We start from the raw sequence: 56,709 nt of genomic DNA, 5'->3' as shown, positions 1-56,709 counted from the left end.
TTGCGCAGGCGCATGAGCTCGGCCAGCATCACGGCGCGCGGCACGACTGGGATCTTCCTCTCGCGCGCGGCCAGCACCTCGGGGTTGTCCTGCTGCACGGCCGTGGAGGTGACCACGGCATCGGCCCCGGCGATATGCGCGGCCGCATGGCCCACATGGGTGGCCACGCCGAGCGAGCGCAGCCGGCGCAGCGTGGCGCTGTCGGCCAGGTCCGAGCCCGAGATGACATAGCCCAGGTTGTGCAGCACCTCGGCGATGCCGCACATGCCCGAGCCGCCGATGCCGACGAAGTGAATGTGGCGGATGGCCTGTTTCATGATGCCAGCTCCTCGCAGGCGGATACCACCTCGCGGGTGGCCTGTGTCTTTTGCATGGTTTTAGCCTTCAGCGCCCGCTCCAACAGCGCGGGTCGCTTCATATTCAATAGCATATCGGCCAGGCCGCGTGCCGTGAGATCGGCCTGCGGCACGAGCCAGCCGCCGCCCGCATCGACAAGGAAGCGGGCGTTGGTCGTCTGGTGGTCGTCCACCGCATGCGGGAAGGGCACGAACACCGCGGCCGCGCCCACGGCGGCGATTTCGGTGACGGTGCTCGCGCCCGCGCGGCAGACGATGAGGTCGGCCTCGGCGAACGCCGTGGCCGTGTCCTCGATGAAGGGGGTGAGCTCGGCCTGCACGCCCGCGGCCTGGTAGTTGGCGCGCAGCTGCTCGATCTGCACCGCGCCGCTCTGGTGCGTGACGCGCGGGCGCTCGTCCTCGGGCAGCAGCGCCAGCGCCTGCGGCACGATGTCGTTGAGCGCGCGCGCGCCCAGGCTGCCGCCCACGACCAGCAACCTGAGCGGCCCGCCGCGGCCCGCAAAACGCGCGGCCGGTTCGGCCTGCTGCGTGAACGCCACACGCAGCGGGTTGCCCACCCAGGCGCCCTTCTTGAACACGCCGGGGAAGGCCGTGAAGATGCGGTCTGCCATGCCCGCGAGCACGCGGTTGGCCATGCCGGCGACCGAGTTCTGCTCGTGCAGCACCAGGGGCTTGCCGGCTGCCACGGCCATCACGCCGCCGGGGAAGGTGACATAGCCACCCATGCCCAGCACCACGTCGGGCTTGACGCGCCGCACCACGGCCAGCGCCTGCCAGAAGGCGCGCAGCAGGCGCAGCGGCAGCAGCGCCAGCGTGAGCACGCCCTTGCCGCGCACGCCGGAGAAATCGATGGTCTCCAGGGGGATGCCCTGCGCGGGCACGATGCGCGACTCCATGCTGCCGGGCGTGCCCAGCCAGTGCACGCGCCAGCCGCGCGCGGCGAGCTCCTGGGCCACGGCCAGGCCCGGGAAGATATGGCCGCCCGTGCCGCCGGCCATGATGAGGGCAGTACGCACTTTCGCCCCCACGCTCGGCACTGGCGTGTCCTCGCTGCCCCCCAAGGGGGCCTTCGCGCCTTCGGGCGGCCGTGCGGCGCTCATGTGCGTCATACGCGGCCCCCTCTCATCAACAACTTATTCTCATAGTCCACGCGCAGCACCACCGCGATGGCCACCAGGTTCATCAGAATGGCCGAACCGCCAAAGCTCATGAACGGCAGCGTCAGCCCCTTGGTGGGCAGTGCGCCGAGGTTTACGCCCATGTTGATGAAGGCCTGAAAGCCCACCCACACGCCCACGCCCTGGGCCACGAGACCCGAGAACACGCGGTCGAGCGCAATGGCCTGGCGGCCGATCTGCATGATGCGGCGCGTGAGCCAGAGGAACATCACGATGAGCACGAGCACGCCGACCAGGCCGAACTCCTCGCCGATCACGGCCAGCAGGAAGTCGGTATGTGCCTCGGGCAGCCAGTGCAGCTTCTCCACGCTGCCGCCCAGACCCACGCCGAAGATCTCGCCGCGGCCGATGGCGATGAGCGCGTGCGAGAGCTGGTAGCCCTTGCCCAGCGCATGGGCCTCGCTGAACGGGTCAAGGTAGGCAAAGATGCGCTCGCGCCGCCAGGGCGAGAGCCAGACCATGGCGGCAAAGGCCAGCACCAGAATGGCCGCGATCAGGAAGAACATGCGCGCGTTCACGCCGCCCAGGAACAGAATGCCCATGGCGATCACGGCGATCACCATGAAGGCGCCCATGTCGGGCTCGGCCAGCAGCAGCGCGCCGACCACGGCCACGGCCACGGCCATGGGGATGACGGCGCGGAAGAACCGCTCCTTCACGTCCATCTTGCGCACCATGTAGTCGGACGCGTAGATGAGCACGGCGAACTTGGCCAGCTCCGAGGGCTGGAAGTTCATGAGCCCCAGGCTGAGCCAGCGGCGCGCGCCGTTGACCACCGTGCCCACATGCGGGATCAGCACCGCGAAGAGCAGCACGATGGACACGAGGAACAGGGTGCGCGCGTTGCGCTCCCAGGTCTGCATGGGCACCTGAAACGCCAGCAGCGCGCCGACGAAGCCCACGCCGATGGCAATCGCGTGGCGCAGCACGAAATGCGTGGGCGCGATGTTGCCAAAGCGCGGGTTGTCCGGCATGGCGATGGAGGCCGAATACACCATGACCACGCTGAAGGACAGCAGCAGCACCACCACCCACAGCAACGACTGATCGAAGCCCACGACATGGGCCGGCGTGGCGGCCGTGCGGCGGTACTCGGTACCGCCCACGCGCACGGGCAGCTGGTCGGCGCCCTCGGCGGCTTGCGCGCCGACGAGCGCGCGCAGGCGCTGCCACAGGCCGGGGCGGGCGGTGGTGGCGCTCATGCCTGACCTCCCTCCAGCGTCTGGCCCGCATCCTCGGCCAGGGCCTGCACGGCCTCGCAGAACACGCGCGCGCGGTGGGCGTAGTTGTCGAACATGTCCAGACTCGCGCAGGCCGGCGAGAGCAGCACGGCGTCGCCCTCTTGGGCCTGGCCGCTTGCGAGCCGCACGGCCTGCTCCATGGTCTCGGCGTCGATCAGCGGCACGCCGCAGTCCGCGAGCGCCGCGCGGATCTGGGACGCGTCGCGGCCTATGAGCACGGCCGCGCGCACATGGCGCGCCACGGGCGCGGCCAGCGGTGCAAAGTCCTGGCCCTTGCCATCGCCACCCAGGATGACCACGAGGCGCCGGTCCGCGCCCAGGCCCGCGAGCGCGGCCACGGTGGCGCCCACGTTCGTGCCCTTGCTGTCGTCGAAATACTCCACGCCCTGCACCATGCCTATGGACTCGACGCGGTGCGGCTCGCCGCGGTATTCGCGCAGGCCGTAGAGCATGGGCGCCAGGGCGCAACCCGCGGCCTGGGCCAGGGCCAGCGCGGCCAGCGCGTTGCAGGCGTTGTGCCGGCCGCGGATGCGCAGCGCGTCGGCGGGCATGAGGCGCTGGATGTGCAGCTCGGCCTGCTGGGCGCTCCTGCCGCGTTTGGCGGTCTCGTCGGCCTCGTGGGCGCGCACCAGCCAGGCCATGCCGTTGACCACCTCCATGCCGAAGTCGCCGGGGCGCTGCGGCATGTCGGCGCCAAAGGTGACATGGGCGCGCAGCTGGGGCTTTTGCAGCTTCACGCGCACCGGTGCCGGCAGCATGTCCATGACGGCCGGGTCCTCGCGGTTGAGCACCATCAGGCCGCCCTGCCCGAAGATGCGCGCCTTGGCCTGGGCGTAGGCCTGCAGGCTGCCATGCCAGTCCAGGTGGTCCTGCGTGATGTTGAGCACGGCCGCGGCCGTGGGTTCGAAGCCGGTCACGCCGTCGAGCTGGAAGCTCGAGAGCTCGAGCACCCAGACCTCGGGCAGGTCGTTCGCGTCGAGGCGCTCGGCCAGCGTATCGAGCAGCGTGGGGCCGATGTTGCCGGCCACGGCCACGCTCTTGTCCGCAGATTCGACGAGCCGCGCCGTGAGCGAGGTCACCGTGGTCTTGCCATTGGTGCCCGTGACGGCCAGCACCGCGGGCGCATAGCCATGGCTGGCGCGCAGCGCGCGCAGGGCCATGGAATACAGGTCCAATTCGCCTCCAACGCTTATCTGGCAAGCACTGGCCGCTATTGTTACAGGAGCAATCGTGGCCGGACTCAGCCCCGGCGAGCGGTACACGGCGTGCAGGCCGCGGCCCTCGACCAGGCTGGCGTCGAAGGGCCCGGCGATGAATTGCACCGCGGGCAGCTCGGCGCGCAGCGCGGCGAGCTGCGGCGGGTTGTCGCGCGTGTCGGCCACCAGCACCTCGGCGCCCGAGCGCGCACACCAGCGCGCCATGGCCAGGCCCGAGGCACCCAGGCCGAGGATGAGCACGCGCCGGCCGGCGAGCGGCGCCAGGGCCTCGTCGGGGCCGGTGGCGGCGATGGCGACCTCGCCCTCCGCGCCCTCGTCCCGTGCGGCGTCCTGCGGCGCAGCCTCGGCCTGCGCGGCCGGTTCGGCCACAGGCGCCACTGGCGCAGCGGGCTCGACCACGTCGGCAAAGATGCGCGCGACGAATTCCCGCGCCTCGGCGGCGGCCGTCAGCACCGGGGCTGCGGCAGCGGGCGCGGGCTGCGGCGCGGGTTGATCCATGGCGCCGGACTGGAGGGGGTCGTGGTGCTCGTGGTTCATCGCAGTTTCAGGGTGGACAGGCCCACGAGGCACAGCAGCATGGTGATGATCCAGAAACGCACGACGACCTGCGTCTCCTTCCAGCCGCTCTTTTCAAAGTGATGGTGCAGCGGCGCCATCTTCAGCAGGCGCCGGCCCTCGCCATAGCGGCGCTTGGTGTACTTGAACCAGCTCACCTGCAGCATCACCGACAGCGCCTCGACCACGAAGATGCCGCCCATGATGGCCAGCACGATCTCCTGGCGCACGATGACGGCGATGGTGCCCAGGGCGCCGCCCAGCGCCAGCGCGCCCACGTCGCCCATGAAGACCTGGGCCGGGTGGGCATTGAACCAGAGGAAGGCCAGGCCCGCGCCCGCCATGGCGGCGCAGAAGATCATGAGTTCGCCCGAGCCCGCGATGTAGGGGAACAGCAGGTACTTGGCAAAGCTGGCGTTGCCCGTGACATAGGCAAAGATGCCCAGCGCCGCACCGACCATGATCACCGGCATGATGGCCAGGCCGTCGAGCCCGTCGGTGAGGTTGACCGCGTTGCTCGCGCCCACGATCACCAGATAGGTCAGGATCACGAAGCCGAGCACGCCCAGCGGGTAGCTGACCTCCTTGAAGAAGGGCACGAGCAGCCCGGCCTTCGGCGGCAGGTCGAGCGCAAAGCCCGACTTGACCCAGGCGACGAAGAGCTCGAACACGCGCGCGTTGGAGTTCTCGGAGATGCAGAACACCAGGTACAGCGCCGCGGCCAGGCCGATGAGCGACTGCCAGAAATACTTCTCGCGCGAGCGCATGCCTTCAGGGTCCTTGTTGACCACCTTGCGCCAGTCGTCCACCCAGCCGATCGCGCCAAAGCCGAGCGTGACGATGAGCACGATCCACACGAAGCGGTTGGACAGGTCGAACCACAGCAGCGTGGAGATGGCGATGCACAGCAGGATGAGCACGCCGCCCATGGTCGGCGTGCCACTCTTGGACAGGTGCGACTGCATGGCGTAGCCGCGTATCGGCTGGCCGATCTTGAGCGCCGTCAGCATGCGGATGACGCGCGGGCCCGCGGCCAGGCCGATGAGCAGCGCCGTGAGCGCGGCCATCACGGCGCGGAACGTGATGTACTGGAACACGCGCAGAAAGCCGAACTCGGGCGACAGGCCCTGCAGCCATTGCGACAGCATCAGGAGCATGCGCCCTCCTCTTGAATGGCCTGCACCACCTGCTCCATCCTCATGAATCGTGATCCCTTCACCAACACGCTGCCCACCGTGGGCAGCTCTGCGCGCACGGCTGCGATCAGCGCCGCCATGTCCGCAAAATGCCGCGCGCCCGCCACATGGGCGCTCAGACTGCCCAGCGCAAACACCTGCTCTATGCCGCGGGAGCGCGCGTGCGCCCCGGCCTCGGCGTGAAACTGCGGGCCCTGGTCACCCACCTCGCCCATGTCGCCCAGCACCAGCAGGCGCGGGCCCGGCAGCTCGGCCAGCACGTCAATGGCGGCACGCACCGAGTCGGGGTTGGCGTTGTAGCTGTCGTCCACCAGCGTGAGCGTGCGACCTGCCAGCCGCACGGCCAGCGCGCGCGAGCGGCCCTTGACGGGCTCGAACGCCGACAGCCCCTGCGCGATGGCCGCCAGCGGCACGCCCGCGGCGAGCGCGCAGGCCGTGGCGGCCAGGGCGTTGGTCACGTTGTGCCTGCCGGCAACGGCCAGGCGCGTATCGAATGCGCCGGCCGGCGTGTGCACGCACAGCTGCCAGGCGCCATCCATCCATTGCGCGTTGGCGCAATACACATCTGCGCCCCCGGGTTGCCAGCCCTCACCCCCACCCTCTCCCAGAGGGAGAGGGGGCAAGTCCGGGCGCACGTGGGCTCCCTCGCCCCTCTGGGGAGAGGGCTGGGGTGAGGGGCCGGCAGCACCACCAAACGTCATGCAGCGGCGCGCGCCCGCAAGCTGGCGCCACAGCGGCGTGAATTCGTCGGCCGCGGGGAACACGGCCACGCCCGACTGCGCCAGCGCGGCCAGCACGCTGCCGTTCTCGCGCGCCACGGCCTCGACGGTGTGCATGAACTCGAGGTGTTCGCGCTGGGCGTTGTTCACCAGGGCCACGGTGGGGCGGGCAATGTCGGCCAGGCAGGCGATCTCGCCCGGGTGGTTCATGCCCAGCTCGACCACCGCCGCCTCATGGCCGGGCCGCAGGCGCAGCAGCGTGAGCGGCAGGCCCACGTCGTTGTTGAAGTTGCCCTGCGTGGCCAGCGCCGCGTCGCCCTTCCAGGCGCGCAGCACGGCGGCAATCATCTGCGTGACCGTGGTCTTGCCGTTGCTGCCCGTGACCGCGACGAGCGGCAGGTCGAACCGCCCGCGCCAGCCGGCCGCCAATGCGCCCAGCGCGGCCAGCGTGTCGGGCACCTCTATGCCCGGCAGGCCCGCGGCCTCGAGGCCCCCATGGGCAATGGCCGCGGCGGCGCCGGCGGCACGCGCCTGGGGCAGAAAGCCGTTGGCGTCAAAGCGCTCGCCCTTGAGGGCCAGGAACAGGTCGCCCGCGGCCAGCGTGCGCGTGTCGGTGTGCACGCGCGTGAGCGGCGTGGCGCCGTCGCCCACGAGGCGCGCGGCGGGAATGCGCGCGCGCAGCAGCTCGAAGGCCTGCTGCAGGCTCAGCATGGGTGTGGTCTGGGTGTGGCTCATGCCACGGCTCCTCGGCGCCTGAGCGCATCGAGCGCCTGCGCCATGTCGGAGAACGGCAGGCGCCGGCCCGCCGTCTCCTGGTAGTCCTCGTGGCCCTTGCCGGCGATCAGCACCACGTCGGCGGGATCGGCATCGGCCACGGCCTGGGCAATGGCCGCCGCGCGGTCCTCCTCGGCGCTGACGCTGAGGCCGGCGATCATGCCCTGCAGGATTTGGTGAATGATGGCGCGCGGCTCCTCGCCGCGCGGGTTGTCGCTGGTGACGATGACGCGGTCGGCCTCGCGCTGGGCCACTGCGCCCATGAGCGGGCGCTTGCCCGCGTCGCGGTTGCCGCCACAGCCGAACACGCACCACAACCGGCCGCCGCGCTGGGCTGCCATGGGCCGCAGGGCCGCAAGCGCCTGGTGCAGCGCGTCGGGCGTGTGGGCATAGTCCACGGCCACGAGGGGCTGGCCGGCAAACGCCAGCTGCTGCATGCGGCCGGGCACGGGCGCCAGGCGCGCGCACACGGTGAGCGCCTGCGCCAGCGGCACGCCAAGCGCGCGCATCGCGGCGATCACGCCGAGCAGGTTGGAGACGTTGTACTGGCCTATGAGCCGGGTCTGCAACGGCAGGGCATGCTCGCCCTCGACCACGGTGAAGGCCAGGCCCGGGCCGCGGTGCTCGATGTCCTTGGCCATCAGGCGCGCCGGACCCTGGATGGAGACGCTCCACAGGTCGAGGCTACCGCCCTGCAGCTCGGCGTGCAGCCTCGCGCCCTGGGCATCGTCGATGTTGACCACGGCCGCGCGCAGGCCCGGCCAGTCGAACAGCACGCGCTTGGCCTGCCAGTAGCTGGCCATGTCGCGGTGGTAGTCCAGATGGTCCTGGGTGAAGTTGGTGAACAGGGCCACGCGGATCTGCGTGCCCGCCAGGCGCTGCTCCTCGAGGCCGATGGACGAGGCCTCGATGGCGCAGGCGCCCAGGCCTGCTTCGGCGAACTGCGCAAACGCGCGCTGCAGGCGCACGGGGTCGGGCGTGGTCATGCCGGTGCTCGCAAGCTCGGGCGGCACACCAATGCCCAGAGTACCCACCAAGGCGCACCCAGCAACCGCGGGCAGCTCTTGTTTTGATAGTTGATTGAGGGCATCGGCCAGCCACCATGCGGTGCTGGTCTTGCCGTTGGTGCCGGTCACGGCCAGCACCTTCAGGCGCTCGCTGGGCTGGCCGAACCAGGCCGCGGCGATCAGGCCCGTGGCGGCCTTGAGGCCGCAGAAGGCCGCGATATGGTGACCCATAGGGTCGCCCGCGAGGCCAAAGGCCTCCACGCCGTCCTGCTCCACGAGGCAGGCGACGGCGCCGCGCGCCATGGCGTCGGCCACATGGGCTCGCCCGTCGGTGGCGGCGCCGGGCCAGGCGATGAAGGCGTCGCCGGGTGCGACCTGCCGGCTGTCGGTCTGCAGCGTGCCCGTGACGCGTGCGCGCAGCCAGGCCACGGCGGCGGCCACTGTGGTGAGTTGCTGCAGCGCGCTCACAGCGACTCCTCCACGGCGTTGGTGACGATCAGGGGCTTGACGGCCATATCGGGCGCCACGCCCATCATGCGCAGCGTCTGCTGCACCACCTCGCTGAACACGGGCGCGGCCACGGCGCCGCCGTAGATCACGCCGTTGCTCGGCTCGTCGATCATCACGGCGACGATGATGCGGGGCTTGTCCACGGGCGCCAGGCCCGTGAACCAGGCGCGGTACTTGCCCGCGGCATAGCTCTTGCCCACCTGCTTGCGCGCAGTGCCCGACTTGCCGCCCACCGAGTAGCCCACGGTCTGCGCACGCTGGCCCGTGCCACCGGGGCCGGCGGCCATCTGCAGCATCTTGCGCACCTGGTTGGCGGTGCGCTCGGAGAACACCGGCACGCCCACGGCGTTCTGGTCGGTCTTGAGCATGGTGGCCGGTATCACCTTGCCGCCGTTGGCGAACACGGTGTAGGAGCGCGCCATCTGGAACAGGCTGGCCGACAGGCCGTAGCCGTAGGACATGGTGGCCTGCTCGATGGGGCGCCAGCTCTTGTAGGGGCGCAGGCGGCCCATGGCCGCGCCCGGGAAGGCGATCTGGGGTTTCTGCCCGAAGCCCACGGCGGAGAAGGTTTCCCACATCTCGGCCGCCGGGATCTGCATGGCGATCTTTGTCGTGCCCACGTTGCTCGACTTCTGCACCACGCCCTCCACGGTCAGCGCGCCGTAGTTGTGCGTGTCGCTGATGGTCGAGCCGGTGATGGTCAGGCGTCCGGGGCTGGTGTCGATGACGGTCTCGGGCCTCACGCGCCCGCTCTCGAGCGCCAGGCCTATGGTGATGGGCTTCATGGTCGAGCCGGGCTCGAACATGTCGGTGAGCGCGCGGTTGCGCAGCTGCTCGCCCGTGAGCCTGCCGCGGTTGCCGGGGTCGTAGCTCGGGTAGTTGGCCAGCGCCAGCACCTCGCCCGTGTGGGCGTCGAGCACGACCACGCTGCCGGCCTTGGCCTTGTGCTCGGCCACGGTGTCGCGCAGCTTCTGGTAGGCGAAGAACTGCACCTTGCTGTCGATGGACAGCTGCATGTCCCGCCCGTCGATGGGCGGAATATCCTCGCCCACGCCCTCGACCACGCGGCCCAGGCGGTCCTTGATGACGCGACGCGAGCCGGGCTTGCCCGCGAGCTCCTTGTCGAACGCCAGCTCCATGCCCTCCTGGCCATGGTCCTCCACGTTGGTGAAGCCCACGACATGCGCGGCGGCCTCGCCCTCGGGGTACTGGCGCTTGTATTCCTTGCGCTGGTAGATGCCCTTGATCCCCAGGGCCAGGATCTGCTGGCCCACGTCCCAGTCGAGCTGGCGCTTGATCCAGACAAAGGTCTTGTCCTCGTCGGCCAGCTTGGCCATGAGCGTGGGCAGGGGCATGCCCATGAGGCGCGCGAGCTCCCTGAGCTTGGGCTTGACCTCGGGGTTGTCGGCATCCACGTCCTCGGGAATGGCCCAGATGCTGGCCGCGGGCACGCTGGAGGCGAGGATCAGGCCGTTGCGGTCCAGGATGCGGCCGCGGTTGGCCGGCAGCTCCAGCGTGCGTGCAAAGCGCACCTCGCCCTGGCGCTGGAAGAAGGCGTTGCCGAACACCTGCACATAGGCGGCACGCCCGGCCAGTGCGAAAAAGCCCAGGGCCACCAATGCCACGATGAACTGGCTGCGCCACAGCGGCGTGGGGCTGGCCAGCAGCGGGCTGGAGGTGTAGTTGACGCTGCGGCTCTTCATCGCCGGCCCTTCACGGGTTCGGGCGCCGGCTGCGGCGCGGCGACGGGCCGGCCGTCGGCAGTCACATAGTGCGTGATGGCCGGCGTGGCGGTGTGCATGTGCAGCTTGTCGCGCGCCATGCGCTCCACGCGCAGCGGCGTGGCCTGGGCGCGACGCTCGACCTGCAGGCGCTGGTGCTCGGTCTCGAGCTGACGCGCGAGCGCCAGCGCGCGGTCGAGCTCGGTGTACAGCCGGCGCGACTGGTACTGGGTATGGACCAGATAGAGCGCGCTGGCCATCACGGCCAGCAGCAGCACGGCGCTGATCCTGGTCATGCAGCGACCTCCGTGCGCTCGGCCACGCGCATCACGGCGCTGCGCGCGCGCGGGTTGTCCGCCACCTCGGCGCTGCCGGGCTTGATGCGGCCCAGGGCCTTGAGCAGCATGGGCTTGGGCGCGGCAAACGGCGCGCGGCGGTCAAACACCTCCTTGGAATGCCGGGCGATGAACTGCTTGACGATGCGGTCCTCGAGCGAATGAAAGCTGATCACGACCAGCCGGCCGCCCGGGGCCAGCACATGCAGGCTGGCCTCTAGCGCGCGCTGCAGCTCCTCAAGCTCGGCGTTGATGAAAATCCGGAGCGCCTGAAATGTGCGCGTTGCAGGGTTCTGGCCCGGCTCGCGGGTCTTGACTGCGCCAGCCACGATGTCGGCCAGCTCGGCAGTGCTGCCAATGGGGCCGAACTGCGTGCGCCTAGCAACAATCGCCTTTGCAATGGGGCCAGCAAACCGTTCTTCGCCGTAGTCACGTATCACCTCCGCAATCTGCGCCACATCGGCATCTGCCAGCCACTCGGCCACGCTCTGGCCGCGCGTGGTGTCCATGCGCATGTCCAGCGGGCCGTCGAAACGAAAACTGAAACCCCGGGTCGGGTCGTCGATCTGCGGCGAGCTCACGCCCAGATCCAGCAGCACCCCCGCGGCGCTGGCCGCGGGCAGCTCTGCGAGGTGCGAGAAGCCCTGGTGCCGAATGGAAAAGCGCGCATCCTCGATGCGCGCCGCCTCCTCAATGGCTGCCGGGTCCTTGTCGAAGGCCAGCAACCGCCCCGCGCCCCCCAGGCGCTGCAGGATGAGCCGCGAATGCCCTCCGCGTCCGAAGGTGCCGTCGACATAGGTGCCGGCGGGCGCGGCCGCATCGCCAGGATGGCCGAGCAGTGCGTCGACCGCCTCGTCGAGCAAGACCGTGGTGTGTTGCAGGGGCTGGTTCATGCGCAGCCCCTAGAAGGAGAAGTCCTTGAGGACGTCGGGCATCTCGGCCGCCATGGCAGCGGCCTCCTTGGCCTCGTAGGTGGCCTTGTCCCAGAGCTCGAAATGGCTGCCCATGCCGAGCAGGATGGCCTCCTTGGTCAGGCCCGCCGCCTCGCGCAGCTCGGGTGAGACCAGCACGCGGCCCGTACCGTCCATCTCCACGTCCATGGCATTGCCAAGAAAGATGCGCTTGGTCCATTGCGCCGACATGGGCAGCTTGGCGATGCGCTCGCGCACCTGCTCCCACTCGGGACGGGGGAACACCAGCAGGCAGCCGTCGGGGTGCTTGGTGATGGTCAGCTGACCACTGGCCTGCTGCATCAGGGCGTCACGATGCCGGGTCGGCACCGACAGCCGCCCCTTGGCATCCAGACTCAGCGATGACGCCCCTTGAAACACGAATCGAGACCTCTGTTTGGACCTCTGGCCATTTGCCACCCGATTCTGGGCCGCAAAGGCACTTTTCACCACTTAATTGCACTTTTTTGCACTGTAGCAGGAAAAGCACGCCAGCGGGCAGGGGAATCGACAAATTTTTGTAATGAAATCAAGGACTTAGAACCCGAATGCAAGGCAGATTCAGGCAAAAGTCCTTATTGATTAAGCACTTACAGGCGGGTATGCAAGTGGTTTGTAAAGCTCGGGCTCACAGAATGAAGCGCGAGAGGTCCTCGTCCTGGCTCAGGGACTGCAGGCGGGTATTCACGTAGTCGGCATCGATGCGCACCGTCTGGCCGGACAGGCGCGTGGCGTCGAAGCTGACCTCGTCGAGCAGGCGCTCCATGACCGTGGACAGGCGGCGCGCGCCGATGTTCTCGGTGCGCTCGTTCACGTCGTGGGCGATGTGCGCGAGGCGCGTGATGCCCTCGGGCGTGAACTCGAGCGTCACGCCCTCGGTGGCCAGCAGCGCCTGGTACTGCTTGACCAGCGAGGCATGGGTCTGCGTGAGGATGGCCTCGAAATCCTGCACCGAGAGCGAGCCGAGCTCGACGCGGATCGGAAAGCGCCCCTGCAGCTCGGGGATCAGGTCGCTGGGCTTGGAGAGGTGAAACGCGCCCGAGGCGATGAACAGGATATGGTCGGTCTTGACCATGCCGTACTTGGTGGACACGGTCGTGCCCTCCACGAGCGGCAGCAGGTCGCGCTGCACGCCCTGGCGCGAGACGTCGGCGCCGCTGGCCTCCTGGCGTGCGGCCACCTTGTCGATCTCGTCGATGAAGACAATGCCGTTCTGCTCGGCGTTGGCCAGGGCCCGGGTCTTGACCTCTTCCTCGTTGACCAGCTTGGCCGCCTCCTCGTCGGTCAGCAGCCTCAGGGCCTCGGCGATTTTGAGCTTGCGCGTCTTGCGCCGCTCCTGGCCGAGCTGGCTGAACATGCCGCGCAGCTGCTCGGCCATTTCCTCCATGCCCTGCGGACCCATGATCTCGAGCTGGGGGCGCGCATCGGCCAGGTCCACCTCGATCTCCTTGTCGTCGAGCTGGCCCTCGCGCAGCTTCTTGCGAAACACCTGGCGCGCCGTGCTGTCACCGGCGTCGCCGCGCGAGGCCTCGAAGCCGGTGCTGCGCGCCGGGGGGATCAGCACGTCCAGGATGCGCTCCTCGGCCGCGTCCTCGGCGCGTGCGCGCACCTTCTTCATGTCCTGCTCGCGCGTCTGCTTGACGGCCACCTCGACCAGATCGCGCACGATGGAGTCCACGTCCTTGCCCACGTAGCCGACCTCGGTGAACTTGGTCGCCTCGACCTTGATGAAGGGCGCATCGGCCAGGCGCGCCAGGCGCCGCGCGATCTCGGTCTTGCCCACGCCCGTGGGGCCGATCATGAGGATGTTCTTGGGCGTGATCTCCTGGCGCAGGCCGGCGTCGACCTGCTGACGGCGCCAGCGGTTGCGCAGCGCAATCGCCACGGCGCGCTTGGCGGCCTGCTGGCCGACGATGTGGTTGTCGAGTTCGGAGACGATTTCCTGGGGAGTCATGGAGGACATTATTGGTCCAATTCTGGCCCTGACACTTGTCCATCAAGCGTCAGCAGCTATGAATACGATAGTCAGACGCTCACAGCGTCTCGATGGTGTGGTGCATGTTGGTGTAGATGCACAGCTCCCCGGCGATGGCGAGCGACTTCTTCACGATCTCGGCCGCCGGCAGGTCGGTGTTGTGCAGCAGGGCCTTGGCGGCCGAATGCGCGTAGGCACCGCCCGAGCCGATGGCGACGATGCCCTCCTCGGGCTCGAGCACGTCGCCGTTGCCGGTGATGATGAGCGAGGCCGTCTGGTCGGCCACGGCCAGCATGGCCTCGAGGCGACGCAGCACGCGGTCGGTGCGCCAGTCCTTGGTGAGCTCGATGGCGGCGCGCGTCAGGTGGCCCTGGTGCTTCTCCAGCTTGGCCTCGAAGCGCTCGAACAAGGTGAAGGCATCGGCCGTGGCGCCCGCAAAGCCCGCGAGCACCCTGCCGTGATGGAGCTTGCGCACCTTGCGCGCCGTGCCCTTGACGACGATGTTGCCCAGGGTGACCTGGCCGTCGCCGCCGAGGGCAACCTGTATGCCGTCCGCCGTCTGGCGGCGCACGCTGAGGATGGTGGTGCCGTGGTACTGTTCCATGGGCATGTCATGTGGGGGCGCGGCCCGCGATTTGCAAGCCACCCGCGCGCGGCTGCACGCGCGGGCAACGGTAACAATCAGTTCCTGCGCGGCACGACCCGGGCATGCTCGTTGATGCCGATCACGTTGAACAGCACCGCCACCAGCCGGTGCAGCTGCGTGAACTGCACGAGCCGTCCCTGTGCCTGCTGCGCGGCCACCCAGTTGAGCGCCGAGCCCACGGCCGCGAAGTCCATGCGGATGAGCCGCTCGCAGGACACGACGAGCGGCGCGTCACCCTGCGGCGCGAGCGCCTCCAGGGGTTCGAGCGCCGGCAGTGCATCGCCGTCGATGCAGCCCTGCAGGGCCGCCATCGGCCTGTCGTCGGCACCCGCCGCGGGCTGTGTCAGCACAAACCCCGACATGAACAAATCGCTGTCCGGCCCCTCGGGCGCCGGTGGCTGCATGGCGCCGTCGCCGCTGTAGCCGCAGCGGGGCGCGACCCAGGATGGCGGCGAGACCTCGTAGGTCACGCAATAGTCCAGCGCGACGAGCTCGTACTCGTCGTTCAGGCCCATGAGGCGCAGGGCCGCCAGGCGCAGGCGCCACCACTGGGGGTCAGCCGAGCGATCGCCCGTCGGGGTGTGGGACTGGAGCAGATCGAGCAACACCGGCGCACCCGTGAAGCGAATCTGCACGTCGCGATCGGCCCATTCCTCGAACTGCTGGGCCAGGGCCGCGACGGCGGCAGGCTCGAGGCCATTGAGCCGCGACCAGTCGAGCATCCAGGGCGGCACGCCACGCGCCACGCCCGCCTGGAGCGCGGCCACCGACTGCTGCGTCAATGTGGGGGGCGCAGTCCAGCCGAACTCGCGCTGCGCGGCCATGGGCCTGCCGGCACCGGACGGCGCATCGACGCCGAGCAGATCGGGCATCGAGAACCACAGCGGTGCCGAGCGCCCGAAGCGGGCCGCATAGTCGATCGCGAGGATGTCGAACGGCTCCTGCCGGCCGATCGCACGGTACAGGTCGAACAGCGTCAGCCAGACCTCGAACTGCCTGGGATCGTCGGACGGGTATTGCGCCAGGACCTCGCGCAGGCCGGCCTCGGCCCCCGCGTAGTCGCCGCTGGCAAAGCGGATCGCCGCCTCCTCCAGATCGGGGTCGTGCACGAATGGCTTGTCCTCGGCCATGGGCTGCGGCGCGGCATCGGGTGGTGCCACCAGCAGATCCGCCATCAGCGGCTCCGAAGGCTCAAGCGGGACATCCAGCGTGCTGTCCGGCGGCGGGCGCAGGGTCAGGGGCGCCGTGGGTGCGTACGCACGCACCTGGTCGGCATGGGGCCATTGCACCGCCGCAGTCCTGCCGGCCTGCGCCGGCATGGGCGCGGGTGCGGACACCACGGGCGGAGCCACCGCGGGACGCTGCGGCGCATCCAGCGTGGGCGCCTGCGTGGACACCAGGCCCTGATCCCTGCCCTTCCACCATTGCTGGGACATCTGGGCCTCGATCTCGTCGATCTTCTTGAGCGTGTCCTCCCGGCCCTCGACCGGACTCATGCTGGAGGAAAACAGCGTGGCGCGCGCCTGCGTGGTCTCGGCGCGCCGGCCCTGCTGGGCCTCGCGCTGGCGCAGCTTGCGCAGCTGATCGAACTCGCGGCGACGCACGAAGTCGTTGCGCCGCTTGCGCTCAATCATCTCCTTGAGCACCTGCTTGCTGTACTGGCTGTCGCGGTCGGTATCGAGCGCATCCAGGTCCGACCAGTTGACGGTCGGGTTGCGCACGAACTTCACGACCTTGGACAGCAATCCGCCGGGTGGAGTGTCTTCCTTGCTCATGCAATGCTGGGGTTAGCGGGCAGGCCTTGCGACCGATGGTCAGTCGCCGAACATCTTCTGCTTGAGCTCGCGGCGCTGCTGCGCCTCCAGCGACAGCGTGGCCGTGGGCCGGGCGAGCAGACGGCCCACGCCGATGGGCTCGCCGGTCTCGTCGCAGTAGCCGTAGTCACCGGCGTCTATGCGTGCGATCGACTGCTCGATCTTCTTGAGCAGCTTGCGTTCGCGGTCGCGCGTGCGCAGCTCCAGGGCATGTTCTTCCTCGATGGTCGCGCGGTCGGCAGGATCGGGCACGACGACGGTGTCCTCGCGCAGGTGCTCGGTGGTCTCGCCGGCGTTGGCGTGCATGTCCTGCTTGAGCTGCACCAGCTTGTGGCGGAAGAACGCCAGCTGCTTGTCGTTCATGTATTCGCTGTCGGGCATGGACAGCACTTCGGTGTCCGTCAGCTCCTCGGCGGGCTTGGTTTTCCAGTTGTTGGCCAGCTTGGGGTCTTTCTTGGCGGCCGCCACAGGGTTTTGCAGGGTCGTGGTCATGGTCTTACAGGAAGCTGGCTGCGAGGGCGCACTGCGCATGCGAGCGCCAGTCATCGGCGGTGCACAGGGCCACCGCGCGTGATGCGCGGGCCATGCGTCGCTCTGGGCTGGACTCGGTGGTCATCTCCTGACTCCTCGCGATTCGAACAATGGCATCCGCCCATGCACAAGGTGTCATGGACGGCTCGGCGTGGCTGGCATGCCCCCTGGGGGGCCTTTCAGCCGGGGCGCGATTGTATAGAGCTATGCCGGCTGTTACCAAAGCGTTGGGTATACCACACAGATGCCTTGTGCTCCAGCCATCTGCGCAGGGGTGCGGCTCACGCCACCAGGCATTGATCCAGCCCCTGGCGCAGGATGTCCTGGGGCAGGTCTATGCCGATGAACACCATCTTGCTCTGGCGCGGCTCGCCCTCGGCCCACTGCGGCCCCAGGTCGCTGCCCATGAGCTGGTGCACACCCTGGAAGATCACCTTGCGCTCCGTGCCCTTCATGCGGAGCACGCCCTTGTAGCGCAACATGCGCGGACCGTAGATGTTGACGATGGCACCCAGGAAATCCTCGAGCTTGGCCGGGTCGAACGCGCGGTCGGCGCGGTAGACGAAGCTCTTCACATCGTCGTCATGGTGATGGTGGTGCGGGTGATGGCAATGCTCGCCGTGCTCATGGTCATGATCATGGTGATCGTGGTCGCAATGCTCGTCGTGCACATGCGCGTGATCATGGTCCTCGTCGGCCTTAAGGAAGTCGGGGTCGATGTCGAGCTTGGCGTTGAGGTTGAAGCCGCGCAGGTCCAGCACCTCGGCAATCGGCACCTCGCCGAAATGCACGGCGCGAATCGGCGCGCGCGGGTTCATGTGCTTCAGGCGATGGATCAGGTCGTTCGTCTCGTCCTCGCTCACCAGGTCGGTCTTGGACAAGAAGATCTGGTCGGCAAAACCCACCTGGCGGCGCGCCTCCTGGCGGTCGTCGAGCTGCTTGTGCGCATGCTTGGCATCCACCAGCGTGATGATGGAGTCGACCAGATAGGTCTCTGCGATCTCGTCGTCCATGAAGAAGGTCTGCACCACGGGGCCGGGGTCGGCCAGGCCCGTGGTCTCGATCACCACGCGGTCGAACTGCACCATTCCCTTGCGGCGCTTGGCGGCCAGCAGTTGCAGGGTCTCGCGCAGGTCCTCACGGATGGTGCAGCAGATGCAGCCGTTGCTCATCTGCACGATCTGCTCCTTGGACTCGGTGCGCAGGATGTCGGTGTCGATGTTCTCCTCGCCGAACTCGTTTTCGATCACGGCGATCTTCTGGCCATGCATCTCGGAGAGCACGCGCTTGAGCAGCGTGGTCTTGCCCGAGCCAAGGAAGCCGGTGAGTATGGTGGCGGGAATCAGGGACATGGGTGGCCTTCTCAATGCAAAACGGCGGCCGGATGGCCGCCGCACAACGGGCTTTAGTTTAGCGAGAGCGTCAATCCACTACTTGCGCCAGTAGTTGTTGGCTGCGGCCACGGTCTGGAAGTTGAGCGCAATCACCTGAGACGCCGCCGTCAGCGCCTCATGGTCGTTGGCATATTCGGGACGCAGCTTGTGCAGCACCTCGGAGTCGGGCTGGGTGTACTTGACGCCGCGGCGGCTCAGCGTGATGGCCAGCTCGAAGCCTTGCTGCGGGGTGTCGGTGATCAAAGTGGTGAGCCAAGTGTCTGCCATGGTGGGGTTCTCCTTGTTGAAAGAAGCCCACTATCGCACCGCCACGCCCGCAGGGCAAAGCAAGAGCGCATTCAGGGTGCGGGTTTCTTGCGCGCGCGCGGATGGGCCTGGTCGTAGACCCGAGCCAGGTGCTGGAAATCGAGCCGCGTATAGACCTGGGTCGTCGTGATGCTGGCGTGGCCCAGCAGCTCCTGCACGGCACGCAGATCGCCGCTCGACTGCAGCAGATGGCTTGCGAACGAGTGGCGCAGCATGTGCGGGTGCACGGGCGTGGACAGGCCCGCGAGCTGGCTGCGCTGGCGCAGGCGCTGCCAGACCGACTGCGCCGACAGGCGCGCGCCGCGCCGGCTCAGAAACAGCGCGCCGTCGGCCGCGGGCCCGCGCACGGCCAGCCAGGCGCGCAGCGCATCGGCCGCGGCGCGACCCACGGGCACGCTGCGGCGTTTGCTGCCCTTGCCGAAGACATGGGCCTCGCCCGCCTCGAGGTCCACCCAGCCGCGGCCCTGCCGGTGCGCCGCGGGGCTGGCCGCGAGGTCCAGGCCCACGAGCTCGCCCACGCGCAGGCCGCAGCCGTAGAGCAGCTCCACCATGGCCGCGTCGCGCGCCTCCAGCCAGGGGTCGGCGCCGGCCTGCTCGTGCTCGGCCAGACGCACGGCGTCGTCCACGCCCAGGGCCTTGGGCAAGGGCTTGGGCGCCTTGGGCGCGCGCACGTCCTGCACCGGGTTGTGCGGCACCAGGCCCTGGCGCGCGGCCCAGGCGTAGAAGCCGCGCCAGCCCGAGAGGATGAGCGCAATGCCGCGCCCGCTGCGCCCGCCCGCGTGCATCTGCGCGACGAAGCGGCGGATGTGGGCGCTGGTCAGGCGCTCAAGCGGCAGCCCGACGCCCGCGGCCATGGCCGCCAGGCGCTCAAGATCGAGGGTGTAGAGCGTGAGCGTGCGCGCGGCCAGGCGCTTTTCCACGCGCACATGCTCGAGGTACCGCAGGGCCTCGGCGGGCAGCGTCGGCGCGGCCCTGCCCTCCTCCATGCCAGAAACCTCTGTACCGCCCATGGGACAAGCGTCAACAGCTATCTGTTTCAGAGCATGCGCGAGAGGGCTGCACTCGCCAGCTCGGCCATGCGTGCGAGGTATTCCGTGCCCATGGTGGCCTCGAAGCGGTGGACATCGGGCGAGCCCAGCACCAGCAGGCCAAAGGCCGGCTCGTCGGCGCTGTCGATGGCGCCGCGGCGCAGCGGCAGCAGGGCCAGCGACTGCGCCTGGGCGGGCTCGGCCAGCCAGGCCGTGGCCTCGAAGCCCAGGTTGGGCCCGCAGAACGGCATGGTCAGCGACGAGGCGAAGGAGCGCACATCCTCGCTCACGCCCTGGGTGCAGGGCGCATCGGCATGGGCCGGCGCGAGGCCCCAAAGGCGCAGCGCGACCTGCGGCACGTCGAACAGCTGCTGCATGCCCTGCTCCACCGCCCGGGGCAGCGCGGCTGCGTCCCGCACCTCCAGCAGCGCGCGCGACCATTGGTGCACCTTGTCGCCGATGGCGGCGTTCTCGTTGCCGTGGCGCACCATGTCCATGATGCGGTGCTCCAGGCCCTTGATCTTCTCGCGCAGCATCTCGGCCTGGCGCTCCTGCAGGCTCACGGCGCGCTGGCCATGCGGGCTGGTGATGGTGATGCTGCCCAGCAGCTCGGCATGGCGCTCGAAGAAGCCCGGCGTGTTGGCCAGAAACTGGGCGATGTCGTCTTCGGTGATGGGGTTGACGGAGGTATGGTTCATGGGAGTTCGGGAATGTCGATCTGGCCTTCAAAAACGGTGACGGCGGGGCCGGTCATGAGCACGGGGTCATCGGGCCCGCCGGCCCAGGCAATGGTGAGCAGCCCGCCGCGCGTGTGCATGTCCACGCGCGCGTCGAGCAGGCCCAGCCCCATGCCGGCCACGGCCGCCGCGCAGGCGCCCGTGCCGCAGGCCAGGGTCTCGCCCACGCCGCGCTCGTACACGCGCAGACGCGCCTGGCTGCGGCTGACGATCTCCAGAAAACCGGCGTTCACACGCTCGGCAAAGCGCGCATGACCCTCGATGAGCGGGCCGGTCTCGGCCACGGGGGCACGGTCCACGTCGTCCACGAGCTGCACGGCATGCGGGTTGCCCATGGACACGGCAACTATCATTACTGTAGCTTCCAGCGTTTGTCCACCAAGGGCTAGAGGCCATTTTTTCATGAACCCCTGCTGCTCGGGCTCCAGGCCCGTGGTGTCAAAGGGCAGGCTCGCCGGCTCCAGGCGCGGGCGGCCCATGTCCACCGTCACGCGCCCATCGGCCTCGAGCCGCGGCGCGATCACGCCCGAGAGGGTCTGCACACGGATGCTGTCCCTGTCCGTCAGGCCCTTGTCTCGCACGAAGCGCGCAAAGCAGCGCGCGCCGTTGCCGCATTGCTGCACCTGGCCGCCATCGGCGTTGTGGATCAGGTATTCGAAGTCTATGCCCGGCGCCGGCGACGGCAGCACGGTGAGGATCTGGTCGGCACCCACGCCAAAGTGGCGATCGGCCAGAAAGCGGTACTGCGCGCGCGTGAGGCCCAGCCGGCCCCGGGTCTCGTCGAGCACCACGAAGTCGTTGCCCGCGCCCTGCATCTTGGTAAAGCGGATCTGCATGGGCGCGATTATCGGCGCCCCACCACCCGTTCTGCAGTTGCCGATAATGGCCCGATGCCACGCCAAAGCCAACAACTGCACCCCCATGTCGAACCCGCCACGCCCCTGCATGCGGCCACCGTGCTGCTGCTGCGCGACGCGCCCGCACCCGGCGGCGCGACGGTGCTGGAGGTCCTGATGACGCGCCGCTCGGCCAAGGCCAGCTTTGTGCCCGGCGCCTATGTGTTTCCCGGTGGCGGCATAGAGGCGCAGGACGCCGAGCCCGCCACCCATGCCCTGGCCGACCGCCGCCCGGCGCAAGACGCCGCGCGCCTGACGGACGCCATGGCCGCGATCCGCGAGAGCTTCGAGGAGCTGGGCGTGCTGCTCGCGCGCCATGCCGACGGCCGCTGGGCCGAGGCCGCCGACATCGCCGCCATCGCGCGCAAGCTGCCGCCCGGCAGCCGCTTTGCCGACGCCTGCGCCGCGCGCGGCCTGCGCCTGGCGGCCGACGCCGTTTTCCAGCTGGCCCACTGGACGGGCGACCGCAATCTGCCGAAGCGCTTTGCCGTGCCCTTTCTCGTCGCGCGCATGCCCGAGGGGCAGGAGCCCGTGGCCGACGAGTCCGAGCAGTTCGAACCCGTCTGGGTGCGCCCGGCCGACGCGCTCGCGCGCCACGAGGCGGGCCAGTTCTTCATGATCTTCCCGACCATTCGCACGCTAGCGCGCCTGGCGCAGTTTGCGGATGTGGCCGCGGTGCTGGCCGCCGTCGCGGGCGAGCAGCCGCTGTGGGTCAGCAGCCCGCGCTCGGGCCTGCTCGCGGGCAAGGAGGCGCGCTACATGGAGCACGAGCCGCCCTACGGCGAGCTGGCCCTGGTCACACCCACGGGCCGCGGCGAGCATGTGCTCGACTGGCAGAGCGAGACGCCCGTGCCGCTGCTCAAGAACGTGCAGCGCCTCACGGCCCCCAACCCCGGCGTGATGACCGGCCCCGGCACCAACAGCTACCTCGTGGGCGACCCGGCCACCGGCTACATCGCCATAGACCCGGGCCCGGCAGACAGCGCCCACCTCGAGCGCCTGTGGCGCGCGGCGGGCGGCGACATACGCACCATCGTCTGCACCCATTCCCACCCCGACCATTCCCCGGGCGCGGCGCCGCTGCAGGCCATGGTCGTCGCTCATGGGCGCGCCAGGCCCCCCATACTGGGCCTGCCCTCACGGCCCACGGCGCGCGCCCACAGCCAGTTCACGCCCGACCGTGCGCTACAAGATGGTGAGCTGCTCACGCTTATTGGGCAAGGGCTGGAGGGCGAAATCACCCATACGCTGCAGGCCGTGCACACGCCCGGCCATGCGGCCAACCATGTCTGCCTGCTGCTGCGCGAGGACGGGCTGCTGTTCTCGGGCGACCATATCCTGAACGGCAGCACCACCGTCGTCGACCCGCCCGACGGCAACATGGCCGACTACCTCGACTCGCTGGACCGGCTGGATGCCCTGTGTGCCGAGCATGGCGTGGACTTCATCCTGCCCGCCCATGGCTATGTGCTCGGCGAGGCACGCACGGCGATCGCGCGCCTCAAGGCCCACCGCCTGGCGCGCGAGGCCAAGGTGCTGGCCGCCATGCAGGCCAGGCCCGACGGCAGCCTGGAGGACTGGGTGCGCCTGGCCTACGACGACGTGCCCAAGCGCATCTGGCCCGTGGCCCAGCGCTCGCTGCTCGCGCACATCGAGCGCATTCGCATGCTGGAACCCGGCAATGATTGAGGACAGCATGCGCCTGGTCAAGCGCGTGGCGCAGCAGTTCGGCTGCTCGCGCACCATGGCCGAGCAGTACATCGAGGGCGGCTGGGTGTCGGTGGAGGGCCGGGTCGTCGAGCTGCCCGGCGCACGCGTCGCGCCCGCACAGGCGGTCACGCTGGCCGCGGACGCCAGCCCCATGGCGCTCACCCCCGTCACCCTGCTGCTGCACAAGCCGCCGGGCTACGAAGCCGGGCTGGGCCGGGAAACCGCACATGCGGCGCACGGCAGCCGCAGCCGGGGTGCGCCCGACGCCGGCACGCTGCTCGGCGCCGCCACGCACCAGGCGGACGACCCCGCACACCAGCGCGTGCTGCTGCGCCACTTTCGCGCGCTCGAATGCTTCACGCCCCTGCCCACCGAGGCGGCCGGCCTGGTCGTATACACACAGGACTGGCGCGTGGCGCGCAAGCTGCAGGAGGACATGGAGACGCTGGAGCAGGAATGCATCGTCACCGTGAAGGGCCAGATCCACGAGGGCGGCCTGCAAAGGCTCTGCCACGGCCTCGCCTTCAACGGGCGGGCGCTGCCGCCCATCAAGGTCAGCTGGCAGAACGAAAACCGCCTGCGCTTTGCCCTGAAGGGCATACGCCCCGGGCAGATCCCGGCCATGTGCGAGGCCGTGGGCCTGTCGGTTGCGGCCATCAAACGCATACGCATCGGCCGCGTGCCGCTCGCCAGGCTGCCCGAGGGGCAGTGGCGCTATCTGCAGCCCTGGGAGCGGTTCTGATTGAAAAGTGTGAAGCGCGCCGATAAGCCGGATTCTGTGCATGCGGTTGCCCGCATGTGACCGCCATTAATCTGGGCCGGGGGTCGCCCCACCGGCTCGATGCTACCTACCCGCCAGCTCTGCGGAGCCACATCAACGCTGGCCTACTTGGTATTGCTGCGCGTAGAGATTGCCCGTTTCACCCCCGGTGGTTTGCCTTGCGGCACTCCCCCGGGACTCGTCTCTGTTGCTCTGATCCTCACCTCACGGTGGACAGCCGTTAGCTGCTACGCTGCCCTGTGCAGTCCGGACGTTCCTCCAGTGCGGCCTTTCGGCACTTGCACCGGCGGCGGTCTGGCGTGCTTCACGGGCGTGATTGTCTCACTGTGCGGGCAGTTGCTCGAAGATGTTGTAGGCAATGATGGCCAGCGCGCCGACGATGCCCAGCAGCATCAGCGCCGGCCCCCAGCGCGACGCACGCGCGGAAAAGCCTATGAGCAGCAGCGCGCAGCTGACGCCGAGCAGGAGCATGGTGGTCTGCAAAAGGGTCATGAATCAAACCTGGCAGTCGTCATGGCCCTATTGTGCAGCGCATCAGAGCGCGTCTGAGCGCATATGGCGGTGGCGGCATATCGTTATCGCGACGCAGCACAACAAGTCCTCCACAATGGGCGTCTGCACTTCGCGGTGCCGGATTCCCATCACTTTCTATGGAGACCCCATGCGAGCCGACAACGTCCTGCAAACCATTGGCAACACCCCCCATATCCGCATCAACCGTCTGTTTGGCCCAGGCGCCAACGTCTGGGTCAAGTCCGAGCGCGCCAACCCCGGCGGCTCGGTCAAGGACCGCATCGCGCTGGCCATGGTGGAGGCGGCCGAGAAGTCCGGTGCACTCAAGCCCGGCGGCACCATCATCGAGCCCACGAGCGGCAATACCGGCATCGGCCTGGCGCTGGTGGCGGCCGTCAAGGGCTACAAGCTGATCCTGGTGATGCCCGACAGCATGAGCATCGAGCGCCGCCGCCTGATGCTGGCCTATGGCGCGCAGTTCGACCTGACGCCGCGCGAGAAGGGCATGAAGGGCGCGATCGCGCGTGCCGAGGAGCTCGTCGCGCAGACCCCGGGCGCCTGGATGCCGCAGCAGTTCGAGAACCCGGCCAACGTCGAGGTCCATGCGCGCACCACGGCGCAGGAGATCCTGGCCGACTTCCCCGAGGGGCTGGACGCGCTCATCACCGGCGTGGGCACGGGCGGCCACATCACGGGCGTGGCGCGCGTGCTCAAGGACCGCTTCCCACAGCTCAAGGTCTTTGCCGTCGAGCCCTCGCAGTCCCCCGTGCTCTCGGGTGGCCAGCCCGGGCCCCACCCCATCCAGGGCCTGGGCGCGGGCTTCATCCCCAAGATCATGGACACCAGTCTGCTCGACGGCGTGATCCAGATCGATGCCGAGCCCGCGCGCGAATACGCGCGGCGCGCCGCGCGCGAGGAGGGCCTGCTGGTCGGCATCAGCAGCGGCGCCACGCTGGCCGCTATTGCACACAAGCTGCCCGAGCTGCCCGCAGGCGCGCGCGTGCTCGGCTTCAACTACGACACGGGCGAGCGCTATCTGTCGGTCGAGGGCTTTCTGCCCACGGCCTGATCCGGCCCGTGGACGGTGGGGGCACAATCGGCCCCCACCATGGCCGCCAAGCACCACGCCCCCGTACACATCCCCGCCGCGCAGCAGGGCACGCCGCTGACTGCGCAGCAGAAGAAGTTCAACCGCCACATCGAGCGCATTGCCGAGCAGCGCGAGCTGCTCGCCGCGTGGCAGCAGGCCATCGACGCCTACCGCGAGCGCCATGCGCGCGAGTTCGTGCCCCAGCAGGACGCCTACCGCGCGCTGCTCATCGAGCTCGTGCAATACCTGGACACCGCCAGCGACAACAGAAAGCTCGGCAAGGCCGACCGCCGCACGCTCGCCGAGGCCATCACCGACCGGCTCGCCCCGCTCATAGACACCGTCCGCGACGAGGCCACGCGCGAGCAGCTCAAGCAGATCTACAACCGCCACAGCGGCAGCGACTACGACGCCGAGGAGGCCGAGGACAACGACATCGCCAGGGACATGGCGCAGGCCATGGCCAAGGATCTCTTCGGCGTGGACCTGGATCTGCAGGACGCCGACATGGATTCGCCCGAGGACTTTCTGCGCCGCCTGCAGGAGCAGCTCGATGCCCAGCAGGCGCAGCAGGACGAGGCCGCCCGACAGCGCGAGGCCCAGCGCGCCGCACGGCCGCGCAAGCCCAGCGCGCGCGAGCGCAAGGCCCAGGAGGAGGCGGCCCAGGCCACGCAGTCGGTGCGCGAGATCTACCGCAAGCTCGCCAGCCACCTGCACCCCGACCGCGAGACCGACCCCGACGAGCGCGCGCGCAAGACGGCGCTGATGCAGCGCGTGAACCAGGCCTATCAGGACAACAAGCTGCTCGACCTGCTGCAGCTGCAGCTCGAGGTCGAGCAGATCGACCCCGAGCACATCGCGGGCCTGAGCGAGGAGCGCCTCAAGCACTACAACCGTGTGCTGGCCGAACAGCTCCGGGAGCTGCAGCAGGAGGTGCGCGAGGTGCAGGAGCATTTCGTATTCGATTTCGGACTCGCCCCCTGGCGCAACTACAAGCCCGCAAGCCTGATGCGCGAGCTGCGCACGCTGCTGCAGACCATCGAACACGAGAACCTGCGGCTGCACCGGGAGCTCGCCATCCTGCGCACCGACCCCGGCGCGCTCAAGGCCTGGATCAGGGCCGAACGCCAGCAGCAGAAGGCCCTGCAGGACGACGAGGACGACTGGTATTGACGCCCTGGGAGCGCCGGCATCCTGCCGGCAGGATGCCGGCGCTCCAACGCCAAATTTGGCTCAGGCAGCGACACCTGTTGACCCCGTCATCCCCGCGAAGGCTGGGATCCAGGTGCCACACAAGCAGTTGATTCGTCACTACCGTGGATCCCCGCCTTCGCGGGGATGACGGCGGGTGTTTCAAGCGTCGCGCGTACTCAACAGGCACCGCTGCTTGATCTCCAATTTTGATAGCTGCCAGCGCTTTTCCAGCAAGCGCCAGAGCCATATTTCATACAAAAACCAAAACCCAGGGTGCTACCATGGCGCCCCTTTCTGCTTGATCACCACAAGCCATGCTGCGTCTGTCCGAACTGCGCCTGCCCCTGGCCGCGCTCCCCCTCGATCCCGAACAACACCCCGACGCCGCGCTGCGCCGGCTCGCCGCCCAGGCCCTGGGCGTGGCCATCGACGCCATCGCCAGCCTGCAGGTGCACAAGCGCAGCTTTGACGCGCGCAAGGCCGACCTGCTGGCCGTCTACATCGTGGACGTCACGCTGACCGACGCCGCCCAGGAGGCTGCGCTGCTCGCGCGCCACGCCGGCAACCCGCATATCCTGGCCACGCCCGACATGGCCTGGCGCCCCGTGGGCCAAGCCCCCGCGTGCCAGGCCGAGCGCCCCGTGGTCGTGGGCTTTGGCCCCTGCGGCATCTTTGCCGCGCTGGTGCTGGCGCAAATGGGTTTCAGGCCCATCGTGCTCGAACGCGGCAAGTCGGTGCGCGAACGCACCCAGGACACCTGGGGCCTGTGGCGCCAGCGCGCGCTCAACCCCGAGAGCAATGTGCAGTTTGGCGAGGGCGGCGCCGGCACTTTCTCGGACGGCAAGCTCTACAGCCAGATCAAGGACCCGCGCCACCTCGGGCGCAAGGTGCTGCAGGAGTTCGTGGACGCGGGCGCACCGCCCGAGATCCTCTACGCCGCACACCCGCACATCGGCACCTTCCGCCTGGTGAAGATGGTGCAGGCGCTGCGCGCGCAAATCATCGCCCTGGGCGGCGAGGTGCGCTTCGAGCAGCGCGTGACCGACATCGTGCTTGCCGGCCGCCGGCTGCGCGCGCTGCGCGTGCTCGACCTGCAAACGGGGCAGGAAAGCGAGCTGCCCACATCCCACGCCGTCATCGCCCTGGGCCACAGCGCGCGCGACAGCTTTGCCATGCTGCATGCGCGCGGCGTGGCCATGCAGGCCAAGCCGTTCTCGGTGGGCGTGCGCATCGAGCATCCGCAGAGCGTGATCGACGCCGCCCGCTGGGGCAAGCACGCGGGCCATCCTCTCCTGGGCGCGGCCGACTACAAGCTGGTGCACCACGCCAGCGGCGGCCGCACCGTCTACAGCTTCTGCATGTGCCCCGGCGGCCAGGTGGTCGCCGCCACCAGCGAGCCCGGCCGCGTGGTGACCAACGGCATGAGCCAGTATTCGCGCGCCGAGCGCAACGCCAACGCCGGCATGGTGGTGGGCGTGGAGCCCGCCGACTACCCACGCGACCCGGCGGCGTTTGAAGCCGCCCTGGGCGCCACGCATGGCGTCGAATCCCTGGCCGAAGGCCAGACGCATCCGCTCGCCGGCATCGTGCTGCAGCGCGAGCTCGAATCACGCGCCTACACGCTGGGCGGCAGCAACTACAACGCCCCGGCGCAGCGCGTTGGCGACTTCCTCGCGCGTCGCGCGAGCAGCGCGCTGGGCGTGGTGGAGCCTTCCTACCAGCCCGGCGTAACGCTGGTGAACCTGGACGACGCCCTGCCCGCCTTTGCCACCACCGCCATGCGCGAGGCCCTGCCCGCGTTTGCGCGCAAGATCCGCGGCTACGACATGGCGGACGCGGTGCTCACGGGCGTGGAGACGCGCACCTCGTCTCCGCTGCGCATAGACCGGGGCGAGGACTTCCAGAGCCTGAACACCCCCGGCCTCTACCCCGCGGGCGAGGGCGCGGGCTATGCGGGCGGGATTCTCTCGGCCGGCGTGGACGGCATCAAGGTCGGCGAGGCCGTCGCCTGCGCGCTGCTGGGCGCGCCGCTGCCGTCGTCGGGCACGCGGGGGTCGGGCGGGGCGGCATAGCCGCGCCGCACCTCCTCAGTTGATCTTGAACCCCGTCTCCTTGACGATGCGCTGCCAGCGCTTGTTGTCGGCGTCGATCAGCCTGGCGAACTCCGCGCGCGTCGTGTGGCGCGGGATGTAGTCGTAGGACTTGAGCTTGGCCAGCACGTCGGGCATCTGCATGACCTTGTCCATCTGCTGCGCGAGATAGTCCACGATCTCCTGCGGCGTGCCCTTGGGCGCGAGCAGGCCGGCCCAGGATGCGAAGTCCATGCCTTCGACGCCCTGCTCCCTGAGCGTGGGCACATCGGGAAACGATGCCGCGCGATGCTCCGACAGCACGCCCAGGGCCTTGACGCGGCCGGCACGGATCATCTCCACCGAGGCAAACGAATCGAGCGAGAAGTCCACCTCGCCCGCGACCACGGCCTGCATCTGCGGGGCCGTGCCCTTGTACTGGGCGTTGATGGTCTGCGGCGCCTTGATCACGCGTTTGAATTCCTCGCTCATGAGGTTGATCATGGCGCTGCCCGAGGACATGGACAGCGGCTTGTCGCCATGGGCCAGCTTGATCAGCTCCTGCATGTTGCCTGCGGGCAGATCCTTGCGCGCGATGACGATGAAGCTCACGTCGCAGATATGCGTGATGGGCTCGAAGCTCGCCAGCGCCTCGTAGTTGGCCTTGTAGATCACCGGGCTCAGCGTCTGCGCGCCCGCGGTGTTGATCAGCAGCGTGTAGCCATCGGGCGCGGCGCGCGCGGCCTCGGCCGTGCCAATCATGCCGTTGGCGCCACCCTTGTTGTCCACGAAGAAGGTCTGACCTACGAGCTCGCCGAGCTTTTGCAGCACCAGGCGCGCGACCACGTCGGTCGTGCCACCGGCCGGAAACGGCACGATGACACGCACCGGCTTGGCCGGGTACTTGCTCTGAGCGAATGCCCATGGCGGCGCGGCCAGCGCGGCGACCGCACCCAGGCCATGGGCCAGATACTGACGGCGGGAAATTGGGGGCATGGCTTGTCTCCTGTGGCTGTCTGCGATGTCCGGGCGACGCAGCGGCTGCACCACGGGCATCGAGGGTTGTGCACCCATTGTGGAAAGATATGGCCGCCGCGTCCAATTGACAAAAGCACTCGTGCAATACCGCGCGCGTATCAGGTGCCGGCGGCCAGATCCCCGGCGCAGTGCGCTGTGAACCGCCCCGGGTTTCGCGGAGGCTGGTTGGTTTAAGTGCTCATGCCAGCTCGGCCGACTGCTCGGATAGCTGACGGTAGTAGTTTGCCTCAGCCTCTGCCGGCGGGATGTAGCCCAGAGGCCCCATGAGCCGATGGTGGTTGAACCAGGAGACCCACGTCAGCGTGGCGAGCTCGACGGCCTCGCGAGTCTTCCACGTGCGTCGGTGGATCACCTCGGCCTTGTACAGACCGTTGATCGTCTCGGCCAGAGCGTTGTCATAGCTGTCGCCCTTGCTGCCCACGGACGGCTCGACACCGGCTTCTGCCAGACGTTCGGAGTACCGAATCGACACGTATTGGGAGCCACGATCCGAATGGTGGATCAGGCTGCTATCTCGCTCGGGTTGCCGCTCGTACAGCGCCTGCTCCAGCGCATCGAGGACAAAGTCCGTGCTCATCGACGTGCTCACCCGCCAGCCCACGATGCGCCGTGCGAAGACGTCGACAATAAAGGCCACATAGAGCCAACCCTGCCAGGTCGAGACATAGGTGAAGTCCGACACCCATAGCTGGTTGGGCCGCTGGGCATGGAACTGCCGGTTGACCTTATCCAGCGGGCACGGCGCCTTGGGGTCGCTGACCGTGGCGCGAACCACCTTGCCGCGCCGCACGCCCTGCAGGCCCAGTCGTTTCATCAGGCGCTCAACGGTGCACCGGGCAACGACTGTGCCCTCGCGGTTCATCTGCATCCACACCTTATCGGCGCCATAGACCTGCAGGTTGTCATTCCACACCCGCTCGATGTCTGGCATCAACACTGCATCGCGCTGTGCCCTGCGACTGAGCAGTCGGGCATCACGCAGCCGGGCTGCGTGTCTGCGGTAGGCCGACGGGGCGATCTGCAGCACCTTGCACATCGGCTCGCCCCCGTGAACTTGGCGGTGCTCATCGACCAGCCGGTACATCACTTCAATCGGCGGTCGAGCTCCGCCTGGGCGAAAAACGCACTGGCCAACTTCAGGATTTCGTTGGCACGGCGAAGCTCCTTGACCTCGCGCTCGAGCTCCTTGATGCGCCGGGCTTCAGCCGTGGACACGCCTTCACGCGTGCCCGCGTCAACCTCGGCTTGCTTGACCCATTCGTGCAAGGTCTGCGGCACACAGCCAATCTTGGGCGCGATCGATTCGATGGCCGCCCACAGCGACGGGTACTCTCCACGGTGCTCCTGCACCATCCTCACCGCACGCTCGCGTACCTCGGGCGAGAACTTGTTTGACTTCTTCATGGCTCAATCCTCTCAGAGTGTTGAGCCTCCGCGAAACCCGGGGCGGTTCACTGCGTTCACTTGGCCCCGAGGCCCAGGCGCTCGATCAGCAGCTTATCCTTGGCAAAGGCCTCCTTGGCCCATTGGGCATAGTCGGCGCCCGAGCGGTACCAGGCATCCTGGTTCAGCTGCAGCATCAGCTCGGCATGGCGCGGATCATCCATGGCCTTCTTGAAGGCATCGTGCAGCTTCTGAACGATGGCCGGATCCATGCCCTTGGGCCCAACCAGTCCATAGGGAGAGGTGGAGACCACGCCATAGCCCAGTTCCTTGGCCGTGGGCACCTCGGGCCAGCGTGTGGTGCGCTTTTCTCCAAACGTCAGAAGCAGACGCATCTGACCGCCATCGACGTACTTGTCCCAGCCCGTGGCATCGCTTTGCGCCGATACGTGGCCACCGAGCAGCGCCTGCTGCAGGTCGGCATTGCCCTTGAACGGGACATGGGTCAACTTGACTTTGGCGTTCTCGGCCAGTTCCTCCATCAGCAGGTGCGGCGAGGTGCCTGCGCCCGTGGAGCCATAGTCCACGGCGCCAGGACTCTTGCGCGCGGCCGCTATGTAGTCGTTGAAACTCCTGTAGGGCGAATCGCTGCGCACCGTAAAGCCGAAGGTGTAGCCCGAGACGCCGATGATGTAGGTGAAGTCGGTGATGGGGTTCCACGCCACCTTTTGCATGTGCGCCATGCGCAGCATGGACATCGGGAACTGTGTGATCGTGTAGCCATCTGGCTTGGCCGTGCGTGCCATGGTGCCAGGCCCCAGCGTGCCGCCCGCACCCGGCCGGTTGTCGACGACGATGGGCTGGCCCAACTGCTTGCCGGCCAGATCGGCCAAGGTACGCATGTGACGATCGGTGGAGCCGCCGGCCGGGAAGGGCACGATCAGCGTAATGGGCTTGGACGGAAAGTCCTGTGCCTGTGCCCAGGAGGGGGCGCTGGTGGCAGCCAGCGCTGCAGCAGTCATGGCCACCATTTTCCGACGCGTCAAATACATGCACATATCAGTCTCCGGTTCTTGTCTGAAAAGCGAAAGGGGCGCTCTCTGCCGCCCCCATGGTGAGGTCACAGCAGCTTGACCATCTCCGGCACGGCCGCAAACAGATCGGCCTCCAGCCCATAGTCGGCCACGCTGAAGATGGGCGCCTCGGGGTCCTTGTTGATGGCCACGATGACCTTGCTGTCCTTCATGCCCGCCAGGTGCTGGATGGCGCCCGAGATGCCGCAGGCGATGTAGAGCTGGGGCGCGACGATCTTGCCCGTCTGGCCCACCTGCAGGTCGTTCGGGGCATAGCCCGCGTCCACGGCCGCGCGGGAGGCACCGATGGCCGCGCCGAGTTTGTCGGCCAGCGGCGTGATGACCTCGTTGAACTTCTCGGCACTGCCCAGCGCGCGGCCGCCCGAGACGATGATCTTGGCGGCGGTGAGCTCGGGCCGGTCGCTCTTGGTGACCTCGCGGCCCACAAAGCGGCTCTTGCCCGCGTCCTGCACGGCGGCGATGGTCTCGACCTGGGCGCTGCCACCGGTGGCGGCTGCCGCATCAAAGCCCGTGCCGCGCACGGTGATGACCTTCACGGCGTCGGCGCTTTGCACGGTGGCAATCGCGTTGCCCGCGTAGATGGGGCGCTCGTAGGTGTCGGGGCTGTCGACGCGGGTGATGTCGCTGATCTGCGCCACGTCGAGCTTGGCGGCCACGCACGGGGCCACGTTCTTGCCGCTGGCCGTGGCCGGGAACAGGATGTGGCTGTAGCCGCCGGCAATGGCGAGCACCTGGGCGGCGAGGTTTTCCGCCAGGCCGTCCTTCAAGGCGGCGCCGTCGGCGTGCAGCACCTTGGCGACGCCGGCGATCTGGGCGGCGGCCTGGGCGGCGGCGCCAGCGTTTTCTCCGGCGACGAGCACATGGACCTCGCCCCCGCAGGCGGCGGCGGCCGTGACGGTGTTGAGGGTGGCGCTCTTCAGGCTTGCGTTGTCGTGTTCAGCCACGACGAGAATGTTCGCGAGTGCGGTCATGGGTATTCCTTGGGTTGTGCGGTCAGCGTGGAGCAAAGGCCCGTGGTTCTGGCGTCATTCCCGCGCAGGCGGGAATCCATGGATGGCCAGCGGCCGGGGCTGCTCCTGGATCCCCGCCTGCGCGGGGATGACGGTGGTTGTGCAAAGGGCGGTGTTGCCCAGCGCGCCACCGCGTCAGATCACCTTGGCTTCGTTCCTGAGTTTGGCGACCAGCGTGGCCACGTCGGGCACCTTGATGCCGGCGCCGCGCTTCGGGGGCTCGGCCACCTTGAGGGTCTTCAGGCGCGGGGCCACGTCCACGCCCAGGTCCTCGGGCTTGACGGTCTCGAGCGGCTTTTTCTTGGCCTTCATGATGTTGGGCAGCGTGACGTAGCGCGGCTCGTTCAGGCGCAGGTCGGTGGTGATGACGGCCGGCTGGCTCAGCTCCAGGGTTTCCAGGCCGCCGTCGACCTCGCGCGTGACGCTCACCTTGTCACCTGCGACCTCGACCTTGCTCGCGAACGTGGCCTGGGGCAGGTCGGCGAGCGCGGCGAGCATCTGGCCGGTCTGGTTGGCGTCGTCGTCGATGGCCTGCTTGCCCAGGATCACGAGGCCGGGCTGTTCCTTGTCGACCAGGGCCTTGAGCAGCTTGGCCACGGCCAGGGGCTGGAGCTCGAGGTCGGCGGGGGTCTCGACCAGGATGGCGCGGTCGGCGCCGATGGCCAGGGCGGTGCGCAGGGTTTCCTGGCATTGCGCCACGCCGCAGGAGACGGCGATGACCTCGGTGGCGGCGCCCTTTTCCTTGAGGCGCACGGCCTCTTCGACGGCGATCTCGTCAAAGGGGTTCATGCTCATCTTGACGTTGGCGATGTCCACACCCGTGCCGTCCGACTTCACGCGGACCTTCACGTTGTAGTCCACCACGCGTTTGACGGGGACGAGGATTTTCATGGGAGTTCCTTTCTGAAAAGGGCTTGGGGTGATTCGTCATTCCCGCGCAGGAACGTCATCCCGGACATCGATCCGGGGCGGGAATCCAGGGCGGCGTGCCGAGGCCCCTGGATCCCCGCTTTCACGGGGATGACGGAGTGGGGGCGGGGATGACGGCTGGTGCAGGAATGACGGCTGGTGCAGGGATGACGGCTGGTGCAGGGATGACGGCTGGGGCAGAGATGACGGCTGGGACAGGGATGACGGCAGTACGAGGATGACGGGGTATGTGCGAAGCGCTGTCATCGCAGCATGCCGGCCAGGCGCTGGGCGATGATCGACTCGGCCTCGGCCATGATGCGGTCGATCAGCTCCTTGACGCTGGGCACGTCGCGGATCAGGCCCGCGACCATGCCGCAGGACCAGACGCCGGCGTCCATGTCGCCACCCTGCATGATGCGCGGATAGACCCCGGCGAGCTCGGGCGCGATGTCGCCAAACTGGATGCTGCTGCCCAGGCGCTTTTCCTTCTCGAGCACGCGCTCGGTGGCGGCGTTGACCAGCACGCGCTCGGTGTTGCGCATGGGGCGCAGGATCAGGCGCGTGTCAAGCTCGCTCGCCGCGACGATGGTTTGCTTGACGTTGTCGTGCACGGGCGCCTCTTTCGTCGCGATGAAGCGCGTGCCCATGTTCATGCCCTCGGCGCCCAGCGCCAGCGCAGCCACGAGCGAGCGCCCGTCGGCCATGCCGCCCGAGGCGACGAAAGGGATCTTGAGCTCCTCGGCCGCGCGCGGCAGCAGGATGAAGTTGGGGATGTCGTCCTCGCCCGGGTGGCCGCCGCACTCGAAGCCGTCCACGCTGATGGCGTCGCAGCCAATTGATTCGGCCTTGAGCGCATGGCGCACCGAGGTGCATTTGTGGATGACCTTGATGCCGGCGTCCTTCAGCGCGGGAAGCCATTTCTGCGGGTTGTTGCCGGCCGTCTCGACGATCTTCACGCCGCCCTCGACGATGGCCCGCACATAGCCGGGATAGTCGGGCGGGTTGACCGCGGGCAGAAAGGTCAGGTTCACGCCGAAGGGCTTGTCCGTCATCTCGCGGCAGCGCGCGATCTCGCACGCCAGCAGCTCGGGCGTCTTCTGCGTCAGGCCCGTGATGACGCCCAGCCCCCCGGCGTTGGAGACGGCCGCCGCGAGCTCGGCATAGCCCACGTGGTGCATGCCGCCCTGGATGATGGGGTGCTCTATGCCAAAGAGTTCTGTGATGCGAGTCTTCATGCCTTGTTCACTCCGGTGCAATGCCCTTGTCGCGGATGATCTGGCCCCAGCGCGCGTAGTCGGTCTGGATGCGCTGGCCCATCTGGGCCGGATCCTGGAAATGCGCGATGGCGCCCACGCCGAGCAGCCTGTCCTGCACCTCCTTGTCGGCCAGGATGGCCTTGACCTCGGTGGCGATGCGGTCCGCCACGGCCTTGGGCGTGCCCGGCGGCGCAAGCAGGCCACCCCAGGACACGGCGTCGTAGCCCTTGACGCCCTGCTCGGCAATCGTCGGCACGTCGGGCAGCATGACCACGCGCTGGGGCGAGCCCACGGCGATGGCGCGCAGCTTGCCGGCCTTGATGTGGGGCAGCGCGGCGACCAGGTCGGCATACATGATGGGCACCTGGCCGCCTATGGTGTCGGTGATGGCCGGCACGCCGCCCTTGTAGGGCACATGCTGCATGTCGAAGCCGCCCATCTGCTTGAGCAGCTCCATGCTCAGGTGACCGAAGCTGCCCGCGCCCGAGCTGGTGTAGTTGAGCGGTGTCTTTTGCGCCTTGGCGTGGGCGATCAGGCCCTTGAGGTCGGTCACCTGGGGCAGCAGCTGGGGGTTGACGACGATGACGATGGGCAGGTCATACACCGTGGCCACGGGCGTGAAGTCCTTGACCGTGTCGTAGCCGGCCTTCCGGTACAGATGCGGCGCCAGCAGCGTGGGCGTGGCCAGCATCATCAGCGTGTAGCCGTCGGCCGGGCTCTTGATGACCTGCACCGCGGCAATCGACCCCGAGGCACCGGGGCGGTTGTCCACCACCACGGGCTGCTTGAGGCGGTCGGCCAGCTTCTGGCCCACGATGCGCGAGGCCGTGTCCGTGGGCCCGCCCGCGGGGAAGGGCACGACCAGCTTGATCATTCTGTCGGGCCAGGCGCCCTGCGCGAGGGCGCCGCCGGCCAGGCTGGCCATGAGGGGGGCTGCGGCCAGCGCCAGCGCGCTGCGTCGGGTGATGGCGGAATGTTTCATGTCGTCTCCTTTAAAAATGGCCACAGCGCTTGTGCAGCAAGCGCGAAAAGCTCTTGTTTCAATAGCATCACAGATCCGGCAGCGTCAGCACGCCCTGCGTCTGCAGCCGCTGCAGCTCGCCGTCACTCAGTGCCAGCAGGCGCGTGAGCACGTCGCGCGTGCCCTCGCCCAGCGTGGGCGGGGCGCTGCGAATCGGCAGGCGCCGGCCGTCCAGGCGGTAGGGCGGCGCGAACACGGGGGTGCTGCCGACCACGGGGTGCGGCATGTCCTGCACCAGGGCGCCGCGGCGCGTGCGCTCGCTGGTCAGGGCCTCGTGCAGGCCGGCGACGCGCCCGCACGGAATGCCGGCGGCGGTGAGGCGTTCGAGCAGCAGGTCGCGCGGGAAGGTGTGGAGAATTTCCTTGAGCATGGGGCCGAGCTCCAGGCGGTGCCGGGCGCGCTCCACATTGGTGGCAAAGCGCGGGTCCTCGACGATGTCCGGGCGCATGATCACCTGCCGGCAGAACTTGTCGAACTGGGCGTTGTTGCCCACGGCGATGATGAGCGGCCCGTCCGCCGCCTCATACATGCCGTAGGGCACGATGGACGGATGGGCGTTGCCGTAGCGCTCGGGGTCGTGGCCCAGTTTCAGCGCATCGAGCCCGTAGTAGCCCGTGACCATGAGGCCGCAGTCGTACAGCGCCATCTCTATGAGCCGGCCCGCGCCCGTGCGCTCGCGGCTGAACATGGCCGCCAGGATGGCCTGTGCCGCATACATGCCGGTCATCAGGTCTACCACGGCCACGCCGAACTTGAGCGGCGGCGTGCCGGCCTCGCCGTTGAGCGCCATGAGGCCGGCCTCGGCCTGGATGACGAGGTCATAACCGGGCCGGCTGGCCTCGGGGCCGGTCACGTCATAGCCGGCGACGGCGCAGTAGATCAGGTCGCCCTTGAGGGCCTTGAGCTGCTCGTAGCCCAGGCCCAGCTTCTCGGCGCCGCCGGTCTTGAAGTTGTGGATGACCACGTCGCACTGGGGCACGAGGTCGTGGATGATCTTCAGACCCTCGGCGCTTTGCAGGTCTATGGTGATGGACCGCTTGTTGCGGTTCATGCTGTTGTAGTAGGTGGTCTCGGTCTTGCCGATGCGCAGGCCCCAGTCGCGCGTGTCGTCGCCGCGGCCGGGGTGTTCGACCTTGATGACCTCGGCGCCGAAGTCGGCCAGCACCATGGCGCACATGGGGCCCGCGAACACGCGCGAGAGGTCGAGCACGCGCACGCCGGCCAGCGGCAGATCCTGGGTAGGTGTTTGGCTCATGAGATGTCTCCTCGTGGTCGTTGATTCAGGCCTTGCGCAGCCGGGCGAAGTCGGGCGCGCGCTTTTCCAGAAAGGCGCCGATGCCCTCGAGCGACTCGGCCGTCTCCTGCGACAGCGGCATGTACAAGGCCTCGAGCTCGAGCTGCTGCTCGAGCGTGTTGCGCGGCGCCATGCGGCACAGGTGCTTGATGCGCGCCATGGCCAGATCGGGGCCGGTGGCAATCTGCTGCGCGAGCGCGATGGCCGTCGCGAGGGCCTGGCCGGGTTCGGTCAGACGGTTGACCACGCCAAGCGCATGCATGCGCTCGCCGCTCACGCGTTCGCCCGTCAGGCACAGCTCGGTCAATACCTGGCGCGAGACAAACTCGGCCAGCAGCGCCGTCGCACCGCCATCGGGCGTGAGCCCGACCTTGACATAGGCCACGGAGAACTGGGCGTTTTTCGCCGCCACCAGCATGTCGCCGGCCAGCGCCAGCGACAGGCCGGCACCCGCGGCCGCACCCTCCACGGCCATGATGACGGGCTTGGGGCAGTCGCGCAGCGCGCGCACCAGGTTGTGCAGCAGCTCCAGGCGCTGGCGCCGCTCGCCAATGGGCAGCTCGCGCCGGTGGATGAGCTGGCGCAGGTCGCCACCCGCGCAGAAATGCCCGCCCTCGCCCGTGACCACGATGGCGCCCACGCCGGCATCGCCCGCGGCCGCGCGCAGCGCCTCGGTCAGGCCCGTGTAGAAGCCCGGCGTGAGCGCGTTACGCGCGGCCGGGTTGTTGTTGGACAGCACCAGCACCGCGCCTTCGCGGCGGGACATCAGGGCGTTGTCGGGCATGGGTGTCTCCTTGGATGGTTTCGTTGTGGTTCAAGTCGCGATGCCTGTCGAGATTTCACGCGACGTCTGCAAGACCCGCCGCCATTCCCGCGAACGCGGGGATGGCGGGGTCCACAGGTATCGCAATGTGAGCCATTGTTTTGATAGCTGCTCGCGCTTGCTGCATAAGGGCTGGTGGCTGTTTTCTGTCTTGCTCCCTCTCCCGCTGGCGGGAGAGGGTGGGGGTGAGGGTCTGCGCCAACGCAGCGCCTGAACACCCCCTCACCCCTGCCCTCTCCCCCAAGGGGGGAGGGAGTGGGTCAGGCACCCAGCGCCATCCAGCGCGCCAGGTGGTGGTCCATGTCGCCAAGCTGGTGGTCGATCATCACCAGGCGCTTGGCGTAGTGGGCCAGCGGCAGCTCCCAGGTGACGCCTATGCCGCCGTGCATCTGGATGGCTTCCTCGGCGATCAGCGTGCCGATCTTGCCGACGCTGTACTTGGCGGCGGACAGCGCCTTCTCGCGCGCCACGCGGTCATCGTCGTCGATGGCCGCGGCGGCGTTGATGACGGCCGAGCGCGCCTGCTCGACCTCGAGCAGCATGTCGGCCATGCGGTGCTGCAGCGCCTGAAAGCTGCCTATGGGCACGCCGAACTGCTTGCGCGTGCGCAGGTATTCGAGGGTGTCGCCCTTGGCCCGCTCCATCGCGCCCAGGCTCTCGGCCGACAGCGCGAGCAGGCCAAAGCCCACGATGCGCTCGAGCAGCGCGTGGCCCGCGCCCTCCATGCCCAGCAGCGCATCGGCGCCCACCCGCACATCGGTCAGCACGAGCTCGGCCGCATGGCCGCCGTCGATACGGCCATAGCCGCGCGCCGTGATGCCGGCCGCATCGCCGGGCACGAGGAACAGCGAGATGCCGGCCTCGTCGCCCACGGCACCCGCGGTGCGCGCGCTCACCAGCAGCAGCTGCGCCTGATCGCCAAACAGCACCACGGCCTTGGCGCCGTTCAACACCCAGCCGTCGCCGCTCTTGCTGGCCGTGGTGGCGACGCGGTTCAGTTCGTAGTGGTTGTCCGGCTCGTCATGGGCCAGCGCACACAGCGTCTCGCCGGCGACGATGCCCTCGAGCCGCTCGCGCTGCGCCGCGCTGCCGGCCTCGGTGATGGCGCGGCCCACAAGCAGCGCGCCCAGCAGGGGCTCGGCCACGAGGTGGTGGCCCAGGGTCTCGAAGACCACGCCGATATCCACGCCCTCGCCGCCGAAGCCGCCGACGGCCTCGGGAAACAGCGCGCCTATGGCGCCGATCTCGGCGAGCTTGGCGTAGGTCTCTGCGCTGTGGCCGGTGCTGCCGTAGGCCGTCTGGTTGCGGTATTCGGCGCTGTATTGCTCGCTCAGGTAGCGGCCCAGGGCGTCCGCCAGCATGCGGCGGTCTGCATCGAGTTCAAAGTTCATGGATGTCTCCTTCCACCCGGGTCAAAGCCCCAGGATCATCTTGCTGATGATGTTGCGCTGGATCTCGTTGGAGCCGCCGAAGATCGACAGCTTGCGGTAGTTGAAGTAGGCGGCCGCGGCCGTGGCGGCCTCCTTGGGGCCGACGGGCGGTTCTGCGTACTCGGCGAACTGCGCCTCCTCGATATACGGCAGCGCGTACGGCCCCATGGCGCGGCGGATCAGCGACAGGAGCTCCTGGCGGATGACGGTGCCGCGGATCTTGAGCATCGAGCTCTCGGCCCCGGGCACGCCGCCGCCCTGCACGGCGGCGAGCACGCGCAGATTGGTCATGGCCATGTTGTTCAGGTCGATCTCGACCTGGGCCATGCGCGTGGCGAACTGGGGGTCCTGCGCCAGGGGCTTGCCGTTCTTCTGAACGCGGCTGGCGATGAGCTTGAGCTTCTCCAGCGCGGCCATGGAGAAGCCCACGCCCGCGATGCCCGTGCGCTCGTAGGTCAGCAGGTATTTGGCGTAGGTCCAGCCCTTGTTCTCCTCGCCGACCAGGTTCTCGAGCGGCACCTTCACGTCGGTGAGGAAGACCTCGTTGACCTCGGCGTCGCCGTCGAGCGTACGTATGGGCCGCACCTCCACGCCCGGCTGCTTCATGTCGATGAGCACAAAGCTGATGCCCGACTGCGCCTTGGCCGCCCTGTCCGTGCGCACCAGGCAGAACATCATGTTGGCGTGCTGGCCCTGGGTGGTCCAGGTCTTCTGGCCGTTGACGATGTAGTGATCGCCCTGGCGCACGGCGCTGGTCTTGAGGCTGGCCAGGTCCGAGCCCGCGCCGGGCTCGGAATAGCCCTGGCACCACCAGTCATCGCCATTGAGGATGCGCGGCAGCCAGTGCTTCTTCTGCGCCTCGTTGCCGTACTTGATGAGCACCGGGCCCAGCATGGACAGGCCAAACGGCACCAGGCGCGGGCCGCCGGCGAGCGCGCATTCGTCGTCGAAGATGAACTTCTGTATCGGCGTCCAGCCCGCGCCGCCATGCTCCTTGGGCCAGTGGTAGGCCAGCCAGCCCTTCTTGTTCAGGATGGCATGCCAGCCCTCCTGGTCCGCGCGCGTCAGGCGCTGGCCGGCCCTGACCTTGGCGGCGAGCGCCGGCGGCAGGTGGTCCTTCAAAAACGCGCGCACCTCGGAGCGGAACGCCTGTTCTTCGGGGGTGAATTGCAAGTCCATGGTGATGGTCCTTTGATGAATCCTGATGCGTTCGTCACGCCGGTCTGCTGCAAGCCTTCCCCCGGGCGAAAACCGGGGTTCAGGTTCTGTGCGATGCCGGCATGTGCCAGCGTCATGGGGTCTGATCTCTATTGAATTGATAGCTTAATGCGCTTGATGGGCGGGCGTTTCAAGCCATTTTCCCTATACATCTTGAGGGAGAGAACCGGGGTGAGGGGGAAATCCACACAAGGCACCCATACACCCTACCCTCACCCCTGCCCTCTCCCGCCAGCGGGAGAGGGAGTGAGTGACGTCAGCCGCGCTGGTTCAGGCTGGCAAAGTTCTTGCCCTCGGCCACGAGCTTTTTCAGCAGGGCCGCGGGCTGCCAGAACTGCGCGTCTTCCTTGGCAAATTCCTCGATGTCGGCCAGGACCTTGGGCAGGCCCTGCATGTCGGCCCACAGCATGGGGCCGCCGCGGTGGCGCGGGAAGCCGTAGCCAAACAGAAAGGTCACGTCGATGTCGAGCGGGCGCAGGGCAATGCCCTCCTCAAGCACCTTGGCGCCCTCGTTGACCATGGCCGCCATGTAGCGGCGCATGATCTCCTCGTGCGTGAAGGCGCGTGGGGTGATGCCTTTCTTTTGCCGCTCGGCGTCCACGATGGCCAGCACCTCGGGGTCTTGCTGGCCCACGCGCGCGCCCTCGGGGTAGAGGTACCAGCCGCGCCCGGTCTTCTGGCCGAACCAGCCGCGCTCGGCGATGCGGTCGGCAATCTCCACATAGCGCGCCCTGGGGTCGCGCGTGGCGGCCTTGCGCTTGCGCGTGGCCCAGCCGATGTCGCCGCCGGCCAGATCCGACACCTGGAACGGCCCCATGGGATAGCCGAACTCGCGCACCGCGGCGTCGATCTCGTAGGGGCTGGCGCCGTCTTCGAGCACCGCGTTGGCCGCGTCGCGGTACACGGCCAGGATGCGGTTGCCGATGAAGCCGTCGCACACGCCGGCGCGCACCGGCACCTTCTTCATGCGCTTGGCGAGTTCAAACGCCGTGACCACCACGTCGGGCGCCACCTTGGCCGGCACGACGATCTCCAGCAGCCGCATGATGTTGGCCGGGCTGAAGAAATGCAGGCCGATCACGTCCTGCGGGCGCTTCGTCACGGCGGCAATGGCGTCGATGTCGAGGTAGGAGGTGTTGGTCGCGAGCACGCAGCCGCTCTTGCACACGCGGTCGAGCTCCCGGAACACGGCCTGCTTGACCGCGATGTCCTCGAACACGGCCTCGATCACCAGGTCCACGTCGGCAATGTCCTCATAGCGCGTCGAGGGCTGGTAGCGCGCCATGGTGGCGGCCTTGGCCTCGGCGGTCATGCGACCCTTGGCGATCAGGCCGTCATAGACCTTTTCGACGTTCTTCTGGCCGCGCGCAATCGACTCCGCGTCGCGCTCGATCATCACCACCGACAGGCCGGCGTCGAGCGCCGACACCGTGATGCCCGCGCCCATGGTGCCGCCGCCGATGATGGCCAGCTTCGCAAACGGGCGAGGCGCAGCCGCCTTGGCCTCGGGGATCTTGGCGGTCTCGCGCTCGGCGAAGAACGCATGGACCAGGCCGGCGCGCTGTGGGCTGTTCAGGCATTCGACGAAGAGCTCGCGCTCGCGCTTCGCGCCTTCGGCAAACGGCGTCTGCACGGCCACGCGCACGCAGTCGATGATTCGGGCGGGCGAGAACAGGCCGCGCGTCTTCTTGGCCGTGTCCTGCGCCAGCTGGTCGAGCGCGGCAAGCGTCTGGGCCTTGTCGCCGGGCACGGCCAGCGCGCTGGTGCGCCGCGGCGCGGTGCCGGCCGCGAGCAGCTCGCGCACATAGGCCAGGCCCGCGGCCAGCGGGTCGTCGCCCTCCACCAGCCGGTCCACCAGGCCTGCGGCCAGCGCGGCCTTGGCCGAGAGGTGTTTGCCCGACAGCATGAGCTCGGCCGCGGGCAGCGCGCCCATCAGGCGCGGGCTGCGCTGCGTGCCACCGGCGCCGGGCAGCAGGCCCAGGGCGACCTCGGGCAGGCCCAGCTTGGCAGCGGGAAGGGCCAGGCGGTAATGCGTGGCCATGGCCACCTCCAGCCCGCCGCCCAGCGCCGGGCCGTGGATGGCGCAGACGACCAGCTTGTCGCAGGCCTCCATGCGGTTGATGGTCTCGGGCAGCGAGGGCGGCTGCGGCGGCTTGCCGAACTCGCGGATGTCGGCACCGGCGATGAAGGCCTTGCCCGCGCCCACGATGAGCATGGCGCGCGCCTGGGCGGTCCGCTCGAGCTCCTCGACGGCGGCCAGCAGGCCGGCGCGCACGGCCTGACCCAGCGCGTTGACGGGGGGGTTGTCGATGCGGACCACCAGCACCTCGCCATCGAGGCGGGTCTGGACCGGGGAAGCGCTGGCTTGCTCGCTCATCGTCTTGTCTCCTGTGGATGCCTGAAAACGCCTATTCTTCATAGAAAGGCGGCTTTAACAATCACATCAATCATTGACAACGCGTCAAATGATTTTTGACAATTCACCGCATGGACCTGCAGTCCCTCACGCTTTTAGTGGAAATCATCGACAGTGGCAACCTGAGCCAGGCCGCGCGCAAGCTCAAGATGACACGTGCCAACGTCAGTTACCACCTGACGCAACTGGAGAAGTCCGTGGGCGTGCAGCTGATCCGGCGCAGCACGCGCCTGGTCGAGCCCACCGAGGTCGGCCTGCGCCTGTATGAGCATGGCCGCGCCATCCAGAACGAGATACTGGCCGCGCGCGAGACCGTGACCAGCCTGGGCCAGGGCCTGATGGGGCGCGTGGGCATCAGCGTGCCCAGCGGCTACGGCCAGATGGTGATGAGCGAATGGCTCATCGAGTTCAAGCGGCTCTACCCCGGCATCGTGCTCGACGTGCTGTTCGAGAACCGCACCGACCATCTGCGCGACGAGGTGGACATCGCCATCCGCGTGATCGCCGAGCCGCCGCTGTCGGTGATCGCGCGCAGCCTGGGACCCATGCGCTACGTGGCCTGCGCCTCGCGCGAGTACGTGGCCGCGCATGGCCTGCCGACCACGCTCTACGAGCTGCGCAACAGCCCGGTGATCACGGCCGGCGTGATCGGGCGCCAGCTGCGCCTGTCGGCCTACCAGGGCGAGGAGCGCCAGGAGGTGATGCTCGAGCCCACGCTGATCTCCGAGCATTTCCCGTTTCTGCACCAGGGCATCCTGGCCGGGCTGGGCGTGGGCCTGGTGCCCGACTACGTGGTGCAGGCCGAGGTGGCGCGCGGCGAGGTGCTGCTCACGCTGCAGGAATACCGGCTGAGCATCTTCGGCAACCACCTCTACCTGATGTACCTGCCCGACCGCCACCAGACCCGCGCCGTGCGCACATGCATCGACTTTCTGCTGGCCAAGGCCGGGCATGGGGCTGCGCCCACGGCGCCGGATCCTGGCCGCGCTACCGCCTGAACGCCAGGCTGCCTCATGAAACCGGCACAACCCAGACCAGCAGACGCCGCGCAAGGGCCGCGCCGCGGCTCAGGAGGGTGTCACCCCATTTCAGCGCGGCCCCCAGCGCCCACCATGCGAATGCCAGCCGCGCGGGCCATGGTCCCAGCGGCGCGGGTGCCAGACATAGCCCGGGCGCGGCGGCACGGCCCAGTGGCCCGGCCGCCAGACATAGCGCCCGCCGCCCCAGCCCCAGTAGCCGTTGATCCAGACATGCACGGGCGAGGGAGCGACGGGAATCACCTCGGTCTGCAGCGGCGGCGGCGCGCTCGGCGCATAGACCACGCCATCCACCGGATAGGCCGGGGCGACGACGCAGCCGCTCAGCAGGCCCGCGGCCGCGAGCGCCAGGGCCGGCAGCGCGCGGCGCAGGCCCGTGGAAAGGCTTGAAGCAAGGGTCACGATGCTCTCCTGACAGTCATGCCCCTACAACGAAAAAGCCCCTGCCGGTTGTTGACAGGGGCTTGTGAAGCCAAGGTAAAGATGGCGCTCAGTGAACTCAGTGCAGGTTCTGCAGCGCGGCCACGCGCTCCTCGATGGGAGGGTGCGAGGAGAACAGCTTGCCGATGCCGCCCGCAATGCCCATGGCCTGCATGCTCTGCGGCAGCGCACCGGGGTGCATGCCGCCCAGGCGGTGCAGCGCGTTGATCATGGGCTGGCGACGGCCCATGAGCTGGGCGGCGCCGGCGTCGGCGCGGAACTCGCGCTGGCGCGAGAACCAGGCCACGATGATGGCCGCGAGAAAACCGAGCACGATGTCGAGCACGATGGTCGTCACCATGTAGCCGATGCCGGGGCCGGAGCTTTCCTCGTCGTTACGGCGCAGAAAGCTGTCCACCGCGTAGCCGATGACGCGCGACAGAAAGACCACGAAGGTGTTCATCACGCCCTGGATCAGCGCCATGGTGACCATGTCGCCATTGGCCACGTGGGCCACCTCGTGGCCGATGACGGCCTCGACCTCCTCGCGCGTCATGCCCTGCAGCAGGCCCGTGGACACGGCCACCAGGGCCGAGTTCTTGAACGCGCCCGTGGCGAAGGCGTTGGGCTCACCCTCGTAGATGCCGACCTCGGGCATCTGGATGCCGGCCTTGTCGGCAAAGCCGCGCACGGTCTCGACGATCCAGGCCTCGTCCTGGCTCTGCGGCTGATTGATGATCTTCACGCCCATGCTCATCTTGGCGATGGGCTTGCTCATCAAGAGCGAGATGATGGCGCCGCCAAAGCCCATGACGAAGGCGAAGCCGAGCAGCGCCCCGAGGTTCAGGCCATTGGCCGTGAGGTAGCGGTTCACGCCCAGCAGGCTGGCGACGATGCCCAGCACCACCACCACGGCGACGTTGGTCAGCAAAAAAAGCGCAATGCGTTTCATCGAAGGTTTCTCCGAACAGGAATACGGGCCACCCGCGGCTGGTGAGCGCGTGGGCAGACATGGAAATGGGGATGGGACACGGCGCTTCAAGCGCGCCTGTTGTGTGTTGGCCTGTGGGCTTATGTGGTGCGCGCGCCGCGGAAAACGAGAGAGTCATCATAAAAGCAAAAGTTCTCGTTCTCGGGCCACCAGCCCGGCACACCCAGCACCGGCAGGGGGTGAAAGGGCTTGGCAGCCAGGTGGGCGGCGTCGAGGTCGGCGGCCAGCCAGTCGCCCACAGCCACTCCTGATTCAATAGCTGCTCGCGCTTGATAGACATGGGCTGTGATCGGTTTTCTAGGCTGAACCAGCTTTTCCATCAGCGCATGGCCCAGGAGCAGCAGGCGCGCATCGCGCCACAGCGGGCGCAGTTCGACAAACAGTCTGCGCCACTGGCGCGCGGCCAGCGCCGCATGCAGCGCGGGCGGCGCCAGCAGCAGGGCGCCGTTCTCGTCGAACAGCGTGAGCGCATCGCGCACCGGCCCGCGCCGCGCACCCACGCCCTCGGCCGCGATCACCTGGGCCTGCAGCCGGTTGAAGCGGCGCTTGGTGGCCGGGTAATGCAGCCAGACCAGTCCGTTGAAGAAATCATGCAGGTTGTCGCGCGTGGGGACGTGGCCCTCGGCATGGATGAACTGCTCATAGGCCATGCCCGGCGGCAGCGCCGCCTGGGGCACGAAGCGCACGCCAGGGTCCGGGGCGGCGCCCATGTCGATGAGCGCATTGAGCGTCTCGGCCACGCTGGCACCGGCCAGCACCCGCGCTGCCGCGCTCTGGCCCAGCGCGGCCAGCGGCGCGAGCCAGGGGCGCTGCCAGTCGATGGTGAGCATGGTTCAACCCAACTGGCGATCCAGATAGCGCACGCTCTGGGGATGGCGATCAAGGTTGACCTCGAAATGACGCGGGAAGCGCTCCAGTATGCGCAAGGCCGACTGTGAACGGTGCAACTGCCCCCCTTCGCGCAAGCGCCCGGCCACCGCGCTGAGCGCGCATGGCAGGCCCGATGCCAGTTCGGGAACCATCCTGAGCACTTCTTCACGTCCCACCCGCTGTGCGGCCACCTGCAGCAAGACGGAGCGCAACGCATGCAGCGGCACGGGCAAGGGCCGGGACGCCTGCCTCCGCTGGGTACTCGGCCATGCCAACACCCCTGTCGACGGCGAAGTGGTGTTCGCAGGCGTCGGGGTGGCCACCGGCGCCGTGGTCTGCGGGTTGGCTCGTACCGCTACTTGAGGCGTACCTGCGTCGCGCAACTCGAACTCGGCCGTGGCCTCCAGCAGTTTTGTCAGTGTCGGGAAGCCATGCGCGCGGACGTCAAAGCTCGCCTTGCCACCCAATTGCAGACGCACGGCACTGACGGTGGCCCAGCCACTGCCATCCTGTGCGGCTGCCACGGCCTTGCGCAGCAGCAGCAACAGCCCGGTGTTCCGACGCAGAACAACTGCCTTGTCGACTGCAGGCTGTGTTTCCGGGACAGCAGGCAGCGCGCTCGCTCCCTCCCGCAACGGCATCTGCCCGACGTAGACGATGCGATTGGGCGCTGGATCGGGGTACAGGCGAAACGCCGGCGCATGCTGCTTGAACCAGTTTGTCGTCTTGGCCCCCGTGCCCAGCACACCGGCCTGACGCAATGCCGCCACCACCTGGTTGAGATGTTGCGCTTGCCCGTCGCGCAAGGCGGGAAAGACGGTCAGCACCTGCTCCACCAGATTCGCCGGTGACATGGCGCTCGCCGGTGCAGCGGGAATTGCCGTCAACGGTGGTGCCTGCGGAATGACCGCCCGCTCATCGACCGTGACGACGGGCTCCGGCGGCGGCTCCACCACCTCCAGCACCGCGACGTCGTCGTAAAAGCTCTCAGGGTTGGCAAAAATCCGGTCGGCCAGGCTGAAACACCACACCAGGCAGCCCTTCTCCCGCAGCCAGGTGGCAAGAGGGACGAAATCGGCATCGCCGGAGCAGATGGCCACCGCATCGATCTTGTTGGTGCAGACCGCCTCGACCGCATCGATGACCAGAGCGCTGTCGGTCGTGACTTTATTGACCACCATGTTGGCCACGGGACGCACGCCGTGACGCGACAGCACGGACTCGATGCCCTTGAGGCTCTCGGCCCGGCCGTAGGCGCGCCTGTAGAGGACGCGTTCGGCGCGCTGACGCAGATCGGTCAGCACATGATCCAGCGCCGTGGGTTCATTGAGATTGTCTGCATCGATGAACACCGCCAGGGTCCTGACCCCGACTGCGGCTTCGCCATGACCCACGGAGATCACCCCACCAGCCGCCACGGCAGCGGCTCGCCTGCGCGCAGGGGCTTCAAGTCCGCCTCGCCGAAGGGGAAGCTGTCGGGCGGGGTCCAGCTTTCGCGGCGCAGGGTGATCCGGCCCTGGTTGCGCGGCAGGCCGTAGAAGGCCGGGCCGTGGAAGCTGGCGAAGGCCTCGAGCCGGTCCAGCGCGCCGGCGTTGTCGAAGGCCTCGGCGTACATCTCGATGGCGGCGTGCGCGGTGTAGCAGCCGGCGCAGCCCGTGGCGTGCTCCTTGAGGTGGGCGGGGTGCGGGGCGCTGTCGGTGCCCAGGAAGAACTTCGGTGAGCCGCTGGTCGCCGCCTGCACCAGGGCCTGGCGGTGCGTCTCGCGCTTCAGGACCGGCAGGCAGTAGTAATGCGGGCGTATGCCGCCCGTGAAGATGGCGTTGCGGTTGTACAGCAGGTGGTGCGCGGTAATGGTGGCGGCGGTGTGGGCGTCGCTGTCCATCACGTACTGCGCAGCCTCGCGGGTGGTGATGTGCTCGAAGACGATCTTGAGCTCGGGGAAGTCGCGGCGCAGCGGGATCAGCTGGCGCTCGATGAACACGGCCTCGCGGTCGAACAGGTCGATGTCGCTGCTCGTCACCTCGCCATGCACCAGCAGCAGCAGGCCGGCCTTCTGCATGGCCTCCAGGGTCTTGTAGGTCTTGCGCAGCTCGGTCACGCCGGCGTCGCTGTTGGTGGTGGCGCCGGCCGGGTAGAGCTTGAGCGCGACCACGCCGGCGGCCTTGGCCCGGGCGATTTCCTCGGGCGGCAGGTTGTCGGTGAGGTAGAGCGTCATCAGGGGCTCGAACTGCAGCCCCTCGGGCACGGCGGCCAGGATGCGCTGCTTGTAGGCCAGCGCCTGCTGCGCCGTGGTCACGGGCGGGCGCAGGTTGGGCATGATGATGGCGCGGCCGAACTGCGCGGCGGTGTGCGGCACGACGGTCAGCAGGGGCTCGCCGTCGCGCACATGCAGGTGCCAGTCGTCGGGGCGGGTGATGGTCAGGGTGTCGGTGGTGGCGGTCATGGGCGTGATTGTCCCATTGGCGGCCCATGGCGGCGCCGCGTGCGCGCCGGCGCCAATACCCATGCCGGCCACCGAGGCCGCGCCGGCGCGTATCCTGACCGCGTGTCGGACTCTGTGCACCGCACCGTGACCATGGACAAGACCATTCCCGCGCACCATGTGCGCATCAAGCGCGCCTACGAGCCGCCGGCCCCGGAGGACGGCGCGCGCATCCTCATCGACCGGCTGTGGCCGCGCGGCGTGAAGAAGGAGGCACTGGCGCTCGCCGACTGGCCCAAGGCGCTCGCGCCCAGTACCGCGCTGCGCCAGTGGTTCAACCACGACCCCGCGCTGTGGGAGGAGTTTCGCCGCCGCTACGCGGCCGAGCTGCGCGAGCAGCCCGAGGCCTGGGCGCAGCTGTGCGAGCGCGCGCGCCATGGCGTGGTGACGCTGGTGTATGGCGCGCATGACGAGACGGTGAACAACGCCGTCGCCATGCGCGGCTTTCTGCTGCAGCCCGGCGGACTGGACGCCACGCGGTGATGACACAAGGAGGCTCTCGATGACGCAACGCCTGGACTACAAGAACGCCTCGCCCAAGGGCTTTGCGGCCATGCTCGCGCTGGAGCAGCACGCGCGCACCAGCGGCCTGGAGCACGGCTTGCTTGAGCTCGTGAAGACGCGCGCATCGCAGCTCAACGGCTGCGCCTTCTGCCTGGACATGCACACCAAGGACGCCCGCGCCGCGGGCGAGAGCGAGCAGCGCCTGTACCTGCTGCCCGCCTGGCGCGAGGCGCCCTGCTACACGCCGCGCGAGCGCGCCGCGCTGGCCTGGACCGAGGCCGTGACGCTGCTCAGGGATCAGCAGGTGCCCGATGAGGTGTACGCGCAGGCGCGCGCCGAGTTCGACGACAGGTCGCTGGTGGACCTGACGCTGGCCATCATCGCCATCAATGGCTGGAACCGGCTGTCGGTGGCATTTCGCACCGAGGCCGGCAGCTACCAGCCCGGCACGCATTGACGCAGGAGGACGACGCCATGGACCAAGCCATGTTCCCGAGCAGCAGCGCCGACATCGCACGCAAGCGGCGCGAGCTCGCGCCAAAGCAGCTGGAGGCGTTTCGCGCGTTCAGCGCCGCGGTCTTTGCCGAGGGCGAGCTGGACGCGCGCACCAAGCAGCTGATCGCCGTTGCCGTGGCCCATGTCACGCAATGCCCGTACTGCATACGCGGCCACACGGATGGCGCGCTCAAGGCCGGCGCCAGCGAGGCGCAGATCATGGAGGCCATCTGGGTCGCGGCCGAGATGCGCGCGGGTGGCGCCTTTGCGCATTCGGCGCTGGCCATCGACCAGATGCACGCGCACGGCCGCGCAAGCGGCTGAGCTCAGGCGCGCGCCAGCACGGGCGCGAGCGCCCGCCCCGTGTGCGTGCCCAGCAGCACCAGCTCCTCGGGCGTGGCCGCGCCGACGATGGTTCCGCCGTCCTTGCCGCCCTCGGGGCCCAGGTCGATGATCCAGTCGGCCTCGGCGATCACGTCCAGGTCATGCTCGATGACGACCACGCTGTGGCCGCCATCGACCAGGCGGTGCAGCACGGCGATGAGTTTGTGCACGTCGGCCATGTGCAGGCCCACGGTGGGCTCGTCGAGCACGTAGAGCGTGTGCGGCGCCTTCTGGCCGCGCCGTCCGACCTCGTCGCGCACCTTGGTGAGCTCGGTCACGAGCTTGATGCGCTGCGCCTCGCCGCCCGACAGCGTGGGGCTGGGCTGGCCCAGCGTGAGGTAGCCCAGGCCCACGTCCTTCAGGAGCTGCAGCGGGTGGGCGATGGCGGGCATGCTGGCGAAGAAGTCCACGGCCTCGTCCACCTCCATCTGCAGCACCTCGCCGATGTTCCTGCCGCGCCAGGTGACGGCCAGGGTCTCGGGGTTGAAGCGTGCGCCGTGGCAGACCTCGCAGGGCACCTTGACGTCGGGCAGAAAGCTCATGGCGATGGTGCGCAGGCCCTGGCCCTCGCAGCCGGGGCAGCGCCCCGCGCCGGTGTTGAAGGAGAAGCGCCCGGGCGCGTAGCCGCGCGCCTTGGCCTCCAGGGTCTCGGCAAACAGCCGGCGTATGGTGTCCCAGAAGCCGATGTAGGTGGCGGGGCAGCTGCGCGGCGTCTTGCCTATGGGTGTCTGGTCCACCTCGAGCACGCGGTCCACGGTCTCGAAGCCCGCCAGGCCCCGGCAACCCACGAGCGGCGGCGCGCCGCCCGCGTCCATGGCCTCGCGCCCGGCCTTGGTGGCGCGCTGGCCCACCCAGGCCGCCACGTTGGCCAGCAGCACGTCGCGCGCCAGCGTGGACTTGCCCGAGCCGGATACGCCCGTGACGGCCACCAGGCGCGCGAGCGGCAGGCGCAGGTCCACCTGCTGCAGGTTGTGCAGATGCGCGCCGAGCACGGTGAGCCAGCGCTGCGGATCTGCGTCTTTTTGGCCTTTGACGCTTGCCACATGCGCGCCTTCAGCTTCCGTTTTGATAGCATCTACGGGGCGCCGCGGCTTGAGCGGGTGGCGCATGGCGTGCAGCAGGTAGCGGCCGGTCTGCGAATCTTCGGCCGCCTGCAGGTCGGCCACGCTGCCCTGTGCCACCAGGCGCCCGCCGCGCTTGCCGGCGCTGGGCCCGATGTCGATGATGTGGTCGGCGCGGCGTATGGTGTCCTCGTCATGCTCGACCACGACCAGGGTGTTGCCCTTGTCGCCGAGCTTGTGCAGCGCGTTCAGCAGGATCTGGTTGTCGCGCGCGTGCAGGCCTATGGTGGGCTCGTCGAGCACGTAGCACACGCCCTGCAGGTTGCTGCCGAGCTGCGCGGCCAGGCGTATGCGCTGGGCCTCGCCGCCCGAGAGCGTGGGCGCGCCGCGGTCGAGCGTGAGGTAGGACAGGCCGACCTCCTCGAGGAACTCGAGCCGGCTCTGGATCTCCGGAATCAGGTCGCGCGCGATCTCCGCCTCGCGGCCGGATAGCTGCAGCCCCGCGATCCACTGGCGCACCTCGGCCACGGACAGCTGGGCCACCGCGGTGATGCTGGTGCCGGCAAACAGCACGGCGCGCGCCACGGGGTTCAGGCGCGTGCCGCCGCAGCTCGCGCAGGCCTGGTCGGTCAGGTCCTCGACCTCGGGCTCGGCAAAGGTCTGCTCGCGCCCGCGGTCGTCGGACTGCACCGAGTCGTCGAACACCTTGCGCTGCTCCCGGGTCAGGCGCACGCCCGTGCCCACACAGTCCGGGCACCAGCCATGCTTGCTGTTGTAGGAGAACAGGCGCGGGTCGAGCTCGGTGTAGCTGGTCGCGCATGTCGGGCAGGCGCGCCTGGTGGAGAACACCTGCAGGCGCCCGATATGGGCCGTGGGCGCGCCCTCCTGCAGCGCCTGCTCCAGGCCCTCGAGCTCGCCGAGCACATGGACCACGCCCTTGCCCAGCTCCAGCGCCTTGGCCAGTTGCAGGCGCAGCGCGTCCTCTTGCGCGGCCGAAACCTCCAGGCTGGCCACGGGCAGCTCTATGGTGTGTTCCTTGAAGCGGTCTATGCGCGGAAAGCCCGTGGTCGGCAGAAAGTTGCCGTCCACGCGCAGATGCGTGTAGCCGCGCGGGCGCGCCCAGTCTGCGAGCTCGGTGTAGACGCCCTTGCGGTTCACGACCAGCGGCGCGAGCAGGCCGATGTGCCGGCCGCGATAGTCGCGCAGCAGCTGCGCCGCGATGCTGTCCGCGCTCTGCGGCTGCACGGCCGCGCCGTCGTGCACGCAATGCTGCACGCCGAGCTTCACGTACAACAGGCGCAGGAAATGCCAGACCTCGGTGGTCGTGCCCACGGTGCTCTTGCGCCCGCCGCGCGACAGGCGCTGCTCTATGGCCACGGTGGGCGGTATGCCGTAGACGGCATCGACCTCGGGCCGGCCCGCGGGCTGGACGATGGAGCGTGCGTAGGCGTTGAGGCTTTCCAGGTAGCGGCGCTGGCCCTCGTTGAACAGGATGTCGAAGGCCAGCGTGGACTTGCCCGAGCCCGAGACGCCGGTGATGACGTTGAACCGGCCGCGCGGTATGTCCACGTTCAGGTGGCGCAGGTTGTGCTCGCGCGCGTTCACGATCTGGATGGCGTCGGCCGCTGCTCCCTCTCCCTCGGGGAGAGGGCTGGGGTGAGGGCCGGCGCCCGCCTCCAGCACCCTCACCCCTGCCCTCTCCCGCACGCGGGAGAGGGAGTAGGAGGGCAGCGCGCCATCGTGCACCGCATGGCCGCCCTCGCCCAGCGCCTGCGCCCAGGCGCGCAGCGCCGCGCCGGTGTGCGAGCGCGGGTGCTGGCGCACCTCCTCGGGCGGGCCCTCGGCCACCAGCTGCCCGCCGGCGTCGCCGCCCTCGGGGCCCAGGTCTATGAGCCAGTCGGAGGCGGCGATCACGTCCAGGTTGTGCTCGATGACGATGAGCGAATGGCCCGCGTCCAGCAGCTTGCGCAGCGCGCGCATGAGCTTGGCGATGTCGTCGAAATGCAGGCCCGTGGTGGGCTCGTCGAACAGGAACAGCGTGCCCTTGCGCGCTAGCGCCTGGCGCGATTTGGCCTGGCTCTTGGCGGCCTCGGCCAGAAAGCCCGCAAGCTTGAGCCGCTGCGCCTCGCCGCCCGAGAGCGTGGGCACGGGCTGGCCGAGCCTCACGTATTCGAGGCCGACGTCCACGATGGGCTGCAGGGCGCGCAGCACCTCGCGGTCCTTGGCGAAGACCTGCGCGGCCTCGTGCACCGTGAGCTCGAGCACCTGGGCCACGGAGAGCAGCCGGCCCGCGCGCTCAATGCGCACCTCCAGCACCTCGGGCCGGTAGCGCCGGCCGTCGCAGTCGGGGCAGCGCAGGTAGACGTCGGACAGGAACTGCATCTCCACATGCTCGAAGCCCGAGCCGCCGCAGGTCGGGCAGCGCCCGTCGCCCGAGTTGAAGCTGAACTTGGCTGCGGTGTAGCCGCGCTCGTGCGCCAGCGGCGCCACGGCGAACAGCTCGCGTATCGCGTCCCAGGCGCCCACATAGCTCACGGGGTTGGAGCGCGCCGTCTTGCCTATGGGCGACTGGTCCACGAACACCACGTCGCTCAGGTGGTCCGCGCCCAGCAGGCGCCCATGCGCGCCCGGCGCCTCGGTGGCCTTGCCGAAGTGGCGCATCAGCGCGGGCGCCAGAATGTCCTGGATCAGCGTGGACTTGCCCGAGCCCGACACGCCGGTGACGGTGACCAGGCGCTGCAGCGGGAATTCCACGCTCACGTCCTGCAGGTTGTGCTCGCGCGCGCCCTCGAGGATGAGGCGCGGCGTGGCCTGCGTCACCATGCGCTTGAGGCCCGTGCCGATCTGCCTGTGCCCGCCCAGGTACTCACCCGTGAGCGTGGGCGCGCGGCGCAGCGCGTCCACCGTGCCGTCGAAGACGATCTGGCCGCCGCGCTCGCCCGGGCCCGGCCCCATGTCGATGATGCGGTCGGCCGCGAGCATCACGGCCGGGTCATGCTCGACCACCACCAGGGTGTTGCCCGCGTCGCGCAGGCGCAGCATGGCCTGGTTGATGCGCTCCATGTCGCGCGGGTGCAGGCCTATGCTGGGTTCGTCGAGCACGAACAGCGTGTTCACCAGGCTGGTGCCCAGGGCCGTGGTCAGGTTGATGCGCTGCACCTCGCCGCCGGAGAGCGTGCGACTCTGGCGGTCGAGCGTGAGGTAGCCGATGCCCACGTCGCAGAGGTATTTGAGGCGCGTGGAGATTTCCTCGTGCAGCAGCCTGAGCGCCTGCCTTTCTCCCTCTCCCCCCAGGGGGAGAGGGTCGGGGTGCGGGGTTGTCGGGGTGCCCCCCAGGCGCTGAAAGAACCGCCGCAGCCGCTCGATGGGCAGCAGCATCAGGTCGTGCAGGCACAGGCCCGGCAGCGCCTCCAGCTGCGCGCGGCTCCAGTCCACACCCTGGGGCATGAAGCGGCTCTCGGGCGCCAGCACGGCGTCCGCGTCCTGCTTGCTGCCCACGCGCCACAGCAGGCTCTCGGTCTTCAGGCGCGCGCCCGCGCAGGCCGGGCAGGGCGTGTAGCTGCGGTACTTGGACAGCAGCACGCGGATGTGCATCTTGTAGGCCTTGCTCTCCAGGTAGGCGAAGAAGCGGCGTATGCCATACCACTGCTTGTTCCAGTTGCCCTCCCTGAAGCCGGGCGTGCCCTCTATGACCCAGTGCCGCTGCTCGGCCGTGAGCTTGTACCAGGGCGTGTCGCGCGGAATGCCCGCGGCCTCGGCGTGGCGCATCAGGTCGTCCTGGCATTCCTTCCAGGCCGGCGTCTGTATCGGCTTGATGGCGCCGGCGCGCAGCGTGAGCCTGTCGTTCGGGATCACCAGCCCCCAGTCCACGCCGATCACGCGGCCAAAGCCGCGGCAGCTGTCGCAGGCGCCCACGGCCGAGTTGAACGAGAACATGGAGGCAATGGGCTCGGCATAGCGCAGGTCGCTGTCGGGGCAATGCAGGCCGGTGGAGAAGCGCCACACCTCGGGCTCGCCCTCACCCTGCAGGCGATAGACGTTGAGCCGCCCGCCGCCGCGCCTGAGCGCGACCTCTATGGCCTCGACCACGCGTGCGCGCTCGGCGTTGCCCATCCGAAAACGGTCGGCCACCACGTCGAGCAGCTTGCGGCCTTCGTGCTCGCGCTCGGCCTGCACCTTGGTGAAGCCGCTCGCGGACAGCCATTGCTCGAGCTGCTCGGCGCTGATGCCGGCGGGCAGCTCCACGGGAAAGGTCAGCACGATGCGCGGGTCGCCCTCTTCCTGGCACCTGCGCTGCAGCTCGGCGTAAATCGTGTCCGGCGAGTCGTGGCGCACGGGCTGGGCCGTCCTGCGGTCGAACAGTTGGCCGGCGCGCGCGAACAGCAGCTTCAGGTGGTCGTTGAGCTCGGTCATCGTGCCCACGGTGGAGCGCGAGCTGCGCACGGGATTGGTCTGGTCGATGGCAATGGCCGGCGGCACGCCCTCCACCCGGTCCACGGCCGGCTTGTCCATGCGGTCGAGGAACTGGCGCGCGTAGGCGCTGAAGGTCTCCACGTAGCGGCGCTGGCCCTCGGCGTACAGCGTGTCGAACACCAGGCTGGACTTGCCCGAGCCGCTCGGGCCCGTGACCACGGTGAGCTCGCCCGTGCGGATGTCCAGGTCGAGGTTCTTGAGGTTGTGCTGGCGCGCGCCGTGGATGCGTATCAGTCCCTGAGTCATGGCCGGTGTTTCTGCGGTGGGGCCGAACATTCTAGGGATTCACATATGTCATTTGCGCCCGTGTCCGTTAGACTGCGGACCGCTTTCAAACAATTGCTAACGTAAGCAAAGGAACGAAACCATGCAGACATGGCAAAAGTGGGGGGGAGCCCTGGTATTTGGAACCATGCTGGGCACGGCCCAGGCGCAGATCCTCGTGGGTCAGACCGCCGGCTTTTCGGGCGTCGTGGGCGCGGGCGTGCAGGAAACGGCGGCCGGCGCCAGGCTCTACATCGACGCCGTGAACGCCAAGGGGGGCGTCCATGGACAGAAGATCGAGCTGATCACCATGGACGACAAGTTCGACCCCAAGACGGCCGGCGAGAATGCCCGCGTGCTCATCGAGGACAAGAAGGTCGATGTCATGTT

General features: G+C 68.6%; 49 protein-coding genes, 1 other RNA gene and 1 other annotated feature (2 of these 51 running past the window's edge). Of the genes, 10 read left to right on the top strand and 40 right to left on the bottom strand.

The genetic code is table 11. The annotated features are described in order from the left end of the window. The 20 genes from murC to dapF all read right to left on the bottom strand — a co-directional run. Positions 1–317: the 5' portion of a UDP-N-acetylmuramate--L-alanine ligase gene (gene murC / locus ABUE11_RS03050; protein ID WP_367067613.1), read on the bottom strand. Its footprint begins 1,117 nt before the window's first position; only the first 317 of its 1,434 coding nucleotides appear in the window; it begins with the start codon at positions 315–317; its stop codon lies beyond the left edge, outside the window. Next, complete coding sequence (murG, locus tag ABUE11_RS03045; protein ID WP_367068732.1) at positions 314–1,354, bottom strand: undecaprenyldiphospho-muramoylpentapeptide beta-N-acetylglucosaminyltransferase; 1,041 nt, start codon at positions 1,352–1,354, stop codon at positions 314–316. Before murG ends, murC begins: the two co-directional genes overlap by 4 nt. Before the next feature lie 107 nt (positions 1,355–1,461). After that, positions 1,462–2,736, bottom strand: coding sequence for a putative lipid II flippase FtsW (gene ftsW / locus ABUE11_RS03040; RefSeq protein WP_367067612.1), 1,275 nt, complete (start codon positions 2,734–2,736; stop codon positions 1,462–1,464). Then, positions 2,733–4,490: a UDP-N-acetylmuramoyl-L-alanine--D-glutamate ligase gene (gene murD / locus ABUE11_RS03035; protein WP_367068731.1), complete on the bottom strand. Its 1,758-nt coding sequence runs from the start codon at positions 4,488–4,490 to the stop codon at positions 2,733–2,735. The genes ftsW and murD overlap by 4 nt, the downstream gene beginning before the upstream one ends. 35 nt (positions 4,491–4,525) lie before the next feature. Continuing rightward, the gene (mraY, locus tag ABUE11_RS03030) at positions 4,526–5,704 is read right to left on the bottom strand and encodes a phospho-N-acetylmuramoyl-pentapeptide-transferase (protein WP_367067611.1); all 1,179 of its coding nucleotides are present in this window, start codon (positions 5,702–5,704) and stop codon (positions 4,526–4,528) included. After that, complete coding sequence (locus ABUE11_RS03025) at positions 5,695–7,197, bottom strand: Mur ligase family protein (protein ID WP_367067610.1); 1,503 nt, start codon at positions 7,195–7,197, stop codon at positions 5,695–5,697. Before ABUE11_RS03025 ends, mraY begins: the two co-directional genes overlap by 10 nt. Beyond that, the gene (locus ABUE11_RS03020; RefSeq protein ID WP_367067609.1) at positions 7,194–8,711 is read right to left on the bottom strand and encodes a UDP-N-acetylmuramoyl-L-alanyl-D-glutamate--2,6-diaminopimelate ligase; all 1,518 of its coding nucleotides are present in this window, start codon (positions 8,709–8,711) and stop codon (positions 7,194–7,196) included. The genes ABUE11_RS03025 and ABUE11_RS03020 overlap by 4 nt, the downstream gene beginning before the upstream one ends. After that, positions 8,708–10,456, bottom strand: a complete 1,749-nt coding sequence (locus tag ABUE11_RS03015) for a penicillin-binding protein 2 (RefSeq protein WP_367067608.1) — start codon at positions 10,454–10,456, stop codon at positions 8,708–8,710. The genes ABUE11_RS03020 and ABUE11_RS03015 overlap by 4 nt, the downstream gene beginning before the upstream one ends. Further along, positions 10,453–10,770, bottom strand: a complete 318-nt coding sequence (gene ftsL, locus ABUE11_RS03010; protein WP_367067607.1) for a cell division protein FtsL — start codon at positions 10,768–10,770, stop codon at positions 10,453–10,455. The genes ABUE11_RS03015 and ftsL overlap by 4 nt, the downstream gene beginning before the upstream one ends. Continuing rightward, positions 10,767–11,702, bottom strand: a complete 936-nt coding sequence (gene rsmH / locus ABUE11_RS03005) for a 16S rRNA (cytosine(1402)-N(4))-methyltransferase RsmH (RefSeq protein ID WP_367067606.1) — start codon at positions 11,700–11,702, stop codon at positions 10,767–10,769. The genes ftsL and rsmH overlap by 4 nt, the downstream gene beginning before the upstream one ends. A gap of 9 nt (positions 11,703–11,711) precedes the next feature. Further along, on the bottom strand, positions 11,712–12,140 hold the full coding sequence (gene mraZ, locus ABUE11_RS03000) for a division/cell wall cluster transcriptional repressor MraZ (RefSeq protein WP_367067605.1): 429 nt from the start codon (positions 12,138–12,140) through the stop codon (positions 11,712–11,714). Positions 12,141–12,387: 247 nt separating this feature from the next. Next, the gene (gene hslU, locus ABUE11_RS02995) at positions 12,388–13,722 is read right to left on the bottom strand and encodes an ATP-dependent protease ATPase subunit HslU (RefSeq protein WP_367067604.1); all 1,335 of its coding nucleotides are present in this window, start codon (positions 13,720–13,722) and stop codon (positions 12,388–12,390) included. Between the two features lie 70 nt (positions 13,723–13,792). Beyond that, positions 13,793–14,338 (bottom strand): ATP-dependent protease subunit HslV, encoded by a 546-nt coding sequence (hslV, locus tag ABUE11_RS02990; RefSeq protein WP_367067603.1) that lies wholly within the window; start codon positions 14,336–14,338, stop codon positions 13,793–13,795. Positions 14,339–14,415: 77 nt separating this feature from the next. Then, positions 14,416–16,155 (bottom strand): STAS domain-containing protein, encoded by a 1,740-nt coding sequence (locus ABUE11_RS02985; RefSeq protein ID WP_367067602.1) that lies wholly within the window; start codon positions 16,153–16,155, stop codon positions 14,416–14,418. A 39-nt stretch (positions 16,156–16,194) separates the two neighbouring features. Further along, positions 16,195–16,686, bottom strand: coding sequence for an RNA polymerase-binding protein DksA (gene dksA, locus ABUE11_RS02980; protein WP_367067601.1), 492 nt, complete (start codon positions 16,684–16,686; stop codon positions 16,195–16,197). A 320-nt stretch (positions 16,687–17,006) separates the two neighbouring features. After that, entirely contained in the window at positions 17,007–18,077 is a 1,071-nt protein-coding gene (locus ABUE11_RS02975) for a GTP-binding protein (RefSeq protein ID WP_367067600.1), read from the bottom strand. A gap of 78 nt (positions 18,078–18,155) precedes the next feature. Next, positions 18,156–18,386, bottom strand: coding sequence for a hexameric tyrosine-coordinated heme protein (locus ABUE11_RS02970; RefSeq protein WP_367067599.1), 231 nt, complete (start codon positions 18,384–18,386; stop codon positions 18,156–18,158). A 71-nt stretch (positions 18,387–18,457) separates the two neighbouring features. Further along, positions 18,458–19,411, bottom strand: coding sequence for a tyrosine recombinase XerC (locus tag ABUE11_RS02965; protein WP_367067598.1), 954 nt, complete (start codon positions 19,409–19,411; stop codon positions 18,458–18,460). Between the two features lie 50 nt (positions 19,412–19,461). Beyond that, positions 19,462–20,151: a DUF484 family protein gene (locus tag ABUE11_RS02960; RefSeq protein WP_367067597.1), complete on the bottom strand. Its 690-nt coding sequence runs from the start codon at positions 20,149–20,151 to the stop codon at positions 19,462–19,464. Next, positions 20,148–21,026, bottom strand: a complete 879-nt coding sequence (dapF, locus tag ABUE11_RS02955; protein WP_367067596.1) for a diaminopimelate epimerase — start codon at positions 21,024–21,026, stop codon at positions 20,148–20,150. The genes ABUE11_RS02960 and dapF overlap by 4 nt, the downstream gene beginning before the upstream one ends. A 54-nt stretch (positions 21,027–21,080) precedes the next feature. On the opposite strand from dapF, the gene ABUE11_RS02950 reads away from it, so the two are divergent. Both ABUE11_RS02950 and ABUE11_RS02945 read left to right on the top strand, forming a co-directional pair. Then, positions 21,081–22,775: an MBL fold metallo-hydrolase gene (locus ABUE11_RS02950; protein WP_367067595.1), complete on the top strand. Its 1,695-nt coding sequence runs from the start codon at positions 21,081–21,083 to the stop codon at positions 22,773–22,775. Then, positions 22,768–23,538, top strand: coding sequence for an rRNA pseudouridine synthase (locus tag ABUE11_RS02945; RefSeq protein WP_367067594.1), 771 nt, complete (start codon positions 22,768–22,770; stop codon positions 23,536–23,538). The genes ABUE11_RS02950 and ABUE11_RS02945 overlap by 8 nt, the downstream gene beginning before the upstream one ends. Positions 23,539–23,545: 7 nt before the next feature. On the opposite strand, the gene rnpB is transcribed toward ABUE11_RS02945, so the two are convergent. Continuing rightward, positions 23,546–23,883, bottom strand: an RNA gene (gene rnpB, locus ABUE11_RS02940) — RNase P RNA component class A. Positions 23,884–23,898: 15 nt separating this feature from the next. Then, the gene (locus ABUE11_RS02935; protein ID WP_367067593.1) at positions 23,899–24,069 is read right to left on the bottom strand and encodes a hypothetical protein; all 171 of its coding nucleotides are present in this window, start codon (positions 24,067–24,069) and stop codon (positions 23,899–23,901) included. A gap of 169 nt (positions 24,070–24,238) precedes the next feature. On the opposite strand from ABUE11_RS02935, the gene cysK reads away from it, so the two are divergent. From cysK to ABUE11_RS02920, 3 genes are all read left to right on the top strand, one after another. Next, positions 24,239–25,159, top strand: coding sequence for a cysteine synthase A (gene cysK / locus ABUE11_RS02930; RefSeq protein WP_367067591.1), 921 nt, complete (start codon positions 24,239–24,241; stop codon positions 25,157–25,159). 39 nt (positions 25,160–25,198) lie between these two features. Continuing rightward, a complete protein-coding gene (locus ABUE11_RS02925) occupies positions 25,199–26,353 on the top strand; it encodes a molecular chaperone DnaJ (protein ID WP_367067589.1) in 1,155 nt (384 codons plus the stop codon). Between the two features lie 335 nt (positions 26,354–26,688). Beyond that, on the top strand, positions 26,689–28,446 hold the full coding sequence (locus ABUE11_RS02920) for an FAD-dependent protein (protein WP_367067587.1): 1,758 nt from the start codon (positions 26,689–26,691) through the stop codon (positions 28,444–28,446). Positions 28,447–28,461: 15 nt separating this feature from the next. Here ABUE11_RS02920 and ABUE11_RS02915 read toward each other — a convergent pair whose 3' ends face one another. The 12 genes from ABUE11_RS02915 to ABUE11_RS02860 form a co-directional block, all read right to left on the bottom strand. Continuing rightward, positions 28,462–29,439, bottom strand: a complete 978-nt coding sequence (locus ABUE11_RS02915) for a tripartite tricarboxylate transporter substrate binding protein (protein WP_367067585.1) — start codon at positions 29,437–29,439, stop codon at positions 28,462–28,464. 220 nt (positions 29,440–29,659) lie between these two features. Beyond that, positions 29,660–30,885, bottom strand: a protein-coding gene (locus ABUE11_RS02910) for an IS3 family transposase (RefSeq protein WP_367067583.1) whose coding sequence is annotated in 2 segments (ribosomal slippage) — positions 29,660–30,597 and positions 30,597–30,885 — 1,227 coding nt in all. Because the reading frame shifts where the segments join, the coding sequence is not laid out codon by codon here. Further along, positions 30,491–30,607, bottom strand: a sequence feature (AL1L pseudoknot). It overlaps the preceding gene by 117 nt. A gap of 56 nt (positions 30,886–30,941) precedes the next feature. Then, entirely contained in the window at positions 30,942–31,922 is a 981-nt protein-coding gene (locus ABUE11_RS02905; protein ID WP_367067581.1) for a tripartite tricarboxylate transporter substrate binding protein, read from the bottom strand. Positions 31,923–31,984: 62 nt separating this feature from the next. Continuing rightward, positions 31,985–32,929, bottom strand: a complete 945-nt coding sequence (locus tag ABUE11_RS02900) for an electron transfer flavoprotein subunit alpha/FixB family protein (protein ID WP_367067579.1) — start codon at positions 32,927–32,929, stop codon at positions 31,985–31,987. 174 nt (positions 32,930–33,103) lie between these two features. Beyond that, positions 33,104–33,859 (bottom strand): electron transfer flavoprotein subunit beta/FixA family protein, encoded by a 756-nt coding sequence (locus ABUE11_RS02895; RefSeq protein WP_367067577.1) that lies wholly within the window; start codon positions 33,857–33,859, stop codon positions 33,104–33,106. 281 nt (positions 33,860–34,140) lie between these two features. Beyond that, positions 34,141–35,115, bottom strand: a complete 975-nt coding sequence (locus ABUE11_RS02890; RefSeq protein WP_367067575.1) for a nitronate monooxygenase family protein — start codon at positions 35,113–35,115, stop codon at positions 34,141–34,143. Positions 35,116–35,122: 7 nt separating this feature from the next. Further along, a complete protein-coding gene (locus ABUE11_RS02885) occupies positions 35,123–36,118 on the bottom strand; it encodes a tripartite tricarboxylate transporter substrate binding protein (protein ID WP_367067573.1) in 996 nt (331 codons plus the stop codon). A 67-nt stretch (positions 36,119–36,185) separates the two neighbouring features. Then, positions 36,186–37,412 carry a CoA transferase gene (locus tag ABUE11_RS02880; protein ID WP_367067571.1) on the bottom strand — a complete coding sequence of 409 codons (1,227 nt, stop codon included), beginning with the start codon at positions 37,410–37,412 and terminating at the stop codon, positions 36,186–36,188. Between the two features lie 25 nt (positions 37,413–37,437). Continuing rightward, positions 37,438–38,235 carry an oxepin-CoA hydrolase, alternative type gene (locus ABUE11_RS02875; protein ID WP_367067569.1) on the bottom strand — a complete coding sequence of 266 codons (798 nt, stop codon included), beginning with the start codon at positions 38,233–38,235 and terminating at the stop codon, positions 37,438–37,440. A 299-nt stretch (positions 38,236–38,534) separates the two neighbouring features. Next, entirely contained in the window at positions 38,535–39,665 is a 1,131-nt protein-coding gene (locus ABUE11_RS02870) for an acyl-CoA dehydrogenase family protein (protein WP_367067567.1), read from the bottom strand. Between the two features lie 21 nt (positions 39,666–39,686). Then, positions 39,687–40,883 (bottom strand): acyl-CoA dehydrogenase family protein, encoded by a 1,197-nt coding sequence (locus ABUE11_RS02865; protein ID WP_367067566.1) that lies wholly within the window; start codon positions 40,881–40,883, stop codon positions 39,687–39,689. 295 nt (positions 40,884–41,178) lie between these two features. Then, positions 41,179–43,299: a 3-hydroxyacyl-CoA dehydrogenase NAD-binding domain-containing protein gene (locus ABUE11_RS02860; protein ID WP_367067564.1), complete on the bottom strand. Its 2,121-nt coding sequence runs from the start codon at positions 43,297–43,299 to the stop codon at positions 41,179–41,181. A 110-nt stretch (positions 43,300–43,409) separates the two neighbouring features. Between ABUE11_RS02860 and ABUE11_RS02855 the strand changes: the two genes are divergently transcribed. Then, on the top strand, positions 43,410–44,336 hold the full coding sequence (locus ABUE11_RS02855; protein ID WP_367067562.1) for a LysR substrate-binding domain-containing protein: 927 nt from the start codon (positions 43,410–43,412) through the stop codon (positions 44,334–44,336). Positions 44,337–44,426: 90 nt separating this feature from the next. Here ABUE11_RS02855 and ABUE11_RS02850 read toward each other — a convergent pair whose 3' ends face one another. From ABUE11_RS02850 to pyrC, 5 genes are all read right to left on the bottom strand, one after another. Next, on the bottom strand, positions 44,427–44,777 hold the full coding sequence (locus ABUE11_RS02850) for a hypothetical protein (RefSeq protein WP_367067560.1): 351 nt from the start codon (positions 44,775–44,777) through the stop codon (positions 44,427–44,429). A 97-nt stretch (positions 44,778–44,874) separates the two neighbouring features. Next, positions 44,875–45,747, bottom strand: a complete 873-nt coding sequence (gene htpX, locus ABUE11_RS02845) for a protease HtpX (protein WP_367067558.1) — start codon at positions 45,745–45,747, stop codon at positions 44,875–44,877. Between the two features lie 119 nt (positions 45,748–45,866). Then, positions 45,867–46,616: a DUF3025 domain-containing protein gene (locus ABUE11_RS02840; RefSeq protein WP_367067556.1), complete on the bottom strand. Its 750-nt coding sequence runs from the start codon at positions 46,614–46,616 to the stop codon at positions 45,867–45,869. Between the two features lie 3 nt (positions 46,617–46,619). Beyond that, positions 46,620–48,008 carry an NYN domain-containing protein gene (locus ABUE11_RS02835; RefSeq protein WP_367067554.1) on the bottom strand — a complete coding sequence of 463 codons (1,389 nt, stop codon included), beginning with the start codon at positions 48,006–48,008 and terminating at the stop codon, positions 46,620–46,622. Between the two features lie 47 nt (positions 48,009–48,055). Further along, positions 48,056–49,099, bottom strand: a complete 1,044-nt coding sequence (gene pyrC / locus ABUE11_RS02830) for a dihydroorotase (RefSeq protein WP_367067552.1) — start codon at positions 49,097–49,099, stop codon at positions 48,056–48,058. A 132-nt stretch (positions 49,100–49,231) separates the two neighbouring features. Here pyrC and ABUE11_RS02825 point away from each other — a divergent pair, with 132 nt between their 5' ends. The 3 genes from ABUE11_RS02825 to ABUE11_RS02815 are packed head-to-tail and all read left to right on the top strand — an operon-like array spanning position 49,232 to position 50,461. Continuing rightward, a complete protein-coding gene (locus tag ABUE11_RS02825) occupies positions 49,232–49,621 on the top strand; it encodes a DUF488 family protein (RefSeq protein WP_367068730.1) in 390 nt (129 codons plus the stop codon). A gap of 19 nt (positions 49,622–49,640) precedes the next feature. Next, positions 49,641–50,099 carry a carboxymuconolactone decarboxylase family protein gene (locus ABUE11_RS02820; protein ID WP_367067551.1) on the top strand — a complete coding sequence of 153 codons (459 nt, stop codon included), beginning with the start codon at positions 49,641–49,643 and terminating at the stop codon, positions 50,097–50,099. Between the two features lie 17 nt (positions 50,100–50,116). After that, the gene (locus tag ABUE11_RS02815; RefSeq protein WP_367067549.1) at positions 50,117–50,461 is read left to right on the top strand and encodes a carboxymuconolactone decarboxylase family protein; all 345 of its coding nucleotides are present in this window, start codon (positions 50,117–50,119) and stop codon (positions 50,459–50,461) included. 2 nt (positions 50,462–50,463) lie between these two features. On the opposite strand, the gene uvrA is transcribed toward ABUE11_RS02815, so the two are convergent. Further along, entirely contained in the window at positions 50,464–56,301 is a 5,838-nt protein-coding gene (gene uvrA, locus ABUE11_RS02810) for an excinuclease ABC subunit UvrA (RefSeq protein WP_367067547.1), read from the bottom strand. Between the two features lie 121 nt (positions 56,302–56,422). Between uvrA and ABUE11_RS02805 the strand changes: the two genes are divergently transcribed. Next, positions 56,423–56,709 carry the 5' end (the start) of an ABC transporter substrate-binding protein gene (locus tag ABUE11_RS02805; protein WP_367067546.1) on the top strand. The gene runs 826 nt beyond the window's last position, so only the first 287 of its 1,113 coding nucleotides appear in the window; its start codon is at positions 56,423–56,425; its stop codon lies beyond the right edge, outside the window.

Source organism: Oryzisolibacter sp. LB2S, assembly GCF_040732315.1.
Taxonomy (GTDB): Bacteria; Pseudomonadota; Gammaproteobacteria; order Burkholderiales; family Burkholderiaceae_C; genus Alicycliphilus; species Alicycliphilus soli.
Note: the sequence above shows the minus strand (reverse complement) of the source record. Positions and strands in the feature narration are given on the sequence as shown.

What these genes read in the sequence shown, in the direction of transcription:
- ABUE11_RS03025 (WP_367067610.1), bottom strand. Translation starts at nt 7,197, where the DNA reads ATGAGCCACACCCAGACCACACCCATGCTGAGCCTGCAGCAGGCCTTC.
- dksA (WP_367067601.1), bottom strand. Translation starts at nt 16,686, where the DNA reads ATGACCACGACCCTGCAAAACCCTGTGGCGGCCGCCAAGAAAGACCCC.
- ABUE11_RS02925 (WP_367067589.1), top strand. Translation starts at nt 25,199, where the DNA reads ATGGCCGCCAAGCACCACGCCCCCGTACACATCCCCGCCGCGCAGCAG.
- ftsL (WP_367067607.1), bottom strand. Translation starts at nt 10,770, where the DNA reads ATGACCAGGATCAGCGCCGTGCTGCTGCTGGCCGTGATGGCCAGCGCG.
- ABUE11_RS02895 (WP_367067577.1), bottom strand. Translation starts at nt 33,859, where the DNA reads ATGAAAATCCTCGTCCCCGTCAAACGCGTGGTGGACTACAACGTGAAG.
- ABUE11_RS02915 (WP_367067585.1), bottom strand. Translation starts at nt 29,439, where the DNA reads ATGCCCCCAATTTCCCGCCGTCAGTATCTGGCCCATGGCCTGGGTGCG.
- ABUE11_RS02965 (WP_367067598.1), bottom strand. Translation starts at nt 19,411, where the DNA reads ATGGAGGAGGGCAGGGCCGCGCCGACGCTGCCCGCCGAGGCCCTGCGG.
- ABUE11_RS02890 (WP_367067575.1), bottom strand. Translation starts at nt 35,115, where the DNA reads ATGAAGACTCGCATCACAGAACTCTTTGGCATAGAGCACCCCATCATC.
- hslV (WP_367067603.1), bottom strand. Translation starts at nt 14,338, where the DNA reads ATGGAACAGTACCACGGCACCACCATCCTCAGCGTGCGCCGCCAGACG.
- ABUE11_RS02970 (WP_367067599.1), bottom strand. Translation starts at nt 18,386, where the DNA reads ATGGCAGACACTTGGCTCACCACTTTGATCACCGACACCCCGCAGCAA.
- ABUE11_RS02840 (WP_367067556.1), bottom strand. Translation starts at nt 46,616, where the DNA reads ATGCTCACCATCGACTGGCAGCGCCCCTGGCTCGCGCCGCTGGCCGCG.
- ABUE11_RS02935 (WP_367067593.1), bottom strand. Translation starts at nt 24,069, where the DNA reads ATGACCCTTTTGCAGACCACCATGCTCCTGCTCGGCGTCAGCTGCGCG.
- ABUE11_RS02905 (WP_367067581.1), bottom strand. Translation starts at nt 31,922, where the DNA reads ATGTGCATGTATTTGACGCGTCGGAAAATGGTGGCCATGACTGCTGCA.
- uvrA (WP_367067547.1), bottom strand. Translation starts at nt 56,301, where the DNA reads ATGACTCAGGGACTGATACGCATCCACGGCGCGCGCCAGCACAACCTC.
- ABUE11_RS02945 (WP_367067594.1), top strand. Translation starts at nt 22,768, where the DNA reads ATGATTGAGGACAGCATGCGCCTGGTCAAGCGCGTGGCGCAGCAGTTC.
- ftsW (WP_367067612.1), bottom strand. Translation starts at nt 2,736, where the DNA reads ATGAGCGCCACCACCGCCCGCCCCGGCCTGTGGCAGCGCCTGCGCGCG.
- murG (WP_367068732.1), bottom strand. Translation starts at nt 1,354, where the DNA reads ATGGCCGGCGGCACGGGCGGCCATATCTTCCCGGGCCTGGCCGTGGCC.
- ABUE11_RS02985 (WP_367067602.1), bottom strand. Translation starts at nt 16,155, where the DNA reads ATGAGCAAGGAAGACACTCCACCCGGCGGATTGCTGTCCAAGGTCGTG.
- htpX (WP_367067558.1), bottom strand. Translation starts at nt 45,747, where the DNA reads ATGAAACGCATTGCGCTTTTTTTGCTGACCAACGTCGCCGTGGTGGTG.
- dapF (WP_367067596.1), bottom strand. Translation starts at nt 21,026, where the DNA reads ATGCAGATCCGCTTTACCAAGATGCAGGGCGCGGGCAACGACTTCGTG.
- ABUE11_RS03015 (WP_367067608.1), bottom strand. Translation starts at nt 10,456, where the DNA reads ATGAAGAGCCGCAGCGTCAACTACACCTCCAGCCCGCTGCTGGCCAGC.
- hslU (WP_367067604.1), bottom strand. Translation starts at nt 13,722, where the DNA reads ATGTCCTCCATGACTCCCCAGGAAATCGTCTCCGAACTCGACAACCAC.
- ABUE11_RS02860 (WP_367067564.1), bottom strand. Translation starts at nt 43,299, where the DNA reads ATGAGCGAGCAAGCCAGCGCTTCCCCGGTCCAGACCCGCCTCGATGGC.
- ABUE11_RS02900 (WP_367067579.1), bottom strand. Translation starts at nt 32,929, where the DNA reads ATGACCGCACTCGCGAACATTCTCGTCGTGGCTGAACACGACAACGCA.
- ABUE11_RS02815 (WP_367067549.1), top strand. Translation starts at nt 50,117, where the DNA reads ATGGACCAAGCCATGTTCCCGAGCAGCAGCGCCGACATCGCACGCAAG.
- murD (WP_367068731.1), bottom strand. Translation starts at nt 4,490, where the DNA reads ATGGATCAACCCGCGCCGCAGCCCGCGCCCGCTGCCGCAGCCCCGGTG.
- cysK (WP_367067591.1), top strand. Translation starts at nt 24,239, where the DNA reads ATGCGAGCCGACAACGTCCTGCAAACCATTGGCAACACCCCCCATATC.
- pyrC (WP_367067552.1), bottom strand. Translation starts at nt 49,099, where the DNA reads ATGACCGCCACCACCGACACCCTGACCATCACCCGCCCCGACGACTGG.
- ABUE11_RS02920 (WP_367067587.1), top strand. Translation starts at nt 26,689, where the DNA reads ATGCTGCGTCTGTCCGAACTGCGCCTGCCCCTGGCCGCGCTCCCCCTC.
- rsmH (WP_367067606.1), bottom strand. Translation starts at nt 11,702, where the DNA reads ATGAACCAGCCCCTGCAACACACCACGGTCTTGCTCGACGAGGCGGTC.
- ABUE11_RS02870 (WP_367067567.1), bottom strand. Translation starts at nt 39,665, where the DNA reads ATGAACTTTGAACTCGATGCAGACCGCCGCATGCTGGCGGACGCCCTG.
- mraY (WP_367067611.1), bottom strand. Translation starts at nt 5,704, where the DNA reads ATGCTCCTGATGCTGTCGCAATGGCTGCAGGGCCTGTCGCCCGAGTTC.
- ABUE11_RS02820 (WP_367067551.1), top strand. Translation starts at nt 49,641, where the DNA reads ATGACGCAACGCCTGGACTACAAGAACGCCTCGCCCAAGGGCTTTGCG.
- ABUE11_RS02875 (WP_367067569.1), bottom strand. Translation starts at nt 38,235, where the DNA reads ATGCCCGACAACGCCCTGATGTCCCGCCGCGAAGGCGCGGTGCTGGTG.
- ABUE11_RS02825 (WP_367068730.1), top strand. Translation starts at nt 49,232, where the DNA reads ATGGACAAGACCATTCCCGCGCACCATGTGCGCATCAAGCGCGCCTAC.
- ABUE11_RS02975 (WP_367067600.1), bottom strand. Translation starts at nt 18,077, where the DNA reads ATGTCCCTGATTCCCGCCACCATACTCACCGGCTTCCTTGGCTCGGGC.
- ABUE11_RS02885 (WP_367067573.1), bottom strand. Translation starts at nt 36,118, where the DNA reads ATGAAACATTCCGCCATCACCCGACGCAGCGCGCTGGCGCTGGCCGCA.
- ABUE11_RS02950 (WP_367067595.1), top strand. Translation starts at nt 21,081, where the DNA reads ATGCCACGCCAAAGCCAACAACTGCACCCCCATGTCGAACCCGCCACG.
- ABUE11_RS02880 (WP_367067571.1), bottom strand. Translation starts at nt 37,412, where the DNA reads ATGAGCCAAACACCTACCCAGGATCTGCCGCTGGCCGGCGTGCGCGTG.
- ABUE11_RS02855 (WP_367067562.1), top strand. Translation starts at nt 43,410, where the DNA reads ATGGACCTGCAGTCCCTCACGCTTTTAGTGGAAATCATCGACAGTGGC.
- ABUE11_RS02960 (WP_367067597.1), bottom strand. Translation starts at nt 20,151, where the DNA reads ATGAACCATACCTCCGTCAACCCCATCACCGAAGACGACATCGCCCAG.
- ABUE11_RS02865 (WP_367067566.1), bottom strand. Translation starts at nt 40,883, where the DNA reads ATGGACTTGCAATTCACCCCCGAAGAACAGGCGTTCCGCTCCGAGGTG.